The 57,671-nt window shown below is 39.5% G+C and carries 34 protein-coding genes (1 of these 34 cut by a window edge); 8 read left to right on the top strand and 26 right to left on the bottom strand.

Translation table 11 applies throughout. The features are described from left to right. From ACZZZW_RS12865 to ACZZZW_RS12840, 6 genes are all read right to left on the bottom strand, one after another. Positions 1-199, bottom strand: partial view of a VOC family protein gene (locus ACZZZW_RS12865; protein WP_463493849.1) — the 5' end (the start) only. 263 nt of this gene lie to the left of the window's left edge; the window shows 199 of its 462 coding nt (coding positions 1-199); the start codon lies at positions 197-199; the stop codon falls past the left edge of the window. Positions 200-680: 481 nt separating this feature from the next. After that, positions 681-1,511 (bottom strand): aldo/keto reductase, encoded by an 831-nt coding sequence (locus tag ACZZZW_RS12860; protein ID WP_055904522.1) that lies wholly within the window; start codon positions 1,509-1,511, stop codon positions 681-683. A 2,085-nt stretch (positions 1,512-3,596) separates the two neighbouring features. Next, entirely contained in the window at positions 3,597-5,030 is a 1,434-nt protein-coding gene (locus ACZZZW_RS12855) for a TolC family protein (RefSeq protein ID WP_463493847.1), read from the bottom strand. Then, positions 5,023-8,193 carry an efflux RND transporter permease subunit gene (locus ACZZZW_RS12850; protein ID WP_055904516.1) on the bottom strand — a complete coding sequence of 1,057 codons (3,171 nt, stop codon included), beginning with the start codon at positions 8,191-8,193 and terminating at the stop codon, positions 5,023-5,025. Before ACZZZW_RS12850 ends, ACZZZW_RS12855 begins: the two co-directional genes overlap by 8 nt. Before the next feature lie 24 nt (positions 8,194-8,217). Further along, entirely contained in the window at positions 8,218-9,300 is a 1,083-nt protein-coding gene (locus ACZZZW_RS12845) for an efflux RND transporter periplasmic adaptor subunit (protein WP_463493845.1), read from the bottom strand. Between the two features lie 674 nt (positions 9,301-9,974). Then, on the bottom strand, positions 9,975-13,784 hold the full coding sequence (locus ACZZZW_RS12840; RefSeq protein WP_463493843.1) for a TIM-barrel domain-containing protein: 3,810 nt from the start codon (positions 13,782-13,784) through the stop codon (positions 9,975-9,977). A 980-nt stretch (positions 13,785-14,764) separates the two neighbouring features. Between ACZZZW_RS12840 and ACZZZW_RS12835 the strand changes: the two genes are divergently transcribed. Continuing rightward, a complete protein-coding gene (locus ACZZZW_RS12835) occupies positions 14,765-15,160 on the top strand; it encodes a LytR/AlgR family response regulator transcription factor (protein ID WP_055904511.1) in 396 nt (131 codons plus the stop codon). Positions 15,161-15,209: 49 nt separating this feature from the next. Here ACZZZW_RS12835 and ACZZZW_RS12830 read toward each other — a convergent pair whose 3' ends face one another. The 7 genes from ACZZZW_RS12830 to ACZZZW_RS12800 form a co-directional block, all read right to left on the bottom strand. After that, the gene (locus ACZZZW_RS12830) at positions 15,210-15,593 is read right to left on the bottom strand and encodes a hypothetical protein (protein ID WP_055904508.1); all 384 of its coding nucleotides are present in this window, start codon (positions 15,591-15,593) and stop codon (positions 15,210-15,212) included. 205 nt (positions 15,594-15,798) lie between these two features. Next, complete coding sequence (locus tag ACZZZW_RS12825) at positions 15,799-16,587, bottom strand: NIPSNAP family protein (protein WP_055904506.1); 789 nt, start codon at positions 16,585-16,587, stop codon at positions 15,799-15,801. Positions 16,588-16,658: 71 nt separating this feature from the next. Further along, positions 16,659-20,219 (bottom strand): family 43 glycosylhydrolase, encoded by a 3,561-nt coding sequence (locus ACZZZW_RS12820; protein ID WP_463493840.1) that lies wholly within the window; start codon positions 20,217-20,219, stop codon positions 16,659-16,661. 84 nt (positions 20,220-20,303) lie between these two features. Beyond that, entirely contained in the window at positions 20,304-22,595 is a 2,292-nt protein-coding gene (locus ACZZZW_RS12815) for a S9 family peptidase (RefSeq protein WP_463493838.1), read from the bottom strand. 79 nt (positions 22,596-22,674) lie between these two features. After that, a complete protein-coding gene (locus tag ACZZZW_RS12810) occupies positions 22,675-24,117 on the bottom strand; it encodes an APC family permease (RefSeq protein ID WP_055904497.1) in 1,443 nt (480 codons plus the stop codon). A gap of 41 nt (positions 24,118-24,158) precedes the next feature. After that, the gene (locus ACZZZW_RS12805; RefSeq protein WP_463493836.1) at positions 24,159-25,940 is read right to left on the bottom strand and encodes a DUF885 family protein; all 1,782 of its coding nucleotides are present in this window, start codon (positions 25,938-25,940) and stop codon (positions 24,159-24,161) included. 87 nt (positions 25,941-26,027) lie between these two features. Next, positions 26,028-26,930, bottom strand: coding sequence for an AraC family transcriptional regulator (locus tag ACZZZW_RS12800; RefSeq protein ID WP_055904491.1), 903 nt, complete (start codon positions 26,928-26,930; stop codon positions 26,028-26,030). 736 nt (positions 26,931-27,666) lie between these two features. Between ACZZZW_RS12800 and ACZZZW_RS12795 the strand changes: the two genes are divergently transcribed. Further along, positions 27,667-28,254, top strand: coding sequence for a hypothetical protein (locus ACZZZW_RS12795; RefSeq protein ID WP_162235786.1), 588 nt, complete (start codon positions 27,667-27,669; stop codon positions 28,252-28,254). A 1-nt stretch (position 28,255) separates the two neighbouring features. Beyond that, entirely contained in the window at positions 28,256-28,531 is a 276-nt protein-coding gene (locus ACZZZW_RS12790; RefSeq protein WP_055904485.1) for a hypothetical protein, read from the top strand. A gap of 780 nt (positions 28,532-29,311) precedes the next feature. Here ACZZZW_RS12790 and ACZZZW_RS12785 read toward each other — a convergent pair. The 6 genes from ACZZZW_RS12785 to ACZZZW_RS12760 all read right to left on the bottom strand — a co-directional run bounded on the left by ACZZZW_RS12785 (position 29,312) and on the right by ACZZZW_RS12760 (position 38,506). Continuing rightward, positions 29,312-30,553 (bottom strand): NAD(P)/FAD-dependent oxidoreductase, encoded by a 1,242-nt coding sequence (locus tag ACZZZW_RS12785; RefSeq protein WP_055904482.1) that lies wholly within the window; start codon positions 30,551-30,553, stop codon positions 29,312-29,314. A 14-nt stretch (positions 30,554-30,567) separates the two neighbouring features. Then, on the bottom strand, positions 30,568-31,569 hold the full coding sequence (locus tag ACZZZW_RS12780) for a 4-hydroxyproline epimerase (protein WP_055904479.1): 1,002 nt from the start codon (positions 31,567-31,569) through the stop codon (positions 30,568-30,570). Continuing rightward, entirely contained in the window at positions 31,562-33,148 is a 1,587-nt protein-coding gene (locus ACZZZW_RS12775; RefSeq protein WP_463493832.1) for an aldehyde dehydrogenase (NADP(+)), read from the bottom strand. Before ACZZZW_RS12775 ends, ACZZZW_RS12780 begins: the two co-directional genes overlap by 8 nt. Positions 33,149-33,162: 14 nt before the next feature. After that, entirely contained in the window at positions 33,163-34,080 is a 918-nt protein-coding gene (locus tag ACZZZW_RS12770; RefSeq protein WP_055904471.1) for a dihydrodipicolinate synthase family protein, read from the bottom strand. A 1,276-nt stretch (positions 34,081-35,356) separates the two neighbouring features. Continuing rightward, positions 35,357-37,027, bottom strand: a complete 1,671-nt coding sequence (locus tag ACZZZW_RS12765; RefSeq protein WP_055904468.1) for a M1 family metallopeptidase — start codon at positions 37,025-37,027, stop codon at positions 35,357-35,359. Between the two features lie 81 nt (positions 37,028-37,108). Then, the gene (locus ACZZZW_RS12760; RefSeq protein ID WP_463493829.1) at positions 37,109-38,506 is read right to left on the bottom strand and encodes an aminopeptidase P family protein; all 1,398 of its coding nucleotides are present in this window, start codon (positions 38,504-38,506) and stop codon (positions 37,109-37,111) included. 243 nt (positions 38,507-38,749) lie between these two features. Here ACZZZW_RS12760 and ACZZZW_RS12755 point away from each other — a divergent pair, with 243 nt between their 5' ends. Then, positions 38,750-41,119, top strand: coding sequence for a beta-L-arabinofuranosidase domain-containing protein (locus ACZZZW_RS12755; protein ID WP_463493827.1), 2,370 nt, complete (start codon positions 38,750-38,752; stop codon positions 41,117-41,119). A gap of 582 nt (positions 41,120-41,701) precedes the next feature. On the opposite strand, the gene ACZZZW_RS12750 is transcribed toward ACZZZW_RS12755, so the two are convergent. From ACZZZW_RS12750 to ACZZZW_RS12730, 5 genes are all read right to left on the bottom strand, one after another. After that, positions 41,702-44,458 carry a DUF5695 domain-containing protein gene (locus ACZZZW_RS12750; RefSeq protein WP_463493825.1) on the bottom strand — a complete coding sequence of 919 codons (2,757 nt, stop codon included), beginning with the start codon at positions 44,456-44,458 and terminating at the stop codon, positions 41,702-41,704. A 957-nt stretch (positions 44,459-45,415) separates the two neighbouring features. After that, positions 45,416-47,191, bottom strand: a complete 1,776-nt coding sequence (locus ACZZZW_RS12745) for an aminopeptidase P family protein (protein ID WP_055904459.1) — start codon at positions 47,189-47,191, stop codon at positions 45,416-45,418. Positions 47,192-47,320: 129 nt separating this feature from the next. Further along, entirely contained in the window at positions 47,321-48,850 is a 1,530-nt protein-coding gene (locus ACZZZW_RS12740; RefSeq protein WP_463493823.1) for an arylsulfatase, read from the bottom strand. 244 nt (positions 48,851-49,094) lie between these two features. Continuing rightward, positions 49,095-49,964: a sugar phosphate isomerase/epimerase family protein gene (locus tag ACZZZW_RS12735; RefSeq protein ID WP_055904456.1), complete on the bottom strand. Its 870-nt coding sequence runs from the start codon at positions 49,962-49,964 to the stop codon at positions 49,095-49,097. A gap of 108 nt (positions 49,965-50,072) precedes the next feature. After that, the gene (locus tag ACZZZW_RS12730) at positions 50,073-51,719 is read right to left on the bottom strand and encodes a glycoside hydrolase family 32 protein (protein WP_055904454.1); all 1,647 of its coding nucleotides are present in this window, start codon (positions 51,717-51,719) and stop codon (positions 50,073-50,075) included. 126 nt (positions 51,720-51,845) lie between these two features. On the opposite strand from ACZZZW_RS12730, the gene ACZZZW_RS12725 reads away from it, so the two are divergent. Then, on the top strand, positions 51,846-52,157 hold the full coding sequence (locus ACZZZW_RS12725) for a hypothetical protein (protein WP_463493821.1): 312 nt from the start codon (positions 51,846-51,848) through the stop codon (positions 52,155-52,157). Positions 52,158-53,078: 921 nt separating this feature from the next. Here the strand turns inward: ACZZZW_RS12725 and ACZZZW_RS12720 are convergent. After that, positions 53,079-53,957, bottom strand: a complete 879-nt coding sequence (locus ACZZZW_RS12720) for a cation diffusion facilitator family transporter (RefSeq protein WP_055904451.1) — start codon at positions 53,955-53,957, stop codon at positions 53,079-53,081. 203 nt (positions 53,958-54,160) lie between these two features. Then, positions 54,161-54,448 carry a hypothetical protein gene (locus ACZZZW_RS12715; RefSeq protein ID WP_055904448.1) on the bottom strand — a complete coding sequence of 96 codons (288 nt, stop codon included), beginning with the start codon at positions 54,446-54,448 and terminating at the stop codon, positions 54,161-54,163. A gap of 375 nt (positions 54,449-54,823) precedes the next feature. On the opposite strand from ACZZZW_RS12715, the gene ACZZZW_RS12710 reads away from it, so the two are divergent. From ACZZZW_RS12710 to ACZZZW_RS12700, 3 genes are all read left to right on the top strand, one after another. Continuing rightward, entirely contained in the window at positions 54,824-56,263 is a 1,440-nt protein-coding gene (locus tag ACZZZW_RS12710; RefSeq protein ID WP_235526000.1) for an inorganic phosphate transporter, read from the top strand. 33 nt (positions 56,264-56,296) lie between these two features. Beyond that, positions 56,297-57,118 carry a universal stress protein gene (locus ACZZZW_RS12705; RefSeq protein WP_055904446.1) on the top strand — a complete coding sequence of 274 codons (822 nt, stop codon included), beginning with the start codon at positions 56,297-56,299 and terminating at the stop codon, positions 57,116-57,118. A gap of 339 nt (positions 57,119-57,457) precedes the next feature. Next, positions 57,458-57,658, top strand: a complete 201-nt coding sequence (locus tag ACZZZW_RS12700; RefSeq protein WP_463493818.1) for a KOW motif-containing protein — start codon at positions 57,458-57,460, stop codon at positions 57,656-57,658. Positions 57,659-57,671: the final 13 nt, after the last annotated feature.

The following is a 57,671-nucleotide window of genomic DNA, read 5'->3' as shown; positions in this document are numbered from 1 at the left end:
GGCGGTTATCTTTAAATGGCTCAGGAATTATTTTGAGGTTAAAAACACTTTGGTAAAAAGTGGTTGCTTTATTTAAATCGGTTACGTAAACGGCAATATGATTTAAGACGGCCGGTACATTTTCGGGTTCAGTTTGCGCCATGGCTTTTTGAAAAACAATTGAAAATACAATAGCAGTGAATAGGAATACTTTTTTCATGTTTAAATATCATACTTATAAAGTGATAATTTTAATAATTTTTTAAATACATTTTTTGCCGTTAATACTGGCAGAGAAGCAATTGATACTGTAAAGGTCGCAATCGATACTGGCAGACACGCAATCGATGCTGATAATTTCGCAATTGATCCTGGCAGACACGCAATCAATACTGATACTTCCGCAATTGATACTGGCAGACACGCAAACGATACTGGCAGACACGCAATCGATGCTGATACATTCGCAATTGATAGTAGAAGTTACGCATTCGATACTGGAAGGGCTGCAACTGACTTTGATAAGTTCGCGAATCCTTATTTAATATTCTTCAGCGCGATAAACTGAATTGTGAGGCTGTGTAACCTTGGCAAAATAATTGGATAAAAAAAGTTAATAGCGAAATGATAAAACCAAAAAAAAATGGACACAAATAAACCTCGGTGCTTATCTGTATCCATCTGTGGTTTAATAAACCAAACTATTGTGCTAAACTGTCAAATTCTTCATCTGTTAAATCGATCTCAATAGCTTTTAAATTCTCTTTTAAATGTTCTACTGATTTTGTGCCTGGAATCAATAGAATATTTGATGATCTTTTTAATAACCAGGCAAGTGCAATCTGCGCTGTTGTAGCCTTATGTTTTTCGGCAATGGCTTTGATTTTATCTTCCAGTTTATGCGGACCAGAAGCCAATGGAAACCAGGGAATAAAAGCTAAACCTTGTTCAGCAGTAAAATCAAGCACGCTTTCCCATTGCCTGTTGGCCAGATTATATAAATTTTGAACGGAAACGATCGGCAGAATATCCTGTACCTGTTTAATCTGTTCGATGGTTACTTCTGATAAGCCCACGTATTTGATTTTTCCTTCTTGTACAGCTTCTACTACCGGGGCAAGTGTTTCGGCTACGTTTACATTAGGATCAATGCGGTGCAGTTGCCATAAATCAATCGATTCTACTTTTAAACGCTGTAAACTACCTTCAATATCCTGTCTTATTTTTTCCGGATTACCGTTAGGAACCCAATTGTTCGGTCCCGGCCGATCAAAACCACCCTTGGTTGCAATAAATAGATCTTTCTGAAAAGGAGATAAAGCTTCGGCAATTAGCGATTCGTTATATTTTGGTCCGTAGGCTTCTGCTGTATCAATAAAATTAACACCGTTTGCAACAGCTTCCCTCAAAACAGTTATTGCATTTTCACGATTTTCTACTTCGCCAAAAACGCCATTACCGGTTAATTGCATTGCGCCATAACCCAAACGGTTAACTTCTAAGTTTCCAAATTTAAATGTTTTGTTTCCCATTTTATTTTAGATATTTTGATAAATGTGTATACTAAATCAACCTTAAGTGGAGGTCATTGTTTGCAAAATAAATTTTATGATAAATAAATGAATAATGCAAAAATGGCCGGATGAACATAGCGTCATCCTCGCGCAGGCGGGGATCTTACAACTCAAGTAATATAAAGCATTAAGATTCTCAATCAACCCGATAGCTTTCGGGTTGGGAAATGACGATTTATTTATTCGGTCGTCATTTCGAGCAAAGCGCAGCGTAGCCGAGAAATCTTTTAAAGAAGCTAAAAATTAAAACCAAAGATTTCTCCACTACGGTCGAAATGCCGATTCTACTTGTATTCAATTCCATACCGTCATCCTCGCGCAGGCGGGGATCTTACAACTCAAGTAATACAAAGCATTAAGATTCCCAATCAACCCGATAGCTATCGGGTTGGGACGATTTATTTATCCGGTCGTCATTTCGAGCAAAGCGTAGCGTAGCCGAGAAATCTTTTAAAGTGACTAAACAATTAAATCCAAAGATTTCTCCACTACGGTCGAAATGACGATTCGACGAGTACGTTACGCCATACCGTCATCCTCGCGCAGGCGGGGATCTTACAATTCAAGCATTATAAAGCATTAAGATTCCCAATCGACCCGATAGCTATCGGGTTGTGAATGACGATTTATTTTACCGGTCGTCATTTCGAGCAAAGCGCAGCGTAGCCGAGAAATCTTTTAAAGAAGCTAAAAATTAAATCCAAAGATTTCTCCGCTACGGTCGAAATGACGATTCGATTAGTATTTTATTTCACTGTCGTCATCCTCGCGTAGGCGGGGATCTTACAACTCAAGTTATATCCAAGCATTAAGATTCCCTTTCAACCCGATAGCTATCGGGTTGGGAATGACAATTTTATTTCTCCGGTCGTCATTTCGAGCAAAGCGCAGCGTAGCCGAGAAATCTTTTAAAGAAGCTAAAAATTAAATCCAAAGATTTCTCCGCTACGGTCGAAATGACGATTCGACGAGTACGTTACGCCATACCGGCATCCTCGCGCAGGCGGGGATCTTACAACTCAGATAATACAAAGCATTAAGATTCCCAATCGGGTTGGGAATGACGATTCGACGAGTACGTTACGCCATACCGTCATCCTCGCGCAGGCGGGGATCTTACAACTTAGGTTATATCCCAGCATTAAGATTCCCAATAGGGTTGGGAATGACGATTCGATTAGTATTTTATTTCACTGTCGTCATCCTCGCGCAGGCAGGGATCTTACAACTCAAGTAATACAAAGCATTAAGATTCCCTTTCAACCCGATAGCTATCGGGTTGGGAATGACAATTTTATTTATCCGGTCGTCATTTCGAGCAAAGCGCAGCGTAGCCGAGAAATCTTTTAAAGAGACTAAACAATCAAGTACAAAGATTTCTCCACTACGGTCGAAATGACGATTCTACTGGCACTTTAGGCCATACCGTCATCCTCGCGCAGGCGGGGATCTTACAACTCAAGTAATATAAAGCATTAAGATTCCCAATCGGGTTGGGAATGACGATTTATTTCTCCGGTCGTCATTTCGAGCAAAGCGCAGCGTAGCCGAGAAATCTTTTAAAGTGACTAGGAATTAAATCCAAAGATTTCTCCACTACGGTCGAAATGACGATTCGATTAGTATTTTATTTCACTGTCGTCATCCTCGCGCAGGCGGGGATCTTACAACTTGGGTAATATTTAAGCATTAAGATTCCCAATCGACCCGATAGCTATCGGGTTGGGAATGACGATTTATTTATTCGGTCGTCATTTCGAGCAAAGCGCAGCGTAGCCGAGAAATCTTTTGAAGTGACTAACAATTAAATCCAAAGATTTCTCCACTACGGTCGAAATGACGATTCTACGCGTGCTCTATACCCCACCGTCATCCTCGCGTATGCGGGGATCTTACAACTCTGGTAATATCCAAGCATTAAGATTCTCAATCAACCCGATAGCTTTCAAGTCTGGAATGACTATTATAAAACAAAAAAGGCTGCCCGAAGTGAGCAGCCTGATTGAAATATAAGGATATTACGAATATGCAATTATAAAGAGCTTAGTTCCATCCGCCACCTAAAGCATGATAGATATCGACAACAGCATTTAACTGTTGTTTTTTGGTTTCGATAAGCTCTAACTTCGATTGTAAAGCATCGCGTTGGGTCATTAGTACTTCAAAATAATCAGCTCTTGCGGATTTGAATAAATCATTGGAAATATCAATCGATTGGGTAAGGGCTAATACTTGTTTAGACTTTAAATCGTAGCTTTTTTGCAGGTTATTAATTTTCGACATTTGGTTTGCAACTTCTATGTAGCCATTCAGAATGCTTTTTTCGTATTCATATACCGCCTGTAACTGTTTTGCATTTGCGGTAGAATACTCTGCTTTTATTGCATTTCTGTTAATCAGTGGTCCGGCTAAATCTCCGGCTAATGAATAAATTAAAGATTCTGGCGTTCTCAACAAATAGGAAGGATTAAAAGCCTGGTAACCAATTGCGGCCGAAATACCCAACGATGGATAGAACTGTGCTTTAGCAACTTTCACATCTAATTTGGCTGCTGCAAGTTCGAATTCTGCCTGCTTAATATCAGGACGGTTGGCCAATAGCTGCGATGGTAATCCTGCCTGCACCGTTGCTGGAACAAGATCTGTAAAGCTCGATTTATCTCTAATAATCGGCTGAGGAAAACGACCTAACAGGAAATTAATTTTATTCTCTGTTTCGGTAATATTCTGGAGAATATCGAACTCCAAACTTTTTGAACTTAATACTTCAGCCTCAAATTTACGCACAGCAAGTTCATTTACCCTACTGGCCTGTTTTTGAATTTTCATCAGTTCCAAAGCGTTCTTCTGTAGCTCAATGTTCTTTTTCACAGTTTCCAACTGGTTATCGGCAGCCAATAACTCATAATAAGAATTGGCTACTTCGGCGATTAAATTGGTAATCACAAAATTTTTGCCTTCAACAGTTGCCAGATAATGGTTTACTGCACCTTTTTTTGCATTGCGCAATTTATGCCAGATGTCGGCTTCCCAATTGGCCTGTAAACCAAAATGATAATCGGGCAATACCTCAGGTACTTCTTTACCAGGCGTAATCTCTGTAGAGGCATCGCCGGCACCAGAGCTGGTGTAACGGCCAACTTTATCCAATCCTGCACCTACACCATAAGTTACACTTGGCAAAAGCTCTCCTTTTCTGGCTTTGATTTCATTTTTCGCAATTTCAATATCCTGAAGTGTAATATTCAGCTCCTGGTTATTCTTAAGTGCGGTATCGATCAGGTTGATCAGGTTAGGATCAGTAAAAAACTGACGCCATTTTATGCCTGCTGTGCTTACCGTATCCTGCGAACCGTTAAAGGTAACAGGTACAGCTTTATTTTCGGCGCGTTGGGCCACTTCTGGCAATTTGCATGCTGTATATGTGGCGCATAACAACACCAAGCCAAGGCCTTTATAAATATTTTTCTTAAACATTATCTTCAATTTCTTCAGTTAATGGATGTTCTTCTTCAATTTTGATCAGCTTGTGTTTTGCTGCTATTGATCCGAAAATGTAGTACAATCCAGGGATTACAATTACCCCGAAAATGGTTCCAAAAAGCATACCGCCTGCAGCTGCCGATCCGATGGTACGGTTACCGATTTTACCGGGTCCGGAAGCAATCATCAATGGAATTAAACCGGCAATAAAGGCAAAAGAGGTCATTAAAATTGGACGGAAACGCACACTGGCACCTTCCATTGCCGCCTTTAACACCGTTGCACCCTGGGCATGCCGTTGTGCAGCAAACTCCACAATCAGTACCGCGTTCTTCCCGAGCAAACCAATTAACATCACCATGGCTACCTGGGCATAAATGTTGTTTTCTAATCCTAATAATTTCAAAAACAAAAATGCACCGAAAATACCTGCTGGTAAGGAAAGGATAACAGAAAGTGGCAAAATAAAACTTTCATATTGTGCTGCAAGTACAAGGTATACAAAACCTAAACAGATCAGGAAGATGTAAATTGCTTCATTACCCCTTGATACTTCATCTTTAGAAATACCTGCCCAATCTATACCGAAACCTCTTGGTAGCGATTTCTTAGCTACCTCTGTAATGGCACTAATGGCTTCTCCTGAACTGTAACCTGGAGCCGATTGGCCACTAATTTCGGAGGCATTGTACATATTGTGCCTGGTAATTTCCGATAAACCATACACTTTACGCATTTTAATAAAGGCCGAAAATGGAACCATCTCATCGCGGTCGTTTTTAACCGAGAGCTTTAAAATATCCTCTGGTAAAGCGCGATATTGAGGCAATGCCTGAACGATTACTTTATACTGGTGATCGTATTTAATAAAACTGGTTTCGTAATTACTACCTACAAAGGTAGACAGGGTGTTCATCGCGTTATCAATACTTACGCCTTTTTGTTGTGCAATATCATTGTCTACATCCAGCATATACTGAGGGAAACTTGCACTATAGAAAGTAAATACAGATGATAACTCTTTGCGTTTATTGAGTTCTTTTACAAAATCGTTGGCAACGGTTTCCATTTTTTTGTAATCGCCACTTCCTGCTTTATCTAATAAACGGAGCTCAAAACCTCCTGCGGCACCATATCCGGGAACTGCTGGTGGCTGGAAAAACTCGATTGTAGCACCTGGAATGGATTTCGATTTTTCTTCCAGTTCCTCGATAATTTCTACTGCCGAATGTTTACGTTCGCTCCAATCTTTCAGGTTAATTAAACAGGTACCTGAGTTAGATCCTGTTCCTTCGGTAAGAATTTCATAACCGGCCAAAGATGAAACAGATTTTACACCATCAATGTCCTCACACATTTTCTGCAATTTCTCAGCAATCTGGTCGGTACGCTCCAATGTAGATCCAGGAGGCGTTTGAATAATGGCATACACCATACCCTGATCTTCGTTCGGTATAAAACCTGAAGGTACACTTCCGCTTAAGCCCCAAACACCCAAACAGAAAGCAATCAATATTCCAAAGGTTAAAATTTTACGGCTCACCACTTTGGTCAATACCAATTCGTATTTACCCGAAAGTTTAGCAAAGCCATTGTTAAAACCATCTAATAAACGATCGATAATTGTTTTCTTTTTATTGGAACCATGATTGTTTTTCAACATAATGGCACACAAAGCCGGCGTAAGTGTTAATGCTACAATACCCGAAAGGATAATGGCCGTTGCCATGGTAATGGAAAACTGGCGGTAAAAAATACCCACCGGCCCCGACATAAAAGCTACCGGAATAAACACCGATGCCATAAGAAAGGTAATGGCGATAATGGCCCCACCAATTTCTTTCATCGCTTCTTGTGTAGCCCTTAGTACCGAAAGTTTCCGATCATGTTCCATCTTGGCATGCACCGCTTCAATTACCACAATCGCATCATCTACCACCACACCAATGGCCAATACCAATGCAAACAGCGTGATTAAGTTAAGTGTAATGCCAAAAAACTGCATAAACACAAAGGTTCCGATCAATGAAACTGGAACGGCGATAGCCGGAATAAGTGTAGATCGCCAGTCGCCAAGGAATAAAAACACCACCAGGCCCACTAAAATAAAAGCTTCTACCAGCGTATGGATTACTTTTTCTATTGAAGCATCGAGGAACTTAGATACATCGTAACTTACTTCGTAATCTAAACCTTTAGGGAAAGAGCTTGCCTTGATTTCGGCCATTTTAGCCTTTACATCCTTAATTACCTGACTTGCATTACTACCATAAGATTGTTTTAAAACAATTGCAGCAGATGCTTTACCATTTAATGTAGAGTATAAATTGTAAGCTGAAGCACTAAAATCTACATCGGCCACATCTTTTAACCTGAGCATTTCGCCATTGGCATTTGCCCTCAGGATAATGTTTTCATAACCTTCTTTAGTGCTAAAACGACCTGAATATTTTAACACATATTCGAAAGCCTGCGAACGTTTACCAGAACTCTCACCGGTTTTGCCTGGCGAGGCTTCTAAACTTTGCTCATCAAGCGCTTTCATCACCTCATCAACTGAGATTTTATAAGCCTGCATACGGTCGGGTTTTAGCCAAATCCGCATTGCATAATCCCTATCGCCCAAAATATCTGCAAAACCTACACCATCAACCCTCTTTAACTCTGCAAGCAAATTGATATCTGCATAGTTATATAAGAAATTCTGGTTCATTTTAGGGTCTTTACTGTACAAGTTAATGTACATTAACATGTTCGACTCTTCTCGGGTAATTTTTACCCCTTCACGAACCACTAAAGGCGGGAGTTTATTGGTAACTGCTGCTACCCTGTTTTGAACGTTAAGTGAAGCCTGATTAGGATCGGTACCAAGGTTAAATACCACCTGGATAGAGGCTTCACCATCATTACCTGCATCTGATGCAATATATTTCATGCCCGGTACACCGTTAAGTGCGCGCTCGAGCGGAATAACAACTGATTTAATCAGTAACTCATTGTTTGCCCCAGGATACTCTGCCGTAATGTTAACCTTAGGCGGAGAAATAGAGGGGAATTGTGTAACCGGGAGGTAGCTAATGGCCAACACACCAAGAAACACAATAATAAGCGATATTACTATAGAAAGGACGGGCCTTTGTATGAATTTACTAAACATAAAATAAGTATGGGAGGGTTTAGATTATTCTGTTTTCAATCTCAATTGTTTCATCACTTCCTGAGGCTGCTGGAATTTGAAGGCAATTTTATCATCGTCTTTAACCTTCTGCACACCTTCGAGCAAGATTTTATCTTCCGATGTTATGCCATCTCCTATGATGTACAAATCAGGAAGTTCGCCAGCAACGGTAATTACCTTAGAGTGTACTTTGTTGTTTTTATCAACCACAAACACATAGGTTTTGTCTTGAATATCGTAGGTTGCTTTTTGTGGAATCACCAAAGCATTTTTTAGTGGAACAACCATTTGGATTTTACCGGTTTCGCCGTTTCTCAACAGGTTATCCGAATTATTAAATCTGGCCCTGAAAGCAATGTTTCCGGTTTCGTTGTCGAATTCACTTTCAATAACTTCAACTTTACCTTTCGATTTTAACAATTCGTTGTTGGCCAATAATAAACTAACTTCTTGCTGCCCCTTTGCTTTTGCCGCACGCTGATAATTTAAATATTCTGGCTCTGATACGTTGAAATATGCAAAAACCTGACTGTTATCGGATAAGCTGGTTAACAATGCGCCTTCATCAACCAAGCTTCCTAACTTTAATGGAATACGATCAATAGTACCATCAAATGGTGCCCTGATTTCGGTATTTGATAAATGGAATTTTGCCAGCGAGGCTTCTGCATTTGCAGATTGCAGTTTTGCTTTGGCCATGGCCAGTTCGTTTTTCGAAACAATGTTTTTATCAGACAGCATCCTGGTGTTTTCCAGTTCGATTTCTGCCGATTTGGTTTCAGCTTGTGCCTTTAACAATTCTGATTGAGCTGCTTTAGGCATAATTTTAAATAAAATCTGACCTGCTTTTACATGCTGGCCTTCATCTACATAAATATTCTGAAGGTACCCTTTTTCCTGGGCCCTAACTTCTATGTTCCGGACAGATTTAATCTGCGAAACATATTCCTTGGTAAACGAAGTATCCATTCTTAGCGGCGTGGTTACCGCATAAGTAGCTACTTCTTCTTTCTCTTCTTTTTTCGAGGTACAACCCGTTACGTAAAGCAAAGTACACAAGCCTAAGCATATGACAACTCTTTTCATTTTTTTTTGTTGAATGGTTAAATCTGATTTATTTTTTCTCTAATTAGTTTCGGTTGGCAACCGATTTTTTGATGAAAAAAGTATAATACCGCAAGGCGGAATACAATTTGACTTCAATAAATTTTGGTTACGCAATGATTTAATTCGAAAGCGAAATAAATGCATATTTATGAAGTTATAATGAAGTTGATCTTCAGATTTGAATTCTCAATTTTGTGTTTTGAGCCCTGAAGTAGTGCATTTCGGATTTAAACGAAGGATTTACGTGTGTTTTGTGGTCAGATTACACTTTTATAAGTGAATTTACATGCAAAATGAGGATTGCCAGCTCAAAAAACCTCGATGCCGGCATTTAAAATTATTTTTCGGAGCCTTATTAAAATCAATTTGTTGACTGTTAACCAACAATTCTTTAGCGTGAAAATTTAGATGATATTGATTCTGGAATAATTCAGTCATCATTCTGAGTAGCATGAATTTCAGGCTAAACAGTGATCAATTATCGTTTAATTTTTGCAGACAGTAAGCTATCGAGCAAAGTTTTTGTAATCAATTATTGCTGTTACATAAAAAGGAGCAGAAACGATTGGTTCTACTCCTTTTATTCTCATTGTTCGAAAGGTATTTCTGTACTTAATTCTGTTTTAGCATCCTCCAACTACAATCCTTATGTATTAAAACTTAACAAAGTTGAGGTTTTTATCTACTAAAATGCCTTCACTAAGCTTTAATCCGAATTGTAGCTTACGTTTTGCCTTTAATTTTATTATAAATAAATCTGCTGATCCATTTAAAGCATCTTTATTACCGATGTTTACAAAAGTTGGGTATAAAACCTTGCCACCATTGGTATGCAGGCGATCGTTTGTTAGGTTTTCCATTTGTTTAACATTTACATTTTGTACACCTATAAAATCATAATCCTGCGCAGAATATGGCAATGCAAAACTTAATGCATTTACTGATTTAAGGTTTATGCCTTTTACTTTGACTTCGATAATTTCATCTTTATTGTAAACCTGTTTTGCAGTACTAATATCCAATTTACCTGCTACTTTATCAATTTTGGCATTACTTATACCGCCATCAAGCTGAGTTGCCACAACTGAGATATCGTAAGCATCAATCAAATTGTTTTTATTAATGTCGCCATTGCTAATGTAACCTTCAAAATCAGCATCGCCCTTTTTTAACCCAGTATAATTGGTATAAGAGGTTAAGTCATTTCGGTCAATTAAACGGTCGTTGTTAATATCTCCCGGAAGATAACTTTCAGTACCTGGAACTTTAAATACATAAAGTTCGCGCCCCGAGCCAAAACCACCTACACCATCTGCCACAGCAATTTTAATGTAACGTGCGGTTGGGTGTGTGCTAAAATTAAATATTTTCACATCTCCATTGTTTGCCCACTCAAATGCACCTGCCTCTACCCAGTTTTCTTTATTGTTGCTATAATAAACTTTTCCTTTCAACAATATTCCATTACCTCTACCTGAACGCGGGAGGTATTGAAATTTTCCGAGCTGATTTACTGATTTCAAGTCGATTATCATATCAAAAGGAACAGCCTTTGCACCCCATTTGGTATGCCACATGTTGCCTTCATCAAAATCAAAAAGTTTATCAATTTCCGAACCGCCCTGATTTTCTGCTGTAGTTTCGGCAACAATACCCTGAATTGCAAATTGTAAAGGATTGGATTTGGTGCTTGCTTTAAATTCGGTCCAATCTGAGTAGCCATCTTTATTTACGGCACGCAATTTAAAGGTATACGCTGTTTCTGGCGATAATCCATCAAACAATAGCACTGTATCCCGAATGGTGGTGTAGTGCATACCATTAAAATCGATTTCATAAAAATCGGCATTGTTTATTTTAGTCCAGCTTGGGCTTAACGAGTAGGCTTCCCTGTTTTTCTCGTTTACAGCAGCATTTATTGGAGCAATTAATTTTCCTGAACCAACACGTTGTTTATCTGTTGGTTCGAACTTAAAGCCATCAATATTCAATGTAACGGGGCTGATTGTTATATCGGTTGACTGAAGTTTTAACAATAATTGAGGATTTTTAACAATGGCAACTTTTTCGAACTCGCTTCCTTTTGTAGCAAAACGGTTCAAATTTGGTGCTGCATCATAAAAATATACGTTTGTTTGCTTCAAAAATTCATCTTTTGAGCTTACTTCGGCTAATTTGATTTTATTGTTTCCAATTTTTGCAGTCAGCCTTTTTGCTTTTTCGGTCAGGTTTACAACAAATTCGGTTGTTTTCTCCTTAACAAATCCTTCAAAATCACCTTTTGTGGGTTGTATAGTGACTGTAACATTATTCTTTTCATCTAATTCTGATGTGATTAAAGTTGATGCACCTTTACCTAATTTATAGGCTTCTGTTGCACCATCATCATCATATTCTGTAAATTCAGTTTTTCCAAAAGGATACAGCTCATAGGTTCTTTTTGCCTTATTAGTTTCAGAAACGTTGTTATTTGCATTTGCCATCGGAATTATTGCACCATTTTTAACAAAAACAGGGAGTTTCCATAAAGGGGCTGCAAAACTGTTCAGAATACAGTTTCCGGTATATTTTTCACCCGTAAAATAATCAATCCAAATACCCTCTGGCAGGTAAATTCCATTGCGGATATCATTTCCAAGCTCATCTGATTTCGTTGCCTGGTAAATCGGTGCAACTAAGAAAGATGGACCATAAAGGTATTGGTACTGGGTAGAAATGCCTTTTGTAAAGGCATTGGGATATGCCAGAAACATAGCCCTGATCATTGGAAGGCCGGTAACAGCTTCTCTGGCAATGCTATAGGTATAGGGAATGAGTTCTGATTTTAATTTTAAATAATTGCGGTTAATGGATGCAACAGGTTCGCCCAGTGCATGAGGATATTTTTCGTTGGCACCCCATCCATCCATGTTTAATTCCATGGGGGTAAAGGTTTTCCATTGAAAATCTCGCGTATTAATGGTTGGATTTTTACCACCAAAAATGCCGTCCATGTCGGAAGTAATATTTGGCTGACCTGATAAGCCAGAGCCGATATAAGTAGGAATATGAAAACGGATGTATTCCCAAACTCCACCTGTTTGGTCGCCAGACCAAACGCCTGCATAGCGTTGTGTACCGGCCCATCCATCTAATGATATAATGAACGGCCTGCTGCTATTGCCATAATAAGGCATTATCTGCGCAACATCTGCAACACCGTTTAATCCGAATGAATAACCTGCTCCAACCCAGGCTACATCTGTTTTTAGAACCCTAACGCCTGCATCTCTGGCTTCTTTAATGATATCTCGTTGTAATAATGGACTTATTTCTGATTTTGGATGAAGGTCAGATTGTGTCCAAAGTCCAATTTCTACTCCGTTTTTACGTGCGTAATCACCGAAGCTTTTTAAATTCTGAATGTTACCATCTAATGTTTGTGTTTGGCCATATCCAGCACCGTAACCATCATTAGGCAATACCCAACCCAATGGCATATCATTTTTTTTATAACGATCAATTACTGCACGGGCCGAGAACTGGTAGTTATTTTTTTCGCCATTAAGCGATTCTTTTATTCCTCCATTATCTTTTTGGCTTTCTTTATACCGTTTGCCGTCCTCAAATAAGGTTCCTTTTTCATCTTCTTTCCAAAAATCGCGGTTATATGCATTTAAATGTCCTTGGTAAAACCCGAATTTGGGAAGTAAAATCGGGTTTCCTGTAAGCTGGTAAAAGTCGTTCAATAAAGCAGCAGCGCCATCGCTTACCATAAAAAAGGCATCAAGATAATCCATGTTATGAACTAATTTCACCAATCCTTTTTCTTTTGCGCCAAAGTTGTAATTCCCTTTACTGAAAGTATGCCACATTACAGCGTATCCATTGGTAGACCAGTAATAAGGTGTTGGGGAAGCAACTCCCCCATCTGTCCAGCTGTTTTGATTTTCGATAGCAATGGCTTTCCCTTTATGCGAAAAACGTCCGTTTTGTACGCCGCCTCCATAAAAATATTCTTCCGGATTTTCTTTCAAGCTAAGGGTAACCTGTCCTTTTTCAAATTGAATTGGACTCAGTTCTTCTACCGCCACAGCTTGTGTTGCCAGGTTAATAATTTTAATCAGTGAGGTATTTTTATCAATAAGCACAGTAATCTTAGCCGTAGTTATAAACAGCTGATTGTTTTCATCCTTAATAACAAGTTTTGAAACCGGTTTACGTGGATTTTCGACCAAAATTTTTGCTTCGGGCTTTGCTTCAGGATCGCGGATAAAGCCACCCTCGGGGTCTTGAAAGAGGCGAAAAATATTTTCTCCGTAAAAATCTAACGTTAAACGCTGGTTATCTGAAAGCAGTAGCTCTACTGTTGTGGTATTGATCTTTTTTGCACTGAGTACTGTTGTATTTTTTTGAGCTTCCTGCTTAGTTTTCTGAGCCGAAACAAACAATGGAGCGGTATTTAGAAAAAATACAAAAATCAAAACAAGTTTAGAGGGATTTATAGTATTAAAGCGTTTGTAAAAAGGATATAGGGTCATTTACAGTTAAAATTTGGTTATGTGTTTTCAGTTGAGCAACTGATTTAGCTGCTGTAGGATAAAGTTAACAAACACCTGAATGGAAATGGTTTATTTGTAATGACAAAAACCGCGCAATCGTTTGCCTATCTAATTTTTTACCAGGAAAGGGTATGTTTTTTGTCTGATCGCAAGAATTGAGCATTAGCATACTAAACTATGTTCAAAGATTTCTCCACATGCGGTCGAAATGACGATCTATAGTAGATTATTAGCGTAAAAAAAATATGCTTGCGCTCGTTTCTCAAAAGTGCATAACTAGCTCTACGATTATATCATTGTAAACGATTTGTTATTCAACGCTCGTTGAAACGAGCGTTAGCCTACTAAACCATGTTCAAAGATTTCTCCACTGCGGTCGAAATGACGATCTATAACAAATTTTAGCGTAAAAAAATATGCTTGCGCTCGTTTCTCAAAAGTGCATAAATAGCTCTACGATGATATCGTTGTAAACGATTTGTTATTCAACGCTCGTTGAAACGAGCGTTAGCCTACTAAACCATGTTCAAAGATTTCTCCACTGCGGTCGAAATGACGATCTATCATTATCAACTGTCCTGCTGTATACTGTATCCAATACATCAGCGAGCGGCATATTGTACTAGCCCTATGTAAAAATTTTAACACAGTTTAAGTTAAGGCTCTCCTTGATTTAAGTTATAAGATGTAGTTTAAATTTGGAAATAATGGTCAAACAATGCAATCAGTTAGGTTTAACTTCTACATATTAGAAAATTTAGAAGAGAAGCAAGCAAATACTTTGAGCCTTTGTATAGTATAAAATTAACCAAAAGGCCTAGCCAGGCAATTTAACGCTATTAAAACGCCGAAGTTTATTCAAGTGGCAAGCATTTTGCATAAGTTTAACAAAACAACTATTAATGAAACTTTCAGTACCCCAGTCCTATAGCTGCGTAGTTATAGATGATAGCCGAATGAGCAAGCCGTTATTAGAGCAGTTTATTTCTAAAATAAATAATCTCGAATTAAAAGGCAGTTTTACAGATTTGGTAGATGCAATGGCCGCTTTTTGGAGCTATGGTAAAGTAGATTTTCTTTTTTTAGATATCCAGATGGATTTATCAGGAATTGATGTAGCCCGGATGTTGAAAAACAGTTTCGAGTTCGTGGTTATTTTAGGAGATGAGACTAATGATGCCATTGATGTTTTTGCTGAAAACTGTAAATTCTTACCCAAGCCGCTTGATTTTAGCAAGTTTGAAGATGCCATTAATCAGTTGGTACTATTGGGCAAAACCAACAAGGAGGTTTTTTAATACCTACTTGTTGAAGCAGCTAATTACCTTGCTGTTTTAATGTTATTAATTAATCACAACGCTGTGCTACCATATAAATTTTATATTTTCTTAACCTGTATGCACCATAAAAGCCCGAAAGTAATAATATGTATTCAGTAAGCGGACAAGCAATAGGCGACGATGTTGCGGTAACAAAAGTATAGGTATACAAATCATGTTCTGGTCCAAACAGTACAAACTGACACGATCCCACTCTGCTTAGTAACTGAACTCTTGGGCACGCTGGTGCTGAGGTTTGATATTGGCGTCCGCTAACTTGATAGTAACCTAAAAAAGTATCGATGTAAAATGTACCTCCGGTTGTTGTACCGATTAAACATCCCTGCTGTGCCTTTAAACGTTCGAACGATAGGATGAGCAGTAAAAACAAAGAAAAAAAAGCCTTCCACATATCTGACAAAATGATATACAAAATTCAGAAAATGCTTTTTAAAAAAAATCAATGAATGAAACTGAACAAGCTGTCCAAAAAAGAATGAATAGAAATCTTTGACGGTATTTAAGTATAGAGGTTGTTAGGCTACTCAACTTTACCGTTAAAGATTTTTACTTATGGTTGTGAAAGAGGAACTTTTCCGCTGATGATAAAGTTTTGACTATATATCAGAATAATCGGTTGGGTAAACAAATTTCGTATCATTTTTTGACACATTATGTTGGTACTCTGGCATTGCAGACAGTTTTTTCCAATAATCATCGGCTGAGAAAGCTTTCCAATGGGCATCTCTATCTGCTTTATTTTCGAAAGTGGTTAAGTACATCAGATTTGGCATGTGGCTGCCAGACAATACTTCGCCATAAAATACTGCATTAAAATTAAGTCGTTTAAACAGTCCTATTTCATCTCCCTTATTAAACATTTGGACTTTATTCTGAAAGTATTTTTCAGTTGGGGCTTCGTAACTTCTTAATTCATATACCCGCTCTTTCATCGGAGATTTTAGCTTTGGCAACATAAAATTAGGTGCGTTTTCAAAAGCTTTTAAAACAATTGATTCCAACCTTTCGTAAGGCACATCCGAATAGGCGGCATCCAGATAAGTTTTACCATCAGTTGCAAACTGCTGATCTTTGGCGAGTTTTTTATCAAGATCTAAAATCCCGTTAAATGATTTTAAAGGAATAAATACATAAATCAGCTTTTCTGTAACCGCAGCAGGATCAGTTATAACTGGTTTAAACACCCCTACTTTTGCTATTCCGGCTCGGTGCAAGGCAGGCAAGTAGGCATTTTGTAAATAGTTATCTACAGTTTGCTCTTGTGCATCGGTTTTTAAATGGTAAATTTTAATCTGATAGAAATCTAACTTAGCAGCATTTGCAGCAAATACGTTTGACAATAAAATCAGAAAAAACAGACAGGTAATTTTAGTTTTTCGCAACATGATGATAAATGGGATATATGATTAGAAGCGAAAAATAGAAAAAAAATCAGGTAAAATTTAAAATGTATTCCTTATTTCTGCTTTATCACGCTAAAATTACTAAACGTACCATAACCACTATTTTCTCCGTAAGTAGCCTGGTAAAGGCCAACCTGAACGGTACCATTATTTATACCCTGCCAATTAATGGGGCTACCCGGTAATTCTTTCCAGTTTTTACCATCATTGCTGGCCCGAAGGTAAAACACATCCCCTTTTCTTTGGATCTGTAAATATGGAAAAAAGTTAAAGCCTGATGCATTGTTCTCCTGTTTGCGGCCATTTTGATTTAAATTTGTAGTTATATTACCGATATTCCAACCCAACATTACGCTATTTTGGATTAAGGTATTATCCTTATCCAATCTAACCATTAACCCTACATCATTGGCTCCATTTGCTTTTTTTTCTTTCAGGCCGCTCATGTCTTCAATTTTTACTTCAGCAATAAAATTACCCTGAACATTTTTGAACAGAAACGGCCCCATTGGTTTAGCTCCATCCCAAAAGGTTTTGGTAGAGGAAATTTTAATGGTTTCGTTTTCTTTTACGGCCTGATCAACCTCACCCATCAGTCCATCCCAAAAGGTTGATGAAATTGTTTTATTTTTAAAGTCATAAGCTAATGCCGATTTATCTTTATTGATCTCGAACAAATTAATATCGGTACTCACCTGCCCCGAAAGTGTGCTTTCGCTCACGTTACCTAAATGATCTCTGGCCTGCACGGTATAGCTATATTTTCCATCCTTGGCAACATCATAATCGATGTAGTCGGTTTCATTTAACCAGCTACTTTTACGTTTACTTTGGTTTTCGGTAAACTGGTACTGAATAAGGCTACCAGGTAATGTAACAGGTGCAGCTGCCATACTGATCATTGTAGGCGAAACAGCCTGAGGCTGCTCACTAAAGCTGGCTTTGCTACGGTGGTTGAAATTTAATTTCCAATCATCATACTGCTTTTTTACCTCCAGGGGCGCAAATGCGTAGTCGTATACATAAAAACCGCCTATTGCAATATCAGTTCCTTCTGCTTTAATGTAGCATTGGTTATTTGGATTTTTAATAAGGTTGATTTTCTTCTGAGCAGATCCGTCTATGTAAAGTTTGAAAGATTTTCCGTCATAAACACCCGTTACATTGCTCCATTTTTCTTGCCCGATGAGTTTTATCATACCGGAGATTTGGCCTAAGTTTAAATAAATATTACCATTTCGATTTGCCAAGGTTTGCAGCACAAATGAGAATGGCTTAGAAAAATTAAGGGGTAATGTGCCGCTTCCATTAAATTGCAGTTGATTATCTTTTTGCAAAGTAACACGCATTAAACCATTTGTAACCCCAACAACCGCCTTTGTGCCATTGCTTATTAAGTTACCAAGTGCATATCCTTCATTTTTCCAACCGGTTACCGGTCCATCTTCTAGGCTTGCAGCATTTAGGTAAACGGCAGCATGGCTATTGGTTTCTGCTTTGGCCATGCGCGCTATTTCTCCTGCACCCAAAGGTATATCATACAACTTTAAATTGGCCAGTGCACCAGAAAAACCAGCAATATTATCTTCATTTACCCCAAGGAAGAAATTACTTAACCGATCGATAAAGAGCATTTTTCTTTCTTCGTGGTCTAACTTTCCATCTACAAACAAACGTTCCATTGTACCATCAAAAGTGAGTGCAATATGGTGCCATTTGCCCGCTGCAGGCAGGTTATTGTACTTCATATCTGGCCATCCCCAATGCGAAGCAGCCCCCCACTTTGGATGTGAGCCATATCCGATTGCAGCATTTGTAAGATCTACCCCACCTCGGGCTGTCCAGGCTAAAACAGGTTCTTCAGGAGCAATATCAGGGTTGTATACCCACATGGCCACACTAAAACTACTGTTTCCTTTTAATGATGGTGGTGCAACGAAGCTTGATTTCATTCCGGACTTCGATTCAAATAAAACCGCTTTTTTACCCGCTATAATGGCGGTAACCGGATTGCGAAGCAAAGCTGAAAAACTGCCTTTTAACTTTCCCTTATTTTGCCATTGGTGAACAGTTTCTCCAGTTTTAAAGTTATTCGCATCTAAATCAACCAATAAACCCTGTGGATGGTAGCGATTTAAATCCTCAGGTTTTTTAACAACAGTAACTGTGGCAGGTTTGTAATCGTCGTTATCGAAAATTTTAATGTTCCACAGTGCTTTATTTAAACCCGGGTATTCGGTTTCTAATATTTTTAATTTGATGTAACGGGCTTTTACCGACTTAAAATCAACCATCGGACTGCCGTGCCGGGTATTTTTACTTCTATCGGCATAACTCTGCCATGTTTTATGATCAATGGAGTAATCAATCTGATACTGGTAATACCAGGTTGCATATTCAAATTGTGTATGAATACTTTTAACCGGTTTTACACTTCCCAGGTCTATTTCCAATGTAGCAGGACCAATATTGTTTTTGGCTTTCCAAAGTGTACCATTGTTATCATCAACTGCATAAGCTACTTTAAAATCATCACTATAAAATGAAGAGCCTTTTACTTTTGCGCCCAGTGCCAGGTTTGGATGCGGATTTACATTTTTACCTAAAAAACCAACTCCAGTATGGCCAGGTACAAGTGCTTTAATGTTGCCCGCTTCATCAAATTCCATTTTATCTGCTGCAACTTGCCTGTGGTATCCGCCTCCTGCATGTGGGTTATTATGGCGGTGGTAAACCATGTAAAAATCATCACCTTGCTGCAAAACAGATTCGTGCCCCGGGCCATGCACAGTACCATCTGCACTGGTTGTAAGTATGGGATTATTTTTCCCAAATACAAACGGCCCCATAGGTCCGGTTTTGCTCATTACATACTGAACGCGGTAAGAACCATCTTCGCAATAGCCAGAAGAATAGGTTAAATAATAAATCCCTTTTCTTTTAAACATAAAGGGTGCCTCAAAAAAATCTTTTGCTACAGTATTGGGTATTTGAGCAAGTTTACTAAACGATTTCATGTCGGGATTTAGCAGCCCTACACCACACCCATGATTGGGATAGATGCCCCAGGTGCCCCAATACATATAATATTTGCCATCATCATCTTTAAAAGTCTGCCCATCGAGCGTAATTACATTTGGCACTAAAAAATTGGGAACAATGGGCTTGCCTTTTGGTAATAGCGAAACCCACGGACCAACAGGTGTTTTGGAAGAAGCACCAAAAATTTCTACCGGCTGACAGTAGTAGAGGTAATACCGGCCATCGTTACCTTGTGTAACATCTGGTGCCCAATAGTGATGGGTTGTGGGCCAGTTCATATCCTGTAATTGCCAGTTCACAAAATCTTTAGATATCCATACCTGCGACGGACCAAAACCGCCGCCATTGCCATCTGTTGTGGCATAAATGTAATAGGTATCTCCAAATTTTTTTACCGTAGGATCTGCAAAATAACCAGGTATAATTGGATTGCCATTACTGGGCTGGCGATAATCTTGTGCGAAGAGAAAGCAATTGGCCACAATTTGTATACTGAACAACAAAAAGTATTTTAATGGCTTAAATGGCCAATTACTTACTGCATACATGATTGTTTGACCAAGTTTCTTCATGATTTTATAAACCCTTGCAATTTTTAGTTGGCAGTTCTCACTATGCGGTTTTCAATTTGCGGTTACAAGCTTTCAGTTGGCAGTTTATTTTGAAACATTAGGGTTTGGTGGTTCGGCATTTAATAAATGTTTCACAAAGAAATCGCGTTTTCGCCTACGCCCGTAAACTCCGCCATCGCTATGGCCCATGCCAGGAATACTCAAGATATCGAAATCCTTATTGGCTTTAATCAATGCATCTGCCAGGCGGTAGGTAGATTCTGGCGGTACGTTTTCATCAGCTTCGCCAACAATCAGGAATAGATCACCCTGCAATTTTGCTGCATTGGTTATGTTGGATTGTTCTCCATAGTGCGGCCCCACGGGGTAGCCCATCCATTGTTCGTTCCACCATTGTTTATCTATGCGGTTATCGTGACAACCACAGGCAGAAACGGCGGCTTTATAAAACTCAGGGTGAAACAACAAGGCACCGGTAGAGTTTTGTCCGCCTGCAGATGTACCATAAACTCCAACACGGGTAATGTCTGCATTTGGATATTTTTTTGCCATCGCTTTCATCCATAGTATCCGATCGGGCAATCCGGCATCGGCTAAATTTTTCCAACATACATCATGAAAAGCTTTAGATCGGTTGGCCGTACCCATTCCATCTATTTGCACTACAATAAAGCCGAGTTCGGCCATGCTTTGCATTTCGCTTGCCGGCAAAAAGTTTTTAGGTACAAAGCTATCTTGTGGTCCGGCATAAATATTTTCGATAACGGGATAAGTTTTGTTGATATCCATTTTTGAAGGGAAACACACAACGCCCCAAATATCAGTTACGCCATCCCTTGCTTTGGCTACAAAAACTTCGGGCAGTTTAACCCCTGTTGCCAGGTAAATATCCTTTTGACCATGTTCTAGTTCAGTTACTTTTTTGGTAGTGGCTGTTAACCTTAATTCGGTAACCGGAGGCACATTAACCTGCGAATAGGTATCTAAATAATATTTACGGTCAGGAGAAAAGCTCAGGCTATGGTTTCCTTTTTCTGGTGTAAGATTTACCAAACCTTTACCATCAAAACCAATACGGTAGTAATGGATAAAATAAGGGTCTTCACCTGCGTTAATACCACTTGCTTTAAACCAAACCTGGCGTTTTGCCACATCTATACTATCTATATCCCTTACTACATAATTTCCTTTGGTAATTAACGATTGCTTACCACTAAGGGTATTTACCAGGTAAAGGTGTTGCCAGCCATCCTGCTCACTGGTGTATAACATTTCGTTGGTTTTAGGCAGGTAACGGGTATAAATGCGGCTCTCGTAAATAAAAGTTTTTGTTTTCTCGTCGATAATATTTTTGGTTTTCCCTGTTAATACATCTACTTCGATAACCCTGAAACGCTGGTGGCCGCGATCTACTTTTTCGTAACTGTAATACCTGCTGTTGCCATTACGCCAGTGCAACTCTGGTGCGCCAAAAAGATCAATCGGATCTGCATCTACCTTAGTTGATTTTTTGCTTGCTACATTAAATACATAGGGTTGATAAGCCGTAAAGTCATCACCCGGTTGTGCATATTCTCTCGATTTTAATTCGCCACGGGTGGTACCCGGAACAGAACTTAAGATGTAATGTACTTTTTTGATCTCTTTAGGATCGATTTTATAAGCTACAATATTTTTACCATCAGGTGCCCATGCATATTCGCCATAGGGTTTATCGGCATTGCCATCGGTGCTGAGTTGCGTTTCGACTTTTGTAGCCAGATCAACCACAAATAGATTGCCGCCACGGATCATTATTTCACTTTTACCATCTGGCGATTTCCTAGCTTCGCGGTTTCTTTGCCAACGCGAGCGCCTTTGCTGTAAAGGTCTTTTAGCATTGTAACGGTAAATACTGGTATCTTTTGTATCGGTTAAGCTGTAATCATTTAAATTCAGCTGATACCATTTATCCTGCATTTTAATTGTGGCCTTGTTACCATCATCGCCAAAATAGAGCTCAGTGAACTGAAGTTTTAATGGATTTTGTTTTTTACCGGTTGTTTTTTCGATGCTTTGCGCCAGTTTATCGTGATCGAATGCTGCTTTCCTTTTCCCTGTTGCTGCATCTACATAATTGTACTCCCAGGTGCGGTTTGGCAGGTTCTTTTTATACCAGAAGGCTGTTCCATCTTTTTTCCAAAATGGGATAATATCGTTATTGGTTGGGATGTTGCGCAGTGCCGTATCTAATTTATTTGATTGCTGATAAGCATTGGCGACTTCGGCTGCACCCGGTGCATAGGGGCGTAATGTTTGCTGCTGTGCTTTGGCCTGAAGAAAGGCTAAGCTCGAGAGTAAGAAAACAAGCGATTTTCTAACGATGGGATGAATCATTATGATGGATTTTTTACAGTAAATATAGTGCTACGCTTTTGCAGATTCCTTTTAGATATTGATGGATAACATTAATATTTTAACCGCTGATACCGGCTTTAACTTTCGAATCCTGCCGTGCAATGCTTCCTTTTATCAGGTAATAAACAGGGATGCCGATTAAGGTAATAATCAGGCCCGGCCAGGTAAATTTAGGTTTAAATATAATCAGCAGGGTACAAAAGGCTAAACCCATAATAATATAGATAATTGGCAGCACAGGGTATCCGAATGCTTTGTAGGGCCTTTCGGCATCTGGCCGTTTTTTACGGAGGATAAAAATTCCAAATATGGTAAGCATATAAAACATCACAACCACAAAAGAAATCATATCCAACAGATCGCCGTATTTACCGCTAATGCACCACAAACAGGCGAAAACACACTGAATCCACAGGCCAAAACCCGGAACAGCGTTTTTATTTAATGTGCCTACTTTTTTAAAGAAGAGTCCATCCTTAGCCATGGAATAATACACCCTTGCACCGGCCATAATTAAGCCATTGTTACAGCCGAAGGTAGAAACCATAATCATCAGCGCAATGATAATGGTGCCTGCTGTGCCAAAAATATGGTTGGCTGCAGAAACCGCAACACGATCTTTATCGGCGTAAGCAATATCGTGCAGCGAAAGTACGCCGGTATACATTACATTAGTTAGGATGTAAAGTACAGTTACTATAATTGTTCCCAATGCTAAACTTAACCCGATGTTGCGTGCCGGATTTTTAATTTCCCCCGCGATAAAGGTTACATTGTGCCATGAATCGCTACTGAAAATAGAACCTACCATTGCCGCAGCAATGGCTCCGAAAGCTGCCAAAGTGGTATAAGAACCAATACTGCCATTAACTGATAAGGGGCCTAAAGACCACATGTTTTCCCAGTTGCTTTTCCAGATTCCTTTATCAAGAAAGAAAAGCCCGAACATAATTAAACCGAATAAACTCAGCAATTTGGCAACTGTAAAGGTGGTTTGAATTAATTTACCTCCATTTACCCCCCTGTTGTTGATGTAGGTAAGCAATATAATTACTGCTATTGCTAATAATTGTGCCGGAGAAACGGTAAAGAAACCTAAATCAATTGCAACAAGATCTTCATTTAATGCCGGCACCAGGTAGGCTGTAAATTTGGCAAAAGCTACGCCTACAGCTGCTATTGTTGCTGTTTGAATCACGGTAAAAAAACTCCATCCGTATAAAAAGCTAATGAGCGGATTGTATGCTTCTTTTAAATAAATGTATTGCCCGCCTGCTTTAGGGAACATGGCACTCAATTCGCCATAACTTAACGCGGCGGTAAGCGTCATAAAACCTGTTATAAGCCAAACTACAAGGAGCCAGCCTGAGCTACCAACGTTACGGGTAATATCTGCACTTACTATAAAAATACCCGATCCGATCATACTGCCGGCTACAAGCATGGTTGCATCCATCAATTTAAGTGAGGGTTTAAACTGGGTGGTTTCCTGGTTTTTCATCTGGTTGGTTTGTTGGTGGTTTTGTTTGTATCTGGTTTGGTTTATTTAAGTTGATCGTAAAAATGCCAGGTGGTGGTAAAGTCGCGGGTTAAAGGCTGGTTGGTTAATGTTGCTCTGATCATTTCTACAGGGATTAAATTTTCTTTGATCACTGCATCATGAAAGGCTTTAAAGCTCATTTTACCACTATCAACCATTTCTTTTTTGAGTGCAAAAAGCTGTAAACCACCTGTAAGGTAGGCTACCTGGTATAAGGGGCTATAATCGCCTTTGAAAGATCTTCGTACCTCGCCTTCGGCATTGGCACGTTCGTGTCCGACACGGTTTATCAAGAAATCTACACATTCTTGCGGGGTCCATTTGCCAAGATGAAAGTTTAACGAAAACAGAATCCTGGCGCAGCGGTGCATCCTCCAGAACAACATTCCCATTTTTTCTTCAGGTGTTTTGGCAAAACCTTTATCGTAAAGCAAAAGCTCCCAATATAAAGGCCACCCCTCTACACTAAATGGGGTTTTAAACGATTCACGGTAGCTTTTATAGCGGTTATTGATAAAATATTGATAATGGTGCCCTGGCAATAACTCGTGCTGTACGGTTCCTCTCGAAAAATAAGGATTGTTTCCCCGCATACTCATCAGTTTATCATCTTCTCCCATGCCGTTGGTGGGGTAAGAAATACTGATTTCGCGACCTCCGGTAAAAAATGGATTAACCAGCTGGCGTTCGGCCGACATCATTACCATACCCCAGGTTTCTTCTGCCAAAGCAGGAATACTAATGAGGTCGTTGGCTTTTATAAAAGTTAAAGCATCATCCTGCAGTTTCACAATGAGCTCGGCTTGTTTACCTAGCGGAACATAACTGTTTTTGATTTTTTCCTGCGCTTTTTTCCAGTCTTTCCCATAGCCCATTGCGGTTGATGCCTTTAAGAGTTCTTCATCACAATACTTAAACTCCTTTTCGGCAAGCTGAATCAGTTGTTCGGGGGTATAAGGAATCAGTTCGGCATTTAACTGCCGTATTAGTTCTTGGCGGCCTATCGGTGTGCCTTTTATTTCAGGTTTATCTGTTTTTACAGCCGGAATGGAATCACGCCCATCAGCAAATAACCTGGCGTAGTTGTTTAAGGCAAGGTCGAGCTTTTCGTATGGTTTGGGTGCCCACCAGGTAAAACCAGGTTCGTAATCCATATAAAACTGATAAAACCCTTTTAAGCGTTGTTTTAAACTGAATGTTACTGTCGCAGCCATTTTAAGTTGATCTGGCTTAAGCTTGCTCACTTTTTTAAAACTTAAACTCAGCGTATCAATTTGCTTTGCTGTTTCACTCATCTGTGCAGCTAGTAATGATCCTTCTTTATAGGTTCCTCTGCGCCTTAGTTTTTCGAGGGCATAAATGGAATCGGCGAAGGTAAAATACTTAGCCAGTGCATTGTAATCTGTTTCTTCTTTATTGAGTAACCAAACTGATGATTCGATCTCCTTTTTAAGCAAAATGTAATCTACCTTGCCATAAATACTAAATGTATCAAACTGGGCTTCCTTTAACTTTTGTAAATAGTCGTTATTAATATCCTGGAGTCTTTTCCGTTGTTCCGGGCTTTTAAAGGTTGTCATTGGGTAGGCATAAAAACCACCCGTAGCGTATGGATAATAAAAATCGTTAATGGCATCTACGTCCTTCTGGTAACCCAAAATGAGCGTACCCATTTCGCTGGTTTGTTCGTAAAGCGTTGCATTTGGCAGCTGGGCAATTGCAAGGGTGCTTGATAATAGGCTTATGGTTAACAAAAGGGCAAAAAAACGGGACTTGTTTTGCATTTGAGATCGGTTAAATTTTGGCGAATAGGAGTTGCCTCCATCTGAAAAAACGGCTTGCTATTTTAGGTTTGAAATTAAAATTGTGACTTATGCGCCCACGTAACTTACCCTGCTTACGCTGTTGTAAGTATCGATATATGCCCGTGGTGATTGGCCAATAATGCTTTTAAATACCCGGTTAAAATTGGTGATGCTGTTAAAACCTGCTTTGTACGCTACACCAGATATGCAATCGGCTTTTTCTCCGGAAATCAGACTTTTACAGGCATCGTTAATTCTTACTTCATTTAAAAACGAAACGAAAGTATGCCCTGTATGTTTCTTAAAATATCGGCAAAAGGCTTGCGGAGTCATAAAAGCAGCATTTGCAACATCCTCTAAAGAAATTTGGTTGTTGTAATTTTCGGTAATAAAATTGATGATTTTACTCAAGCGCATCCCTTCATTTTCGGTTACGTTAGATGAGTACATATCCGAGCAAAGCGATTCTACATTCTCGTTTAAATCTTGCAGGCCATTAACCAATTTTAAAAAATTAAACAGTACATCTACACCAGATGCATGGTGCACATTAAAAATTTTAGCGATGATATCTTTAGTAAAACCGTTTGAAATTTTGAAGCCGTGTTTGTTCTTCGCCAAAAAAGCACTGGCCATTTTCATTTCAGGAAGGTTAAAGAGTGCAGCCAGTATACCATTGGGATTGAAGTAAACTGAACAGGCTTTAATGGTTTTGTGGTTATCTGCAGAAAAATACTCGGGGTTACTTTTAAATAAATGAGGAAGCTTTGCACCAATTACGAAAACATCTCCCGATCGGAAGGCGTGCATATCGTTACCGGCGATTAATGTGCCCTCCCCTTTTTCTATGTAAGTGATCTGCCATTCATCGTGGCGGTGCAGGTACTGATAAAAATAAGGCAGTTCAATATGTTCCGATATCACACTCTTGTCATCGGGAACAAGCATGGTAAATGGTAATACTTTCATGATTTAGTTTAGTTAGGTTGGTTTGTTGATTACGAATTGAATGTAAGGATATTAACCCTAAAAAACCAATAAAAGAAAGATAAGGTTAAAATCCTGCTACAATTTGATAATATATGACGGATTTTATCCTCAATTTAAGGTGAAAACGCTACTAAAAACCTAGTTTACAACGTATAGCGATGGTTTTAACGCAATTATAACTGATTAAAGGAATGGCAAACAACCAGTTATTCACAAAATTGTTTTTTTGGGAATGATACTTTAAGGTAAAATGTAAGATTTTACTTTGTTTTGCCGCTGCCCACGGCAGGAAGGTTTCAAAGTAAATTGACTGATTCTGATAAAAAAATCGTCATTGGGCGGCACAGAGGTTAAGAAATGACGAAGTGATTGCTGAGTATAAAAAGATTGCTTCATCCAATGAAAAATTGGCTTCGCAATGACGATCGCCCACAAACCTTACCTTAGGAGCAGTAAAATAGAAGAGCGATCAGAAGCAAGTCTTTGAGCAAGTTTTTTAACACGGCCGTCATTCTCGCGCATGCGGGAATCTTAATGCTGATGTAAGGCTTTAAGGCAATTGAACTAGGTAAGTTCTATTTGTTTACAAAAACTAAATCGCAAAAAAGAGAAGTCAAGTTTTTAAAACTTGACTTCTCTGGGGCTAAAACTTAAGGTTGCTATCCTTGATAGGACAAAAGATAAGGTAACAAATTTATTTAGGCTGGCTTCAGTAATGGAAACACAATTAAAGAGGTCTTATCAGATCAGTTACCAAACGTATATTAATTTCCCAATCAGTAAATTCAATAACCATAATCGAATTATAAATAGCGGTTTAGATGGCTTTGCTTACAAAACATTCTTTTCAACGATAAAGAAAACAGTGAACGTTTCTTTTTTTATGAAGTATAGAATAGTTAGAAACCCTGATCAAAAAATGAACAACGAGCACCTAATACAAATAATGGATAACATTGGTGAAATGAAAAATTTGTATGGCTTTGCGCATAATATTGGTGGAAGTACTGTAAGTTTGAACGTTTCTTATGTAAACAATATCATTCAAGGGTTAGATAACAATACCATTCCACATGAACTTGGACATACATTTTCGTTGTTACATGTAGATGATCAAAGTACATTAAGATCTGATTCAAGACAATATTGGACACATGCTAAACAAAACACAAAAGATAGCACAAATATTATGTTTTCTGGTGGAAGCAAGTATAATACGGATTTAACTTCTACTACAGTGGTAGGAGATCAGATTAACCTGTTAATAAATGCATATCGAAATGGAAAGCTAAATTTAAATTAACATGAAGCTAAAACTAATTCCCACAATAATTATGTTGCTGATTTTTGCATTGTTAACTGCTATTTCTTATCAGGACAATGCAGCATCCGACGGTTTTACTAAGATTGGTTTTCCCTTTAATTTTTATCTCTATTCAGGAGGAAAATTTTCTAACCCTTCTATTACATCTGATTTTGGTTTTTCAACTAAATATTTCATTGCCGACCTGTTCATTTTAATTCTAGTCATCGTTATTGGAAATATAGTCGTTAACAAATGGAGAGAAACAAATAAATAAATTAAAATCAATTAGGGTTATTTCTAATTTTTTGGTCTTTGCGTCTCAATATCATTAAAGTTAAGCCGATAAAACTTGACTTCTCTGGGGCTGAAAGTATAAAAAGGTAAGTGTGCTAAATAATATCGGCATTGCTGAGGTACGAAGTGATTGCAGAGTATAAAAAGATTGCTTCATCCAATGAAAAATTGGCTTCGCAATGACGACCGCGTACAAACCTTACCTTACGAGCAGTAAAATAAAAGAGCGATCAAAAGCAATCTTTTTAGCAAGTTTTTTAACCCGGCCGTCATTCTTGCGCATGCGGGAATCTTAATGCGGATGTAAGGCTTTAAGGCAATTAAACTAAGTAAGTTCTATTTTTTACAAAAATAAATCTCAAAAAAAAGAGAAGTCAAGTTTTTAAAACTTGACTTCTCTGGGGCTGAAAGTATAAAACGCTAAGTGTGCTAATAATATCGGCATTGTGAGATAGGAAGCAATTGCTGAATATAAAAGATTGCTTCTTCCAATGAAAAATTGGCTTCGCAATGACGATCGCCCACAAACCTTAGGAGCAGTAAAATAGAAGAGCGATCAAAAGCAATCCTTTTAGCAAATCTTTTAACACGGTCGTCATTCCCGCGCATGCGGGAATCTTAATGCGGATGTAAGTTTTAAGGCAATTAAACTAGGTAAGTTCTATTTTTTACAAAAATAAATCGCAAAAAAGAGAAGTCAAGTTTTTAAAACTTGACTTCTCTGGGAATACTACATACAAGCTGAAAAAACCAAAGCCCGTTATCGAACTACGGCATATGGCTCCAATTTTAGATCGGTATCCATACCAGCAACAATCTGGCTTACCAGTAAACCTGTAGCAGGCCCTAAGCTCAATCCCATCATACCATGCCCGGTGGCTACAATTAAATTTTCCCGTTTTTCACTTCTGCCAATATAAGGTAATCCATCTGGTGATGACGGACGGAAGCCATACCAGATATCTTTTTCGGCAGGAATTGCAGGTTTTAAGTCAGGGAAATATTTAGGTACAGATTCTACAATACCTTTAACCCTTTGCATATTAATTCTGTTATTAATTTTATCCAATTCCATTGTCCCTCCATACCTGATCTGCCCGTTCATTGGCGTAATGGCTACCCTGGCTTCGCACAATAATGCAGGGATTGTTAAACGGTTTTGAGGTTCTGCTTCCATAAAGGAATATCCTTTACCGGGCATTAATGAGATATTAAGATCGGCCATTTTAGCTACCGCCGGCGACCACGATCCTGTAGCAATTACATACTGATCGGCCTCCCAGGCCTGGTTACCGGTAAAAACTTTAGCAATGCGATTGCCCGAAGTTTCAATTTTATCAACCTCTTTTCCACGTTCAATGTTCACACCGTTATCAATTAAATACTTCAACAGGGCATTCATCAACTTGGTGGGGTAAAGGTGTGCATCACAACGGTAATGTACCGCACCCAACACATCTAATTTTAAATCAGGTTGTAAAGCGCTACATTCATCTGCGGTGAGCACAGCCATATCCAAACCGAGTTCAATTGCTTTTTCGGCCAAGTGTGCTTCTTCTTCGCCTGCCTTTTCGGTTTTATAAAATGCAAGAATGCCTTTATTGGTGAGTTCGAAGTTAAAATCGGGTTCTTTAGCCAAACCTTCATACAACTTTTTGCTCAACAATGAAAGATCGCGCAAGGGTTCTGCCGATTGACTTACATGCTTTGCCGTGGCGTGTTTCATAAACTTTAATCCCCAGTTAATGAGATTCCCGTTTAACGATGGGCGCACATAAAACGGACTTTTGCTGTTAAACATCCATCTAATACCCTGTTTAATCATACCTGGAGCGGCCAATGGCACAAAATGACTTGGCACAATCATCCCTGCGTTACCGAAAGAACAGTTATCGGTAATTTCTCCCTTATCTAAAATGGTTACCTCGTAGCCCTTTTTCTGCAAATAATATGCTGATGTTAAGCCTACAATTCCGCCGCCTATAATTAATACTTTCGTCATTCTTTTTATTATTACTAAATCACCTGAAATCCATAAGCATAGGGATCATCCTCAGCATCAATTTTAATGGTATTGTATCCATAAATTTTTGCCCAGCCCTCTACACTTGGTATTATCGCTTTGATGCCATTTAAATCTACCACCTCTTCTACCCTGCCAATAAACTTACTACCGATAAAACTTTCGTGGATAAAATCCTCCCCTTGTTTAAGCTTTCCTTTAGCATACCATTGGGCCAAACGCGCCGAAGTTCCGGTGCCGCATGGCGATCGATCTATGGCTTTATCACCATAAAAAACAGCATTTCTGGCCGTTGATGTAGGATCGATTGTTTTCCCGGTCCACAATACATGGCTACAGCCATTTATCGTTGCATCCTGCGGATGTACAAAAGTATATAGTTCGTTAATGCGTTTTCTGATGGTTTGGCTCCAGGTAATGAGTTGTGAAGCAGTATAGTTCTCCAATCCCGGAAAATTCTCCTGAGGATCTACAATGGCATAAAAGTTACCACCATAGGCCACATCAAAGGTAAGGGTACCCAAATCAGGGCATTCTACCTGAAGGTTTTCTGCGGCGAGGTATGAAGCCACATTTTTGAGTTTAACAGATTTAACTTTTTTTCCTTCCTGTTTGTATTCGATTAACACCAATCCGGCCGGTGCTTCCATTCTTATTACCCCGGGGATTTTAGGTTGGATCAATCCTTCTTCAATGGCAATGGTAATGGTACCGATTGTACCGTGACCGCACATGGGCAGGCAACCACTGGTTTCGATAAACAATACGGCAACATCATTGGCAGGATCATGTGGCGGATAAAGGATACTGCCCGACATCATATCGTGCCCACGTGGTTCGAACATTAAACCTGTTCTGATCCAGTCGAATTCACGTAAAAAGTGCTGGCGTTTTTCGCTCATATTCGCGCCTACAAGCTGAGGACCCCCACCAGCTACCAATCTAACCGGATTTCCACAGGTATGTGCATCTACACAAAAAAAAGTTTTACTCATGAGATTTCGTTAATTTTTGGTTCACCATTCTAAAAATCCCCAAAGGATTTCCATCTTTCAATTCATCAGGCAATAACTCTTGTTCCCAATCCTGGTAAGCCAACGGACGGGCAAAACGGTTTATAGCTGTAGCACCTACCGAAGTAAAACGACTGTCGTTAGTGGCCGGGAATGGTCCGCCATGTTGCATGGCTGCACAAACCTCCACACCTGTAGGTACACCATTTAAAATTATTCTTCCTGTTTTATCGGTGAGTTTATTTACCAAGGTTAGGTATTGCTGAAGCTCTTGCTTATCGGCCATCAGGGTTACGGTAAGCTGTCCTTCCAGTACCTCAATTGCAGCTTCTAATTCTGTAATATCCTGCGCAACTACCAATAATGAATATGGACCGAAAATTTCTTCGCGGAGTTTTGGATTTTTAATAAAATCGGCTGCACTTACTTGTGCAATTCTGGCTTCCGACTGATTTTTAAGGTCATTATTTTTAACTGTTGAAGCAGATAAAAGTTCAACCCCACCTTCGCTAACCACCTCGGCAGATAGTTTGCCATAATTTTGGGCAATACCTTCGGTAAGCATTGTTGCAGATGGAACTGTAGAAATACTTTCTTTTAAAACCGTTTTAAAGTTTTCTAAACCCGGCGATTGAACGGCAAGCAATAAACCAGGGTTGGTACAAAACTGGCCAGCACCTAAGGTAATTGATGCAGCATATTTTTTAGCCAGCTCTGCTGATTGATTTTCGATGGCCTTTGGAAGAAGAACTACAGGGTTAATACTGCCCATTTCGGCAAAAACCGGGATAGGCTGTTCGCGTTGCTGCGCAAGATTGATCAGTGCCATACCGCCTTTAAACGAACCTGTAAACGTTACGGCTTTGGTTTGCGGATGTTGAACTAAACTTGCTCCGATAGTATAACCATCATCGTACAACATTGAAAAAACGCCTTTTGGCATGCCTGTTTTTTCGGCAGCTTTAATAATGGCACCACCTACCAGTGCACTGGTTCCGTAATGTGCGGGGTGTGCTTTTACCACTACAGGGCAACCAGATGCGAGTGCTGATGCAGTATCGCCACCTGCTACTGAAAAAGCCAATGGGAAATTACTTGCACCGAAAACCACAACAGGGCCGATTGGGATCAGCATGCGCCTGATATCAGGGCGGGGCAAGGGTTGCCTTTCAGGCAATGCGGTATCAATTATGGCATCTACCCACGAACCTTCTGCTACCAGATTGGCGAACAACCTCAACTGACCTGTGGTTCTGCCCAATTCTCCTTGTAAACGCCCTAAAGGTAAACCGCTTTCTTCAACTGCACGGTTTACCAGGATATCACCTAAACTGGCAATTTCATCGGCAATGGCATTTAAAAAAGCGGCTTTAAGGTCCTTATTTAAACTTCTATAGCTTTGGAAATCTGCTGTTGCGGCTGTTAGCGCATCATGAACAAGACTTTCATTCGCTTTAAAAAATTCACCATCAAGCGTTAACCCCGTTGCGGGATTAACAGCTTTAAGGCTTTTTTCATTAACTTCTACATAAGTACTGGCTACAATATTTTTTCCGTTCATATTTGGTATTTAAACTATTTGCCCCAGCTACCTGCAGGTAATTGTGGACGAACAGCTAATGCATCGTTAATAATTTTCAACACTTTTTCTCTTTCTGTTCCGCTTATTGGTAAACGTGGTGCGCGTACGGCTTCAGTACCTAACCCGGTAGCCACTTCTGCCAGTTTAATGTACTGCACCAGTTTTGCGTGGATATCAAGCTCAAGCACAGGTAAAAACCAACGGTAAATGGTTAATGCTTCTGCAATGCGGTTTTCTTTAATCAACCTGAAAATGGCAACTGTTTCTCTAGGGAAAGCATCAACCAAACCAGCTACCCAACCATGTGCGCCCATTACAATACTTTCCATTGCCAATGGATCTACTCCGGTAAAGATTTTAAAACGATCACCAAAGCGGTTAATCAATCGGGTTACATTTGAAACGTCACGGGTTGATTCTTTAATGGCCTGGATGTTATCGTATTTGGTTAAAACTTCAAACATATCCAGCGTTACTTCAATTTTATAATCAACCGGATTGTTGTAAATCATAATCGGCAGGCTGGTACTTTCTGCAATGGCACCAAAAAAGGCCAAAGTTTCATCAGGCGCAGCATTATAACGCATTGGTGGCAATAACATTAAGCCTTGCGCGCCAAGCGATTCAGCTTTTTTAGCTACTTCAATTGCTTTTTTGGTGGTCGATTCGGCAATATTCAACAGCACTGGAACCCGGCCGTTTACCACGGTTAAGGTATGCGATAACAAACCAAACTTTTCTTCGTCGGTTAATACACTGGCTTCTCCAAGTGATCCACCTAAAATAATTCCCTCGGCTCCTGCTTCTAATTGTGCTTCGATATTTAAATCAAAAGCCGGAAAATCCAATTCATCGTTTGCCGTAAATTTTGTGGTTACAGCAGGGAAAACCCCAGTCCATTTAATACTCATTCTGATTTTATGTTTTAATATATATGATTTGTAAATTGGAACAAGATGATTTAAACCCAAAGCATTAGTTTTAAATCATAAACTTCACTATATCCAAAGGTACTTGATCGGGGAAAGGTTGTATTGTTGGATTTTAACCGATAATGGTTATAAATATGCCATTTGAATAATACAGAAACGGATGAAAGAAAACCTAATATTTTGTAAAGTAATGAGATACAAAAAAAGGTATCCTATGAAAAAGAAGAGGTTGTATCATTAAAAACAATTCTACATTAGATATGTCATGTTGAGCTTAAATAGTCCTCGTTTGTAACGAGGATTTCTGAGGTCCGCATTTGCAATGCGAAAATAATTCCTTCAAGAGCGATAAAATCGCTTTACTCGTACATCCTCGTTACAAACGAGGACGATGTAGATAACACAACTAAGGGATGATCATCTATGAATTCTCCGTGCTTTCTGTGTTTCCGTGGCAAAAACTGATCTCTGTGTAAATCTGTGGTTAAAGCTTAAATGGTCCTCGTTTGTAACGAGGATTTTGAGGTACGCATTTGCAATGCGAAAATGATTCCTTCAAGAGCGATAAAATCGCTTTACTCGTACATCCTCGTTACAAACGAGGACGATAGAGCAAAAACTGATCTCTGTGTAAATCTGTGGTTAAAGCTTAAATAGTCCTCGTTTGTAACGAGGATTTTTGAGGTCCGCATTTGCAATGCGAAAATAATTTTCCTTCAAGAGTGATAAAATCGCTTCACTCGTACATCCTCGTTACAAACGAGGACGATGTAGATAACACAACTAAGGGATGATCATCTATAAATTCTCCGTGCTTTCTGTGTTTCCGTGGCAAAAACTGATCTCTGTGTAAATCTGTGGTTAAAGCTTAAATAGTCCTCGTTTGTAACGAGGATTTCTGAGGTCCGCATTTGCAATGCGAAAATGATTCCTTCAAGAGCGATAAAATCGCTATACTCGTACATCCTCGTTACAAACGAGGACGATGTAGATAACACAACTAAGGGATGATCATCTATAAATTCTCCGTGCTTTCTGTGTTTCTGTGGCAAAAAATGATCTCTGTGTAAATCTGTGGTTAAAGCTTAAATAGTCCTCGTTTGTAACGAGGATTTTTGAAGTAGGCATTTGCAATGCGACAATGATTCCTTCAAGAGCGATAAAATCGCTTTACTCGTACATCCTCGTTACAAACGAGGACGATGTAGGCCGACCCTTAGGCAAATTTATTTACCCGACAACCTGTTAAAGATAATTATTTGGTATTTTTCACCTGCAAGTAATACATAAATTCTATATCCTGCTTAGTAAACAAAGCAGCCTGCCCTTTGGCCAATGCTACCTGCTGCCAGTTTTGCGAAGGAAAAATTTTAAGTGTTTTAATGCCATCTTTTTTTAAACTTAAAGGCAGGTTGAAACCTTTTACACAATCGCTGTACCGATAAAAAGCTTTACCATCTCTTAGGTAATATTCGAATGCAGGCACTTGTACCGTACGAAGGTATTGATCAAAAACTTTCGAAAAATCGAAACCAGCCTTTTTAGAAATGTAATTTTCAATTTGCTTGGTAGTTACGGTTTGATGGTAAAAGGTTTTGTTTAAGCCACGCAATATTGCCCTAAACAGTTCATCGTTATTTAAACTATGCCTGATGGCGTGTAGCATATTGCCACCTTTTGGGTACATATCGCCACTGCCCTGTGCATTAACCCCATAAGCGGGAATAATCGGTGTATCGTTTCTGATCCCTTTTCTGATGCCAAAATTATATTCGTTACCAGCTTTATTGCCAAAAATATAATCAACAAATAGGGTTTCGCTGTAATTGGTAAAACCTTCGTGTACCCACATATCGGCCAAATCGTTAGTGGTAATGTTATTGCCAAACCATTCGTGCCCGCTTTCGTGAATGATGATAAAATCCCATTTCAATCCCCATCCATCTCCAGACATGTCTCTGCCCCTATAACCAAACTTGTATCCATTGCCGTAAGAAACTGCCGATTGATGTTCCATTCCGGTATGCGAAGCGTCAATAAGCTGGTAACCATCTTCATAAAATGGATAAGGGCCAAACCAATGTTCCATGCTCTTCATCATCTTATGCACCTGATCGGGCATATAGGTTTTCGCCTTTGCGTAATTGTAATCGAGCACCCAATAATTTACATCCAGTGCACCTTTTTCACCGGCATATTTTTCTTTAAAGTTAACGTACTTACCAATGTATGGAATGATGCAATAATTGCTGATCGGGTTTTTAACATTGTATTGATAAGTGGTGGTACCATTACTGTTATCTTTTTTAAACACCAACCGGCCATTTCCAATAGCAACCAGGCTATCAGGCACCGTCATGGTTAACGAAGCACCTAAATTAGGTTCATCGCTTTGATGATCTTTATTTGGATACCACACCGAAGCACCTAAACCCTGGCAGGCCACCGTCATCCATGGGCGCGAAAGTGAATCGATAGTAAAAATGAAACCACCATCCCAGGGTGCTCTTTTTGCCTGGTGTACCTTGCCATGGTAAAATATGTGGACACTGTTTAAAGCCGATAACTTTTGTGCCGATACATGTACATACCAAACACTACCAACATGCTCAAACTTTAACTTGGAACCATCATTATAGCGCACACTATCAATAATCAATGGCTCCTGAAGATCGATTTGCATCCGCGTACGGCCATTGTTATTGCCCACAACTTTGTAAATAATTTTATTTGAGCCGGTAATGCTTTTATCATTATAATCAGGCTTAACAGCAAGTTCGTAACGTTGCACATCCCACCACGTACGCTCGGCATTGAGGCTTCCCCTTAAGGTATCGGCCAAAGTATAAACCTTTTTAGGAGCCTGTGCGAAAAGCATTGTAATAAACGCTAAAAAGAGTACGGTTAGGGAGGTTAGTTTTTTCATTTGTTTTACTGGTTATAATATTGTTTTATTTCAGGGCCTAATTGTTGGCACAAATAAATTCTGCATAACATTGTGTTCACGTTAAAGTGCTTCACCCCTAATCGATTCGATTTCTTCAGTGGTTAAGGCCAAATGTTTGCCCAGCATTCTGCTTCCGTTCGCCGTCACAAGGAAGTCGTCTTCAACCCTGATTCCACTAAAATTTCTGAACTGTTCTAATTTATCGTAATTTATAAATTCTGTAAACTGATTGGCGGCTTTCCAACGGTCTATCAACTCTGGAATAATATAAACACCAGGTTCAACTGTTAATACATAACCGGCCTCAAGTGCTTTACCCAACCTTAACGATTTTAATCCAAATTGTGTAGTATTTTTAGTCAGTTCATCCGTATAGCCTACATATTGCTCACCCAAATCTTCCATATCATGCACGTCCATTCCCATCATGTGGCCAGTTCCACATTGAAAAAACATGGCATGTGCGCCAGCTTGTACGGCATCGTCTACATTTCCTTTCATTAAACCCACATCTTTTAATCCTTGCGCCAGCATTTTACACGATGCCAAATGCACATCCAAATACCTTACACCAGGTGCCAATAAATTTTTAGCATGGGTATAAGCATTAAGTACAATATCATAAATGTCTTTTTGCTCAGCACTGAATTTTTTCCCTACCGGAAAAGTACGGGTAAGATCGCCGGCATAACCTAAAGCGGTTTCTACGCCAGAATCGTTTAAAACCAACTGCCCTTCCTGCAATTGATTGCCATGATAATGGTTGTGCAGAATTTCGCCACGCACGGTTAAAATAACAGGATAAGCCAGGTTACCTCCAGATGCCAATGCTGCACCCTGTATTTTTGCTGCAAGTTCGCGCTCGTACATACCGGGTTTTGCCTGTTGCATTACCATTAAATGGATATCGGCAGATATTGCCGCAGCACGATCCAACTCTTCAATTTCTTCTGCTGATTTAACCGACCGCTGCGCTACCACCGCTTTAATAAATTCGGTTGATGCTTTCTCTTTAAGCTGATCAACAGGAATATTAAACCAGTGTGAAAGTTTTATTTTATTCTCTGATCGGTATGGTGGTAAAAACTGAACGGTTCTTTTCTTTTCCTGGTACTGTTTGAGGTAAGCATCAAGTTGATCTAACGGAAGTACTTTTGTAAGTCCGGCATCCTGGCTTTTTTCCTCAAGTGTTTTTTGTCGGCCCATCCACACGATATCATCGATACCCATTTCGTTTCCAAACAAGATGGTTTCGTCATTATCCAAATCAATAATAGCCGCCAATAGTGGTTCACTGATTCCAAAATAATATAAAAAGGTACTGTCTTGCCTAAAATGATAAGTATTGTCTTTATAATTCATCGGACTATCTTCATTACCTAAAAACAGTAAAATACCCGATGTTATTGTTGATTTTAGTGCTGCTCTCCTTTGGAGATAAACTTTCTTTTCGAACATATTTTTTATGCGTTAAGCAAATATCCCAAAAGCAATCTTCATTCGATAAAGATCTGGCCAAATGGCTAAAATATGGGTTGTATCTGCGAATTATAAGTTAAATTATGGTACAAAAATCACAATTAATTTTATGTTAGCGAATAATATGGGTAAAATCTGCACAATAGCGGCAAATTATGGCGTTTTTATGCTGTTGCCAATTGCATAATTTTATTCCTGTAAAAACATCCCTAAACCATTAATATGATGAACCCAAACATTGGTAAAAGCTTACTTGGCTGTGCACTGTTTTTTGCGCTGAATGTAAATGCCCAAAACTATGTACCACACTTTAACGATAAACGCATAAAGGTTAAAAATACCACACCAATTAAAGCTTATGCTTTCGACCTTTCGGAAGTAAATTTATTGGAAAGCACTTTTAAAACGGCAATGAAAGCCGACGAAGCTTATTTAACCATTATAGATCCTGATAGGTTATTATCGGGTTTTAGAAAAAATGCAGGTTTAACGCCAAAAGCTAAAATTTATGGTGGCTGGGAAGGAGATGGATTAGCAGGGCATTCGCTTGGGCATTACCTTTCGGCTGTTTCCATGCAATATGCATCGAGCAACAGCCCTGTATTTTTACAAAAAGCAAATTATATTGTTGATGAACTGGCGGAATGCCAAAAAGCCAGAAAAAACGGCTATTTAGGTGCATTTACCAATGAAGACAAAATATGGGGCGAGCTGGCAAAAGGCAATGTTAAAACCGGGGGTTTCGACCTTAACGGGGGTTGGGCACCATGGTATACCGTTCATAAAATTATGGCAGGTTTACTGGATGCCTATCTTTATACCAACAATAAAAAAGCTTTAACTAGCTGCATTGCCCTGGCCGATTGGACTGGAACAACCATTGGAGGCTTAAATGAAGAATTATTGCAGAAAATGCTGTTCTGCGAATACGGTGGCATGGCCGAAACGCTGGTTAACCTATATGCTATCACCGGGGAAAAGAAATACCTCGATTTATCTTATAAGTTTTACGATAAACGGATCCTTGATCCTTTAGCCAAAGAAACCGATATCCTTCCAGGAAAACATTCCAATACACAAATACCGAAAATTATTGCCAGTGCTAGAAGACATGAAATTACCGGCGACAAAAACGATAAAACAATAGCCGATTTCTTCTGGAAAACGATCGTTTACCACCACTCTTATGTTACAGGTGGAAACAGCAATTACGAGTATTTGAGTGAACCCGATAAACTGAATGATAAGCTTACCGAAAACACTACCGAAACCTGCAATACTTACAACATGCTAAAATTAACCGGACATCTTTTTGCCGAAAACCCTTCGGCCGAGCTGTTCGATTATTATGAAAAGGCACTTTATAATCATATTCTTGCTTCGCAAAACCACGATGATGGCATGACTTGCTATTTCGTACCGTTGCGCATGGGTGGTAAAAAAGAATACAGCGATAAGTTTAACACTTTTACCTGCTGCGTGGGCACAGGCATGGAGAACCATGTAAAATACAACGAAAGCATTTATTTTAGGGGTGGCGATGGAAGTTTATATGTGAATCTTTTTATTCCTTCAGTTTTAGATTGGAAAGAAAAAGGTTTGAAAATTACTCAGCAAACTGCATTACCACAAGGCGACCAAACAACTTTAACGCTCAGTTTAAACAAAGCATCTAATTTTTCCATCCGGGTAAGGAAGCCTAAATGGTCTACAGAAACTACTATTTCGGTAAATGGACAGCTGCAAAAAATCACGCCAGATGAAACCGGTTATTATGTGATTACCCGCACCTGGAAAAACAATGATAAAATTACTTATGTAACACCAGAAAAATTATATACAGAGGCTATGCCTGATAATGCCGACCGTAGAGCGGTGTTTTATGGTCCGGTGCTTTTGGCGGGTGTTTTAGGCACAACAGAACCTGATCCGGTTAAAGGTGTACCAGTATTTGTAAGCGCAAATAACGACCCTAAAGATTGGCTGAGCGTAGTGAACAAACAGGAATTACAATTTGAAACCAATAAAATTGCTCAGCCACAGGATGTAACCCTTATTCCGTTCTATCAAACCAAAAACCAATACTACAGTGTATATTGGGATGTATTTACCCCTGAAAAATGGACGGTGCAGCAAAAGATATACGACGAGCAAAAGCGCAAAAGGAAAGAGTTGGAAGATAAAACCACCGATGTATTCAGGTTTGGAGAAATGCAGCCTGAACGCGATCATAATTTTACCGCAGCTAAAGAATATATGGGTGAAGATCATGGCAGCAAATGGCGTGTAGCAGGTGAAAACGGTTTTTTACAGTTCGATGTGAAGGTAGATCCAGCTATGCAGAATACCATAATAGCATCATATTGGGGTATGGATAACCGCGGCCGCAATTTTGATGTACTGGTTGATGGTGTTAATGTTGCCACAGAAGATTTGAACAAATACAAGGAAAGCCGTTTTTACGACATCTCTTATAAAATTCCTACAGAATTAACAAAAGGAAAAAGCAAAGTTACCGTAAAGCTGTTTCCTAAAGCGAAAAACAGCGCAGGGCCTATTTATGGGGTTAGGGTAATTAAGGAAAGTTTGTAAATTCTTTTGACAAGGAACCAATCTTTAATTTTTAGCCACGGAAACACAGAAGTCACAGAAAGGAAATTCGCCTGATTGTGTTAATCTGTGCTTCCGTGGCAAAAACTCATGCGTTCTTTCGGTTGAGCGCAGCACCGATGTTAAATAGGGAAAGATATCTATCCGTTAGATTTCTCAACTACGTTTCACTCCGCTCGAAATGACGCCACTACAAGGATATTCACTCCATGAAATTCTACTGCCAATCTTGCTTCCTCGTTAAAAATGATAACGATCAGATTATTTAATGGACAATATTACTTTTTCCATTAATAGCTAATTGTTAAACAAAAAATTAAAGGTTTTATTTAAAGTAATCATACTCCTAAAATCAGGATTCATTTCGATCACCTAATTACTCACCATTCCATTAAAAATCATAGAATAGTTTATTTAATCAATTGGGATTCAAACTATAATAATAAGTCAATTGAATATAAATCATGATTAAAATACATACCAAATTGATTATCAAAGTACATTAACAAAAAAAAGCCTCGTAAAATTTTATTTCACGAGGCTTACTAAGTTTATAAATTGATGCTATTTCTGTAGAATGATATTGGTTACGCGTTCATTTGCTAACGGCAATTCATATGCTCCCCTATTACCGGTTTTATTATTTTTAACTGAATAATTACCCACACCATTAACTTTTGCTGGCTGAGATAATCTTAATATTGCAACTGGCGTGTACTCGTTTGCCTTGCTTAGTTTTACACCGATTTCTCCATTGGTGGTATTGTAATTAACCTCTTCAATCGTTCCGGCATCAAGCGTAATCCAAAGTCCGGCAGGCGCAACATACACTGATGATTTTGCTGCTGTTGTTAATTTAACATTGATTGTGTTTCCCGCTTTATTTAGGTTGCCCCCAAAAGCCAGCCAACCAAACTCCGGATGCTGCAATATGTACGATGAAGTATTAACCGCATAGCCAAAAAAGCCAGAGCCATAATCGCCGGTTATGCCATCGTTTTTTAAGGTTGATGGATAGGCATGAAAGGCAGTTGGTGCAAAACCTTCTTTGGTAATATTTGAAATCGACCCTAACAAACCTCCGTAACCTGTACGCAATAGATAAAAATCGCCAGGATGTTTTCGGTAATCCATTAAAACTGGAATGGCATTCAATGCTGAACCATAATGATGAATCATCCTTTCAATACGCGAAAGTTTACCACCATAAAGAAAATCCCAGTAGCGGCGTGCGTTGCCATTGTAAGCCCAATGTGGCACCACAGGCATATAAGCGAGTATGGCATCAAGCGTTACATTTGCTTTATCCTGATAGCCAAAATAATCCGACCATACATAAACTTCTTCTTGACCTGTAGAATCCCAAGGCATCTCACTGCCAAACGGATATTGCAGCGACCGCCAATGGTTGGCACGTTTTTTCATTTCGGTTTCCAGCCTGCCTGCTTCTGCTGTTAATCCTTCATTTTTAAGATCGGTTAAGATGAGGTAAAAAATGGTGCCTTCCATCTGGCCGAACTGTGCATAATAAGGCGCAATGTTCACCATGGCCATTCCGGTTTCCGCCGCATCAACCAGGTGCTGTTTCCAGCTTTGCTCATCAACAAGTCCTTTATAATTCCGTGCTAACCGATACATCAACCAATGTGCAGCGGCAACATGTGGGTAGTTATATGATCTGCCTAAATTATCGGCCTCCTTTTTTGGCCATGCAGACCATGTTTTGAAATTAATGTTTGCCGCATAGGTATCTTTCGGCAATGAATCTGGCGCATAATAAAATAAACTCTTTTTAACTCCATACTTCTGAGGGCCATCCTTTAGCTGAATGCGTCCAAACATCACGGTATCAACAAATTGTTTTAACTTATCAACCTCTTCCTTTTCCGGATGAACCAACTGTTTCATTATTGCGCCCAACCAGGAGCCTGCCCCACCCTCATCGCTCAAGCCTGCAATCCAAGCCCTATTATCTTGTGTAACCTGCTGTTGTTTCTCCTCATCGTAAGTAATGGCAGAAGGACTTCTTTTAAAAATGGGATCAGGCTGGTTAAACCATTGTTTAGTTGTTAAAAAATGGCCATAACTGGCTATTACATCACTTTCTGGCTCAATCACTTTATAATTTATGGTCTGTTCCAATTCATCTTCATAAGTGATTGATAACCTTGCCCTACCCCAGGTATTGCCTGTAACTGCGTAACTTTTCCAACCATTTTTAGTTGTGCCCAGCACTTTTACTTTTAATGCATTTTCTGGCTGAACCTGTATGGATTTTATCTTTTTGGGATAACTGATAAACAATTTCGCATCTACATCTCGTGGCAGTACATAACCAGGAACAGAAATGGCCACAGGTCTTTTATTTTCGATCAGTTTACTTTCAGTATCCTTAGCTGACCCTGAAAGGATAAACTGAAGGGCATAATTACAAGTTTCGCCCGGCTTTAAAACAATCGATGTTGGGCTGTTCCATTGTTCGGCATTTTTCCATTCGTTTTCTGCATAGGCTTTACTGTACACCATCCATTCGTAAAAACCCTCAAAGGCAATTCCTCTTGGCGTTTTATCATCATTTAATGGATTGTAAGCTTCGAATGGGGTTTGCCCTACCGGAACCACCAATAAAGACGGTGCATGCCCGCTTAACCTGGTCACCTGAAGATAACCTGCATCTTTACCAATGTAAGGATCGTAAAATACATTTTTAGCGTGGGTTTGCTCCAGTGTTCTTCCCTCCAAAATGTTATCAAAAATCATTGGAATTCCCAACGCACCGATTTCTACATTTTTGTCGGTTTTATTTTTCAGCTCGAAGCGAAGCACCAGTTTACCGTTCTGCATTTCCCAAATCCGCTTTATCTGCAAAGGGATATCAGTTGGTAATGTTGCTGCAAGATCGGCTGCTGCAAAGCCATTTTTACCTGTTGGAATGTTTTTAACAGGACTCCTTTTTGCCGCTGTACTGTAGCTTTTCCAAACTTCATCCCCTGTATTGCGAAGTTTTAAATTAATGTCTCCTAAATGATATAAGCCATCTGCACTACGCACTTTTAAACTGTCACTCGGAACGAAATCAAAATCTTTGATCATTTTAGGTTGAAGACCAGCCACGGTTTGTGATGACTTAACAAGCTTCAGCGTAAAAGCTCCTGCATCGAAAGTTGAAAAACCCTTTTCGAGACCTAATGTTGAAGGCTTTTTACTTAATGCAATCCATGGCGATTGAGCAACGCTTAGCTTAACGTTTACTAAAGCCAAAACGCAGCAAAATATTGCCTTTAAAGTAATTAATGATATTTTTTTTGATTTAATAGTCATGTTGAGTGAGCAAAATGGTTTAGGGATACTCAAAAATATAGTTTAAAATATAAAGCGGATAGTCATCTCAAAAATAGCGCAAAATCGGTAAAGGATTGGTGTATTTATAGGAAGTTGTAAATTGGATGGCGGATCATAACGATTGCATTAATTCACTCCAGCCGTCATCACCTCGGTCGTCATTTCGAGCGAAGCACAGCGTAGCCGAGAAATCTTTTAAACACGCTACAAGCCTATCCAAAGATTTCTCCGCTACGGTCGAAATGACGATTCGACGAGTACTTTACTATATGCCGTCATCCCCCTCGGTCGTCATTTCGAGCGAAGCACAGCGTAGCCGAGAAATCTTTTAAAGATGCTATTGACAAAGTCCAAAGATTTCTCCACTACGGTCGAAATGACGATGGAAACGGGTACTTTACCCTAGGCCCTCATCCTCGCGCGGTCGTCATTTCGAGCGAAGCACAGCGTAGCCGAGAAATCTTTTAAAGATGCTGTTGACAAAGTCCAAAGATTTCTCCGTTACGGTCGAAATGACGATGAAACCGGTACTTTACTCCATGCCGTCATCCCTCTTGGCCGTCATTTCGAGCGAAGCACAGCGTAGCCGAGAAATCTTTTAAAGATGCTACAAGCCTATCCAAAGATTTCTCCACTACGGTCGAAATGACGATGGAAACAGGTGCTTTACTACATGCCGTCATCCCCGCGGTCGTCATTTCGAGCGAAGCACAGCGTAGCCGAGAAATCTTTTAAAGATGCTATTGAACAAAGTCCAAAGATTTCTCCACTACGGTCGAAATGACGATGGAAACGGGTACTTTACTCCAAGCCATCATACCCCCTCGGTCGTCATTTCGAGCGAAGCACAGCGTAGCCGAGAAATCTTTTAAACACGCTAAAAGCATTCCCAAAGATTTCCCCACTACGGTCGAAATGACGATATTTAAATCCAAATTATATCGGCTCACATTTTACCTTTAGCCACGCGGCTTCTTCTACTGCCAACAAAGGTTGAAGCTTTTCGAATACCATTTGATTGTATTGATTTAACCAGGTTAATTGATGCGGTTCTAAAAGGGCTTTATTTACGATTGTGGTATCAATAAAACAGAGTGTCAAGGTTTCGAAGGAGAGAAAGTTACCGAATTCACTAGCACCGTATTGAGTACATAAAACAAGATTCTCAATCCGTACGCCATGTTTGCCCGGCCGATAAATACCAGGTTCTATTGAAGTTACCATACCAGGCTTAAAGGCAACATCTACATTGGCAGAACTAATATTCTGAGGGCCTTCATGTACGTTAAGAAAAAAGCCTATGCCATGCCCCGTTCCATGACCAAAATTGATGCTATATTCCCACAGTGGTTTCCTGCAAATGGCATCGATCTGATACCCTTTTGTACCTTCCGGAAAAATAAGCTTAGCACCTTCAATAAGTCCTTTAAGTACCAAAGTATAATCTTCGGCCTGGCGTTGCGAAGCTTCACCAATGGGAATTACCCTGGTAATATCAGTTGTGCCATACCGGTACTGCCCTCCCGAATCAACAAGAAACAAACCATCACCAGTAATTTCCTGATCGCTTTCTTCAGTTACGCTATAATGTGGGAGTGCGCCATTGGCATTGTACCCTGCAATGGTATTAAAACTTAAATCAACGAATGATTGCTGTTCGGCACGAAACTTTGCCAGTTGTTTTGCCGCAGACCACTCTGTAATACGCTCTTTACCAAGCCCATCCTCAAGCCATTTAAAAAATTTGGTTAGGGCTACTCCATCCTGCAGCATCGCTTTACGGATGTGATTAATTTCAATATCGTTTTTTATACTTTTTAAATGCGTAGTAGGGTTAATTCCAAAAATAACCTGAACCGTTTTTGGCAAACATTGATAAAGGCCGTAACAGGTACGTTTAGGATCAATAAAAATTGAAGCCGCTAAGGGTATCTCCTGCAACGCTTTTGCAATTTCATTATAAGGGTACACTGTTACACCCTGTTTATTTAAAACATCGATATCAGTTTGAGATAACTTTTGCTGATCAATAAAGAGTTTCACTTCATCATGCGTAAGCAAAGCGAAACTCAAAGCAACCGGATTATAAGCTACGTCGGTTCCACGAAGATTGAATAACCATGCAATATCATCAAGAGTAGAAATAAAATGGTGTGTTGTATTATTCGTTTGCAAAACAGCCCTAACTTCAGCAACCTTTGCAGAAATGCTCATGCCAGCGGCTTCCTCTCCAATTAAATAAGCTTTTTCTTGTGGCAGCCCTACCCTATCGGTCCAAATGGTGCTTACGAAATCCAAATCCGTCACTTCAATTGCTTTAGTAAGCAACTGTTGCTCCATTTCCAACGCCAATGCAAGGGTAATTAATTGGTGGTTAAAGGCTACTTTGGCCCCATCTGGCAAAACTTCGAGCAACCAACCTATATATTCGGGTGTGTGAGGCACTTCTAACTTTACCAACTCATAACCTGTACCATTTAGCTCGCTTTCTGCTTGTGTAAAATATCTTGAATCCGTCCAAAGGCCAGCAAAAGTTTGCGTAATAACGAGTGTTCCGGCAGAACCGGTAAAACCACTCGCAAATGGAATGGCTTTATAATGTGCAGGCAGGTATTCGCTAATGTGCGGATCTGCGGCTGTAATTACATAAGCATCAATATTTTGTTGGGCCATTAACTGCCGCAGGGCATTTAATTTTTCTACATAAGTCATGTTCAGCAAGAATTTTAATTGGCCAAATTTAAAATATTACCTCCATACCAATGCGCAAACAAAAGAATTTACTATAAAAACTACCTTGGGCAGCTGCAAGCCATATAAATTAAAGATGAGCAATAAAAACTATTGCTTTTCTTTCTCCAAAACCGGTATTTCAAATCTTTTTATCAATGGTGTATGGTGTTCTTTTTTCGAAATGGCCATCATTTGTTTTACCACATCAGGATGATCTGCAGCAACATCATTTTGCTCTTTCAAATCGGTTTTAAGGTCGTTCAAAGTCCATTTATCGTTTCCTTTAAGCATATTTAGCCTAACACCTTTCCAATTGCCAATGCGAATGGCCTGTTGCCCGCCATACTCAGGAAACTCGAAGTACAGGTAATTGTGCTGGGTCTGTTTGCCTTTATCTAAAATGGTTGGCAGTATGCTTAATCCATCTATTTCTGACGGTGCTTTTATATTTAACAATTCGCAAAAAGTAGGCATCATATCAAGGGTCGACGAAATGAGTTCGCTGGTTGATCCTTCTTTTACCTTACCTGGCCAGGATACAATAAATGGCTCTCTGATACCGCCCTCGCGTACAAAACCTTTGCCCCAGCCATATTCTCCTTTAAAGGGGCCATTGCTGTTAAAAAACACCGGATCGGCACCTGCATTGAAGGCCGTTCCATTATCTGCACAGAACATAATAATGGTATTGTTGTATACCCCTTCATCTTTAAGTTTTTTAATCAACTGCCCAACCTGCTGATCGAGTAAAGTAATCATTGCTGCATAGGTTGCGCGGGGGTAACGACAAGGGAAATAGGAACCACCTAAGAAAGGTTTTTCATCACCGAATTTCTGATGGTAATAATCGACCAGTTTTTTGGGTGCCTGTAAAGATACGTGCGGCAATGGACTTGCATAATACAAAAAGAATGGTTTTTGCTTATTCTGTCCGATAAAGTTTAGCGCTGCTTTAATTAAAAAATCCGGCGCATAATCGTTCTGCTGGTATTGTTCGTAGTTTTTTTCGTTAAGGGGATCAAGATCTGAGGGGAATTTAACATCCGGATCAACAATTTTATTATCAAGCGGAACCCGTGTTTCGTTTTCCCATAAATGCCCGCCATAGTAGGTATGATCCTGTCGCTGGCAGATAAAGCCATAAAAGTAATCAAAACCCTGGCGGTTCGGTGTTCCGGCCGTCATTGGGCTGCCCAACCCCCATTTACCAACCAATGCAGTGTTGTAACCTGCCGTTTTTAATACTTTAGCTATGGTAATGGTAGAGTCAGGGATGGGATATTGTCCTTCGAGAAAAGGATTTTCTTCCATGGCTTTAAAATTCCACACATCGCCACGCGCTCCCCACTCATGGTTGCCGCGGATAAATGCTTTGCCCGAATTTATCCCCGTCATTAAACCAAAACGCGAAGGTGCACAAACAGGATAAGCGTAATGCTGGGTAAACCGCTTGCCATGCCTGGCCAGCTCATCCAAATTAGGGGTTTCTATTTTCTGCTGCCCATAGCTACCCAATTCACCATAACCCAAATCATCAGCTAAGATGTAAACAATATTGGGTTTTACCTTTGGTTGCTGCGCCAAAGCATTAAGGGTAAACAGGCAGGAAAAAAGTATTAATGCATTTCTTTTTATCATATTGAAGATCGTAAACGTTATTGAAAATCCAAGATAATGATAAGCAAATTGCCATTTAAAATTTTCTCTGCACAAACGTTTGCATAACAACAGCAAACCTTTATCAATTAAGAAAAATTGTTCAAGAATCGATAGTTGCTACTATCCGCAAATAAGCGGAAGCAAAACTTCGATTTGATAAAGGTTGTTGGCTACGACAATATAATCAGAAGCAATCAACGCGTTCAGCAGAATGACTTAATAATTATTTCCTTGAATAAACGGCGGCTAACTGGTTGGAAAGGTATTTAAAAGCGATTGGATATTCAGCAGCAGGATTACTGCTACTTGCTTCGATAAAAATAAATCCTTTGTAGTTAATTTTCTTTAGGGCACTTAAGTAAGGCCTAAAATCATCACCAGCTACACCTGGAAGAGTGCGTTTTTCTTTTTCAGCAATTTCACAGAAACCAACAACTGCGCCGGCTGCAATTATTTCGTCGGGGGATTCTCCTTCGCGCAGCATGTGAAAAATATCAACATTTAACCTGAAGTTGGGTTCATTTACTTGAGTTACAATTTCTGCAGCCGCTTTTAATGAGGTTATAAAGTTGGTTTCGGTAGTTTCTAAGTTTTCGAGTAGAATGGTTACGTTGTTTTTCTTGGCAAGCTGACCAAGTTTTTTGCATAAGGCTACAAAATCTGATTTAGCTTTATCGATATCATAACCCGCAGGAATGCTGCGCGCACCCGAACTTCCTAAAACAATGTATTTTACGCCAGCTTCCTTGGCCCGTGAGAGTACGGTTTCGGTATAAGCCAACACCTTTGCTTCATCTACATTGGGCCCGGCAATTTTTAAGGTGCCGGGAAAAAACAGGTTGCAGCTTAATACCTTACATTTTGCAGCTTTAATTTTTTTAAGGTTTGCACGAAACTCCTCATCACTTAATGCAGGTGCCAGTATTTTAGGCACTGATTCGCCGATTAATTTAAAACCAGCCGAATAAGCCAAACTATCCTGCGCCAAACCAGCTACAATACCCAATTGCGGGTAGGCAGGCTTATTTGATACGAAACCAGAAAAAGACAGCACAACAGTGCAAGCCAAAAGAAATAAAAACCTGTTTCTCATTATTACCCTTATTTAAATAGCAATTTAAGTATTTAAAGCGAGCAAATTCCCTTGAAAATTGGGAAACGATCGCTGAAAGATTCTTTTAAATGGTTTATAACTAATTTATTACCAAATCGACTTTACCGAATACACCTGCAATTCTTCAACTTCGATATTATTACCAAAAAAATGAAAGCCTTCGGTGTTTTTGGGATCTGGCTTCCGTTCCATCGAATACGAATAGGCTCCGCCATCAATAAATACCTCAATTGAAGTTTTATCGATATAAATATCAGCGGAAATTTCCATACTGGTCATATCCTCCGGTGAATAGAAAACGCCGTTTACCAAATTGTAATTCATATCATAGTCTAGCACTTTTTGCCCGAAAAGATTTAAACCAGCACTTGTGGCGTGAGAAAGTTTAAGTTTTGTTTTAATCCGGATCCTGTCGTTACTGTTATATGGTTTTAAATTCTCTGTAGCCGCTGTCGCGTTGAGGTTTTTCCATTCGCCTACATTTTCAAAAAGCTGACTCGCTTCTTTTACCGGCTCGCTAAACAAACGCACAACATTTTTGGTGGTTTTAAGTGTAAGTGCTGTTGGCAGAAGCATCATACCATTAAAAGGCATATCGGGATGAGTTACCTTGCCCCACCCAATCTGGATTCTGCGTCCATCATGCTCTGGGATATTGGTAAATGTTTGAGCAGCATAAATGGTTCCGGTTACATAATAATGTTTGCCAGTTTCTGGCGTAAACTTCTTACCATCAAAGTTACCTACCATGTACGTATTAGAAGCACCGTACATTACCCATTTGCTTTTACTTTTATCACCATCAACAGGCAGTTCAAACAAATCAGGGCATTCCCAAAAACCAGTAATATGGCTTTCAAAAGTCCATTCTTTTAAATTTTTACCGTTGTAAATCGAATGGCCATCTCTTTCATTCAATACCAAAACCCAATGTTTACCGGGTTCATACCAGAAAACCCTGGGATCTCTGGTATCATTACTGTTCCATTTGGCTTTCGAATCGATAATTGGATTTTTGCTGTATTTTGTCCAGGTGCGCCCCTTATCTAAGCTATAAGCCATACACTGAACCTGTTTTTCGTTGGTAAATGCAGTATAAGTAGCCACCATGGCAGGGGTGTTGCCTTTGTTAAAACCAGCCGTATTGTTATAATCAATTACCGTCGACCCTGAAAACATGGTTCCAGTACCATCAGGACTCAATGCGGTTGGAAGCTCTTCCCAATGAATCATATCTTTACTAACGGCATGGCCCCAAGACATATTTTCCCATTCTCTTTCGTAAGGATTATGCTGATAAAAAAGATGGTATTCACCTTCATAAAAAATAAGTCCGTTCGGATCATTTATCCATCCCCTTTTCGAGGTAAAATGAAATTGAGGGCGGTTCTTTTCTTTATAAAGGTTTTTCTGCCCTTCAATTTCATCATTTTGATATATCTTATTCAACCCTGTGCCATCGCCGTCGTAACTAATTTTGATTGTTTTCCCTTTTAACGCACTTACATCGCAGAAAACCCAATATTCGGCTTCCTCCTTTGCCAGTCTGATTTTAAAAACACGTTCCTGCTTGCCCGCAATTTCAAACTTCATATCTGCGCGGTTCTGTTTTTGTGAGACGGGTAAATTAAGGTATCGCTTGTTTATTTTGATCACCACATCAGCCGCAATTACGAACTGAAAATTAATCAATAGGGCACTAAAGGCCAACAATGTTTTGAATGTTGTTTTCATAATTCCGGTAGGGATAAACCGTTTTACCTATAAGAAAAAATATTTGTTAGAATGGGGATAAGATAGCTAAAAATTATCGGGTTGACCAAATGCAAGGTAATGCAACTTTCTTTTTGACACAGTTTATTGAACAGACCCACCTCTGACCCTAATCGTTTGACCTCTGACCCTAATCGTTTGACCTCCGACCCTAATCGTTTGACCTCTGACCCTAATCGTTTGACCTCTGACCCTAATCGTTTGACCTCTGACCCTAATCGTTTGACCTTTGACCCTAATCGTTTGACCTCTGACCTCAATCGTTTGACCTTTGACCCTAATCGTTTGACCTCTGACCCTAATCGTTTGACCTCCGACCCCAATCGTTTGCCCTCTGACCCTAATCGTTTGACCTCTGACCCAAATCGTTTGACCTCTGACCCTAATCGTTTGACCTAAAAGCTCCGACTCACTACCTAAAAGCTCCGACTAGCTACCTAAAAGCAACTTATCTGCTATTGTTGGCTATGGTGCTTTAACTACAGTGGTATCTTGCGCCAGCATAGGAAATGATGGTAGGAGAAAGCGTTAAAGCTTTATCGTTACCTTTTCCTTCCATCGTTGCATTGAGGCAGCACACACTTTCCGCCCCCTTCGGCGGAACTTGTGCTGACGACTAAAAAGCTTTAACGAATTTATCCGACATCAGTTCCAAGCCTTTCAGTTATGCCTTGGTGTTAGTCGTTTTTATAGGTAGTCATGCTTTCGCTGCGCTCAGGTTTGTTACTTTTGCCCCAAGCCAAAAGTAAAAGCCCTTCGGTGGCGGTGAGCCGAGGCAAGCCCGAGCCAAGGGCAAAAATTGCAACCGCATTACGATTCCCGCATGCGCGAGAATGACGGATTTATATAGGTAGTAAATCCAAAGATCTCTCCACTACGGTCGAGATGACGAATTTAACGCGTTACCTGCATCATGCTATTTGCACCTCGCTATCTCCTCCCTGCTATCCGGCATAGGAAATGATGGAAGGATAAAACGTTAAAGCTTTATCGTTACCTTTTCCTCTATAACTGAATTGGGGCAGCACACACTTTCCGCCCCCTTCGGCGGAACTTGTGCTGACGACCAAAAAGCTTTAACGAATTTATCCGACATCAGTTCCAAGCCTTGATTTTTGGTTACCTTTTTATCAAGAAAAAGGTAAGAGCCCCCTCGGTGGCGGTGAACCGAGGCAAGCCCGAGCGGAGCGAAAAACAGCAACCGCATTACGATTCCCGCATACGCGAGAATGACGACCAAGTAAAAAACCTAAAAAGATTACTTCCCCTTACTCTTCCCCAGCCTAACAATTACGCATTTATAACACGCCTTAATTACACTTACTCATAAGGTTCAATGTGAATTAAAATATTACCAAGCTCTGGAATCACTTTATGCAAAGTATCTTGTAATCTATGTGCAAGTTCGTGACCGGCTCTAACCGAAAGTTCACCATCAACAAGTGCGTGGAGATCTACATGGTATTTCATGCCCGATTTACGGATAAAACATTTTTCGGTACCTGCAATTCCCTGTACGGTGGCAGCTACTTTTCTAATTTCTGCAATAATATCTTCGTACAGGTTCTCATCCATGATTTCGCCGAGCGCAGGTCTGAAAATATGGTAACAGTTATATAGAATAAAACCAGCAGCAAACAATGCCGACCAATCATCTGCTGCTTCATAGCCCTTGCCCATAAACAAGGCAATCGAAATACCGATAAAAGCGGCCACTGAAGTAATGGCATCACTTCTGTGGTGCCATGCGTCGGCCTTTAATGATGAGCTGTTGGTTTCTTTACTCCGTTTCATTACCAATCTGAATGAAATCTCTTTCCAGATGATTATTGCGCCCAGAATAAATAAGGTAAATGGCTTTGGCAGACCATGCGGGGTTTTAATGTTCTGAATACTTTCGTAGGCAATAATTGTTGCAGAGGTAATTAAAAAACCGACTACCAAAAATGTAATTAAAGGTTCGGCCCTACCGTGCCCATAGGGATGATTTTCATCCGCAGGGCGATTAGAATATTTAATGCCGAACAATACCAAACAAGAAGAAAAAATATCGGCAGTAGATTCGATGGCATCAGCAATTAAGGCGTAAGAATTTCCAAAAATACCGGCTGCACCTTTTATTATGGCTAACATGGTATTGCCGATGATGCTAAAATAAGTTGCTTTTACCGCTACCTGTTCATTTGTTGTTGTCGCCATGTCAAATATCCGTACAGTTAAATCCCATCAAATTCGGGGACGTCAAAAGTAAATAAATAAGCCTTTAAAGCATCAGGATGTTTATAAATATATAATGGGTATTAAACTTAAGGCGAAAATTAAGCGTGGAAGAGCAGATTACGAATGAATGGAGAAAAGAACTTTAAGGATAATATTTTGAAGCGACTTAACGTTTTGTTTCGTTAATTCCCTCCTGGCCCGATAAACGCAGTTTCGAATAAAGAGTTTGGTAAATCTCCTGGTATTACCTCTACTTTTTCTTCAAATACGATTCTTTGGTAAAGAGGTACAATATCTGTAGCCATTAAGCCCAATGCAGTTAGCGCAATGCCGAATGTAACTTCTTCGTTTGCTCTAGGCCATTCAATCAGGCTTTCGACTGAAAAGGAAATTTCCTGATCATTTTCATCAATAATTGTCCCTATTCCATCAAACTTATTAAAAGTTTGTACGCGGCCTTTTCTTATCATATCAAAGTAGTAAAGAGCATCAACATGTGTAACCCTTAAAAGGTTTTAAATGCTGGCTTGGTTTAACATTTTTTCACATTTATTTAGTTAACGCTTTATTTTAAAAGCTATTACTGTTAAAGATAAATTAATTCTGCTGCTTATTATTTGTCCTCTAAATTCCGAATCCTGATAACAGTCTTTTGCCATTTATATAGATTAAAACAGCCGAAGTTCCAGCAAGGATCCATTGATTAATTTCATTTGGATCCAGCAAATTTATGTCGGCAATGAACAAGCGCTTTAACCTTTTGATAACAATCATTTAACATCCCGAACGATTTAAATCAGTTACTAATTCATTTATTTGAACTGAGCAGATAAGTGATCTGCCGAATGAATAATCTAACAGATTTTATGCCGTCGTTCTCCACCATCATACCCTTTTTAGGCAACACCGATTTAAGTACTCCCCTTACTGTTGTTTTTATGCTTTGCCTGCTTGCTGTTGTGGGTTTTGAGTTTGTAAATGGCTTTCACGATACGGCCAATGCAGTGGCCACAGTAATTTACACTAAAGCACTTAAACCAGTTATTGCCATTCCGTGGTCGGGCTTTTGGAACTTTATGGGCGTATTTACCGGGGGAATAGCCGTTGCCATGGGAATTTTAAAACTTGTACCATTAGATGCGCTGATGAACCTGCCTGTTGGCGTTGGCGCAGCGATGGTACTGGCTGTTTTACTCGCTTCAATTGCCTGGAACCTGGGCACATGGTATTTAGGGATTCCGTGCTCAAGCTCACACACCATGATCGGAGCCATGATTGGTGCCGGTTTGGCTTTTACCTGGTATTATGGCGGCAACGGTGTAAACTGGGGCAAGGCTGAAGAAATTGGATTGTCGTTAATATTATCACCGATTATTGGCTTAGGACTAGCAGTTTTATTGATGTATTTTTTAAAACATGTAATTAAATACCATGCCCTTTTCCACATTCCACATGGCGAAAACGATCGGCCACCATTGTTGATAAGGGGTTTACTCATCACCACCTGTACACTGGTAAGCTTTTTTCATGGCAGTAACGACGGACAAAAAGGTGTGGGTTTACTGATGCTGATTTTAATTGCTTTTTTACCCGCTAAATTTGCTGTAAACCACCACATCCCGAATAATAAAGTTTTATATCAACTGAACCAAACCGAGCAGGTGCTTAAAAAAACAGCAATGCTTAACCAGGGCAATAAGTTAAACATCAGCAATTTGATTGCAAAAATAGACAAAGCTAAATTTCACCTTTCCTTAAAGAACGAAACTGATAAGAAAAATACCTATCTTTTCCGTAAGCAGATTGAAGATGTGGTTGCTTCAGTAAAACTGGTGAGCGCAGATAAAACACTTATTATTAATGCAAACGACGATCAGATTCTTGCTGATAATGTTTCTGAATTATCAAAACTGGTAGAATTTGCACCGCTTTGGGTTATACTGATGATATCCATCTCACTTGGCCTGGGTACAATGATTGGCTGGAAACGCATAGCTGTTACCATTGGTGAAAAAATAGGGAATGAACATTTAAATTATGCCCAGGGTGCTACTTCCGAAATTGTTGCAGCTTCTACCATTGGCTTAAGCACAGCCTTCGGCCTTCCTGTAAGTACCACACATGTACTTTCAAGCGGTATTGCAGGTGCGATGGTGGCCTCGGGAGGAAGAAAAAACCTTAATAACAATACGCTGAAAAACATTGGTTTAGCATGGATACTCACCCTACCGGTATCAATTATATTATCTATTTTATTATTTATGCTTTTTCACCTGTTTATATAAACAGTATTACAATCTCTATATATTCTCCCAAAAATGAAGCAGATACTTGTAGCAACAGATTTTTCAAGAAGCGCTGGCAATGCCCTGGCCTATGCGCTGGCAATGGCAAAAACGTTGAAAATGGAAGTTATAGCCATTCATGCCATACACCCTACCGAAGGCATTAATAACAGCACCTACAATGCCATTTTTATCGAATCATACTACGCAAATAAAAAAGCAGCACTAAAAGAATGGGCAGAAAACATCAGTGAGAGAGAAAACCTGGGCGATGTTAAACTGGAAACCAAATGCGACGTGGGGTTTTTAAAAACGGTAATTACAAAACATACCGAGAACAACCCTGTAGAACTGCTGGTGATGGGTATAACCGGGGCAACAGGAATTAGCGGAATAGTGGGCAGCAATGCCAGTATGGCGGTTACAAAAATGAGAATCCCAACCTTAATTGTGCCTTTGGAAAGTAGTTTTACAAATTTCCCAATCATTACATTGGCCACCGATTATGAAACGGTTTTATCTCCAAAAGATATAACCGCATTAAGTGAGCTGTTAAAAGCATCGGGAACAAAAAGAATGCAGGTGCTTTACGTTGCAGAAAAATCAGACGAAGCGCACATACAAACCGGCGAAAAGAGAATTAGAGAACTGCTTCCCGATACAGAGATAGAATTTAATTACATGATGCACAACAGTGCGCCAAATGGCATTATGGATTTTATTAAAAGCAACCATACCGATATACTTTGTTTGGTTAAACACCACCACAACATCATTTACCGCTTATTTACCAGCAGTACGGTTAACCAGGTGATGAACAAATCAGTGAAAGCTATTTTAGTACTTCATGAATAGTTTTTTGTTGATGGTTAATAGGAGATGGTTTTCAGTTGATGGTTTTCACTTGATAGTCAATAGTTGATGGTTAATTGTCCATAGATCATAGCTGAATTTAATACTACAAAAACTTCTTAATTTACTTAATTCCTTAATGGTGATAGTTGATGGTCGATAGTTGATGGTTGATGGTTCATAGCCTGCATTTATTACCACAAAAGCTGCTTAATTTACTTAATTCCTTAATGGTAAAAAAGATGAAATCAAAACCCATAAACAATATTATAACACTCCATTACCTGCCACCAAAATTATTTCATAGCTTTATTACATCAATCATCCCTCAGTTTAATTATAATGAGTAACGCAGATCATTCAGTTTTAAAAGATGGCGATCAATGCATAATTATCGCAGGAACCCATAAAGGAAAATCGGGCAGGATAAGCGATACACACACCAGTAAAACCGGCCACATTACCATTACAGTTGAACAAAACAATGCAATACGGTTTAAAACATTACTGAAAAATGTGTTACCGACAGAAACCGAAAATTAAAAGCAAAAAAAAG

The sequence above is a fragment of the Pedobacter sp. AC379 genome (genome assembly GCF_979258145.1).
Note: the sequence above shows the minus strand (reverse complement) of the source record. Positions and strands in the feature narration are given on the sequence as shown.

Coding starts and splice junctions, on each gene's coding strand:
- ACZZZW_RS12745 (WP_055904459.1), bottom strand. CDS start 47,191: ATGACTTATGTAGAAAAATTAAATGCCCTGCGGCAGTTAATGGCCCAA.
- ACZZZW_RS12825 (WP_055904506.1), bottom strand. CDS start 16,587: ATGTTGCGAAAAACTAAAATTACCTGTCTGTTTTTTCTGATTTTATTG.
- ACZZZW_RS12735 (WP_055904456.1), bottom strand. CDS start 49,964: ATGAGAAACAGGTTTTTATTTCTTTTGGCTTGCACTGTTGTGCTGTCT.
- ACZZZW_RS12780 (WP_055904479.1), bottom strand. CDS start 31,569: ATGAGTAAAACTTTTTTTTGTGTAGATGCACATACCTGTGGAAATCCG.
- ACZZZW_RS12710 (WP_235526000.1), top strand. CDS start 54,824: ATGAATAATCTAACAGATTTTATGCCGTCGTTCTCCACCATCATACCC.
- ACZZZW_RS12800 (WP_055904491.1), bottom strand. CDS start 26,930: ATGAAAGTATTACCATTTACCATGCTTGTTCCCGATGACAAGAGTGTG.
- ACZZZW_RS12785 (WP_055904482.1), bottom strand. CDS start 30,553: ATGACGAAAGTATTAATTATAGGCGGCGGAATTGTAGGCTTAACATCA.
- ACZZZW_RS12850 (WP_055904516.1), bottom strand. CDS start 8,193: ATGTTTAGTAAATTCATACAAAGGCCCGTCCTTTCTATAGTAATATCG.
- ACZZZW_RS12750 (WP_463493825.1), bottom strand. CDS start 44,458: ATGACTATTAAATCAAAAAAAATATCATTAATTACTTTAAAGGCAATA.
- ACZZZW_RS12860 (WP_055904522.1), bottom strand. CDS start 1,511: ATGGGAAACAAAACATTTAAATTTGGAAACTTAGAAGTTAACCGTTTG.
- ACZZZW_RS12765 (WP_055904468.1), bottom strand. CDS start 37,027: ATGAAAAAACTAACCTCCCTAACCGTACTCTTTTTAGCGTTTATTACA.
- ACZZZW_RS12795 (WP_162235786.1), top strand. CDS start 27,667: ATGGAAACACAATTAAAGAGGTCTTATCAGATCAGTTACCAAACGTAT.
- ACZZZW_RS12815 (WP_463493838.1), bottom strand. CDS start 22,595: ATGATTCATCCCATCGTTAGAAAATCGCTTGTTTTCTTACTCTCGAGC.
- ACZZZW_RS12705 (WP_055904446.1), top strand. CDS start 56,297: ATGAAGCAGATACTTGTAGCAACAGATTTTTCAAGAAGCGCTGGCAAT.
- ACZZZW_RS12755 (WP_463493827.1), top strand. CDS start 38,750: ATGATGAACCCAAACATTGGTAAAAGCTTACTTGGCTGTGCACTGTTT.
- ACZZZW_RS12830 (WP_055904508.1), bottom strand. CDS start 15,593: ATGTGGAAGGCTTTTTTTTCTTTGTTTTTACTGCTCATCCTATCGTTC.
- ACZZZW_RS12760 (WP_463493829.1), bottom strand. CDS start 38,506: ATGTTCGAAAAGAAAGTTTATCTCCAAAGGAGAGCAGCACTAAAATCA.
- ACZZZW_RS12730 (WP_055904454.1), bottom strand. CDS start 51,719: ATGAAAACAACATTCAAAACATTGTTGGCCTTTAGTGCCCTATTGATT.
- ACZZZW_RS12740 (WP_463493823.1), bottom strand. CDS start 48,850: ATGATAAAAAGAAATGCATTAATACTTTTTTCCTGCCTGTTTACCCTT.
- ACZZZW_RS12770 (WP_055904471.1), bottom strand. CDS start 34,080: ATGAGTATTAAATGGACTGGGGTTTTCCCTGCTGTAACCACAAAATTT.
- ACZZZW_RS12835 (WP_055904511.1), top strand. CDS start 14,765: ATGAAACTTTCAGTACCCCAGTCCTATAGCTGCGTAGTTATAGATGAT.
- ACZZZW_RS12810 (WP_055904497.1), bottom strand. CDS start 24,117: ATGAAAAACCAGGAAACCACCCAGTTTAAACCCTCACTTAAATTGATG.
- ACZZZW_RS12775 (WP_463493832.1), bottom strand. CDS start 33,148: ATGAACGGAAAAAATATTGTAGCCAGTACTTATGTAGAAGTTAATGAA.
- ACZZZW_RS12855 (WP_463493847.1), bottom strand. CDS start 5,030: ATGTTTAAGAAAAATATTTATAAAGGCCTTGGCTTGGTGTTGTTATGC.
- ACZZZW_RS12790 (WP_055904485.1), top strand. CDS start 28,256: ATGAAGCTAAAACTAATTCCCACAATAATTATGTTGCTGATTTTTGCA.
- ACZZZW_RS12805 (WP_463493836.1), bottom strand. CDS start 25,940: ATGCAAAACAAGTCCCGTTTTTTTGCCCTTTTGTTAACCATAAGCCTA.
- ACZZZW_RS12715 (WP_055904448.1), bottom strand. CDS start 54,448: ATGATAAGAAAAGGCCGCGTACAAACTTTTAATAAGTTTGATGGAATA.
- ACZZZW_RS12720 (WP_055904451.1), bottom strand. CDS start 53,957: ATGGCGACAACAACAAATGAACAGGTAGCGGTAAAAGCAACTTATTTT.
- ACZZZW_RS12700 (WP_463493818.1), top strand. CDS start 57,458: ATGAGTAACGCAGATCATTCAGTTTTAAAAGATGGCGATCAATGCATA.
- ACZZZW_RS12845 (WP_463493845.1), bottom strand. CDS start 9,300: ATGAAAAGAGTTGTCATATGCTTAGGCTTGTGTACTTTGCTTTACGTA.
- ACZZZW_RS12820 (WP_463493840.1), bottom strand. CDS start 20,219: ATGAAGAAACTTGGTCAAACAATCATGTATGCAGTAAGTAATTGGCCA.